The following is a 50,643-nucleotide window of genomic DNA, read 5'->3' on the forward strand; positions in this document are numbered from 1 at the left end:
TAAGCCACAAAGAAATGTTTGGGGGTAATGGTGGTGCTGCCAGCATTAAGTTATCGAAACTCCAAGATAGCTATGCTGCTGCACTTGCTCCTTTGGGCATTGAACGGGGGGTTAAGGGCAGTAAGGCAACCCACACCAAAGTAAAGGAATATTACCAAGCGGTTAACAGTGAACCTTTGACCGCAGTCATTACAAATAACCAATTAGCACCCACTCCGTTTGAATCAGCCAGGAATTACGTTGCCAGGATTCAGTCTGATGAACACTTCCAAGCGATTAACCACCAACTGGCTGACCGTTCGTTCATGGCAGAGCGATTGTTCCGTGCAGAGCAACGGGCTAGGGCCAGCGAGAAGGAACGACAACGGCTAGAAGAAATTGTGCGCGAGCTGGAATTGAAAACCCAACAACTGCGGGACTTGGCCTTAGAGGATGTCGCCTGGGAGTTGGGGCTAAATTACGATTATGAGCGATGGAGGGGTCACGGACACATCATTAATATAGATGGGCCCAAATTCTACGACTTTGCCCCCGATCAACAAAAGGGATCAGGGGGTGCGATTGACTTGGTGATGCACGTTAACAATTGCAATTTTCGGCAGGCGGTTGTCTGGTTACATGAGCGTTTTGGGGAAGCCTCGGTAGAACGTGCAGCGATCGCTCACGTTAAAAACAGGGCGGCTGACATTATCCAGACTGAACCCCGTCCCCAATTCACCCCACCCGTTGAAGATAAAGCTAACTGGTCAGCCATTGAGCGTTACCTCAATCAATTTCGGGGCATTCCCTCTGATTGTGTGCAAATGCTTCATAACCAAGGGCTAGTTTACGCTGATGATCAACAAAATGCTGTTTTTGTCATGCGAAATCTTGATGGTCAACGTAACGGTGCATTCCTCAGAGGAACTAAGGGGGAGAACAACAGCTTTAAGGGATACGAGAAAGGAACCAAACGCCGTGATAGCTGGTTTTACTTCCACTTGGGGGGTAAGGCTAATGATAAAACCTCAACAGCGATTCTGTGCAAGTCTCCCATCGATGCTATTTCAAGAGCCATGCTGGAATATCTTATCAGGGGCGATGTTCCACCCGAACGAACAGTCTATATGGCTATTGATGACATCAAAAGCTTACCACTTGAGCGATTGCGGAATATTCCTCATGTACTGGTGGCGTTTGGTAACGATAAAAGCGCTGATGCGGCAGCACAGGGTGTATTAGAACTAATGCCACAGTCCCAAATCAAAAAATCTCAGGCACATGATTGGAATCAGCAGCTACTTGATTATGGGCGACACTTAAGGCAACAGCAGCAACAGCAACGCCAGCAAGATGATGAATTGAGTCTTTAATTAAAAGCCCTTTTGTAGTGCTGATGTAGTTTTTCTAGCCGTGAAAAACACATTGAAACAATGCTATAGCAACTGCTACGGTGATACCTATTAGGGGTCATGACGAAATACATGTAAAAACGGACACGTTGTAAAGAATAATTACAGAAAACACTTTCTCAATTTACTAACTTGCCCAAAAAGGTATTTTTGTTCTGGCGATCGCTCCGTTTGCTCTTAGCGTTCCTGTAGGGTAGCAATCCCAGATTTGACCAAATACTTTGATGTTGCTAACAAAAATTCTGCTAACACCCAATTAAAAACAGCTAACTCTGCGCTATTCTATGAAAAAAATTCTCACCACTTTTTTAGCTTTGGGTGATCGCTTTGAGTCAAAAAATAGGTTTTGGAAAGGGACTTTCTCTCCATTAAAGAAGCTGGCACTTCTTCATAGACCCGTGCCAAGTGCTGACGAGGAAATTTTTACCTCAAGCCATGAGGCATTGGCTCTTGTAGAACCAGTTTCAATTGCCGCGTTACACGTAAGAGCCAAAACGTGTAATTACTGCCTATATATATTGATCTGGCGTTGAGCCGACAATCGTGTAATTTGCGTTTAGATGGTAGAGAGTAGAGCATATACTCTGTGGTTGCTCTCGGCACGCCCCCCTGAAAATCAAATCTATTAATGTTCAAATCCCAAAATTTTGGGGAATACTTAGTTTACGTTTTTACGTGCCATAAATATACACTTTACAACTCTGAATAAATTGCAATCTCGATAGAGTTGGCATTTCTCCAGGGTTTTTTATATGCAATAGGTTTATTAGCGCAAAGTCTGTACTGTACTCTGAACAAACAAGCCACCCTGATGTCAGAAAAACTCTTAAGCAACGGCTGTAAAGTAAAGGCTATCAATCACTTGTAGTAAAGGTTATGGCTCGGTGCGACCGCGAAACTTCCTTGCGATGTCGGAGCTGAAAGGCTCAATACCAATATTTGTCTTAGTCAGAGTTCAGCTTTCTCTAGTTTGCTTAATTTTTGGGTAAAATCTCCTTTTAATGGCTAAACCTGTGCTAAGAGTACCAATAGCTAACAAACTTGGTATAAAAGTAGATTCTGGTATAGGAGTAGCTAGTGAAATAACAATGTTATCAACAGCAAGATTATCATCAAAATTTTCTCTTCCTATTACTCCTGAAAAAATCACGGATTGCAAATTGTTAAATGTTTGAGGCAGTAGGAATGTTTGAAATTTATTTTCTAAATTAAAAAATGTAGATACTTGTGAGTTATCGTTTTTTAATCCTCTAATGACTATTTGTGGAGATGCAAGATCATTATTAATACTAAAAGCTGCTATTTTTGAAGCATCAATACTAGCTATTGAAAAGAAAGCATTATCAGCATTTCTTATAGAAATAGTTCTACCACTTCCTCCTGCTGCTAAGTAAGGTAAATCTCCAGGAACACAATCGACAAAACAGGTAGCTGGCTCAAAGACTAGCTCTACAATATCAAAAGCACCTTGAGCATCAAATATAAAGTTGTTAACTTCTAAAGTTTCAAAGCTAGCATTTCTTCCAGGATTATTATTGACAACATCGCTGAATGTAATTGTTTCTCCATAGGCAGATTCGTTGTTAGTCAAAATAAAAAAAAGTGCTAAACTCCCTAAACCTACAAGAAATTTCCTGATCGTTACCATTTCTTTAACACCTCTTTACTAGAGAAAGTTTAGTTAAGTTACTCAGTAGTCATTTAGTTACAAAGTTTAACAAAGTAACTTTAAATACTGTTGTTAATAGCATACTTACTTTCACTAAATTTCAAAATATATCTTTAGGTAGAGTACAATTTTGAGCTTCAGTATCAACGAAACAAAATTTACATACTTGTAACTTTTTGAGCCATTACCTCGTAAGAACAGTGCGAAGCCGCACAGACTCTAAACCCTTCTCCTGCAATGGTTTACAGCTTTATATAAATTGCTGTTTTTTAATTACTGCAAAATTTACTCTTACTATCTTCCAAGCAGACTGGTTCCCAATCTTCCCAGACCTTACAAAACTGAACGAGCCACGAGTAAACTGCTGTTCGCCCTTCTTCACCCTCGGCTTACACCCAACAAGCCCCTCTACTTCAGATGAAGAAAGAAGCCAGCCTGATGTAGCAGCAAGTTCTAGCTCTTTGAGGTGCTGTAGTGGCTCGGCGGGTCGGAGGTGACGAGCGATCGCTTCCACCAATTGAACCACCTCTCCCAGTGCCAAGTCTGGTTGTCCAGTGGACGTGTCCAGTCTATCCAGTGGACAGTCTAACACGCGGCGATCGCGCTTTATGCCGACTGCTGACTTTCTCCTAGCCCCCTAATTGCCGATGTCGTCATACTGCCATTTCCCGACATCTACGCCCCAAGAGGCAACAGCATCGACAATGCCACCCCCCTTATCCTTATTGGGTTAATGAACTGCAACTATCTAGCGGTGACAAGCTGACCTGAATGCAGAAACTCAAAGTTGCGGCGAATTCGGGGCAAAATCCAGGGGGTGATTTTTTAGATGAGTGTTGAAGTGACGATCCAATAACGTATAAACTTAGTACTGACATATAGATGCAAGATTATGAGTAATAGGCAAACTGGCACAGTGAAATCGTTTGATGACGAAAAAGGATTTGGTTTTATAACATCGCAAAGTGGCGACGATGTTTTTGTACATTCCAAATCAATACAAGATGAATTTAAATCGCTTAAAGAGGGACAAGTAGTTTCATTTATAGTTACAATGGGTCAAAAAGGGCTACAAGCTGAGGAAGTACAGGTGATCTAATCTACCCGCCCCACAGACAATTGAGGACTTAGAAAACTTCCCAGAGTTACATCAACAGCACCTAGAACAACGACGCAACCAAGCTTAAACCCCAATTCTCACCCCGTAGCGCGTCTCTAGCTGTGGGGTTTTGTATTTTGAGCTAGAGTGCGATCGCTATTGGCTTCGGACACCGCTTCGCGGTTATCCGTGTATAGGTAGCTATTGAAACATTGCATTGCTTGTATGTAAGCGATCGCCCAAGACCCAATGCCCCAAGATTTAAAATTTAGATTGAAAGCCAGAGAATAGTTTAGTCCCGCACACACCCTATCTATATATAAAATAGGGTGTGTGTGGGACTAGCCAAAAACTTAGTGAGGGCAAGGACTTAGGCGATTTCGAGGGCATAGGGAGATACGGCAACGCCACCAAAACGTAACCGTTCACGGGGGGTAGAATATTCGCCTAAAAGCTAAATCTCTTGCAGAGCAATAGTTTGGGCGATTTATGCTCGGAACTAATAGTACCTAAAATATCTAAAAAACAATTCAATACTTCTCGGTTAAGAATTAAGCAGTATTAAGAAGTATTGACTGTTGGCCAGGTTTTCCCTTTCTCGTATCCCCAAAATTGCGATAGTTCTGGGTTAGCCCTGCAATGTCTTGGGGTCGCTCTCAGCCAAGCTCGTTACAAATCACCCCAATCAAAATTCAAGAAACGTCGAGCATTCAGCTTGGTATATTTTTCAGTGTGTTTGATATCGCGGTGTCCGAGAAAGTCCTGTATTTCCCTGGTGTTGTAACCCTGATTCACCAGATAGTAGCCGCAGGCATGGCGCATCATGTGGCAGTGTACCTTGATATCAAGCCCAGCCTGTGCCGCCAGCCGCCCAATCAGCTTTCGCACCGCATCAGTGGACATCACCTCACCACGCTCGGAAACGAAAATATATTTGCTATCTGGAAACATCTCTCTGAGTTCCTTGAGCAAAACTAATTCATCCTCTCTCAAGGGATGCACCCCAGAGTCACTGCCCTTTTCCCTGGTGATGAAAATCTGACGCTCGGCCCACATCAGTGCATCCCACCTTAAACCGCACTTAGCCCCTACAGCTTCCCCCACCCGCAAGCCGTGGCGAAACATGAGCAACATCAGTGTATAATCACGGTGAGAATAACGAGCTTTGCGATCGAGCGCAGCATTCAGCAGAGATCGCACTTCACTTGGTGTAAGGTATTCTCTAGACCTGTAATGCTTGTTGGGTAGACGAGTTGGGGGTGGCGGCCTCATTTACTTTCGCTGGTAGTGTCCGGTGTACGCGCTTTTTATGGACAGTCTACTACGCCACGATCCCCATTACTCCGTTGAGAGTCGCGCCACTCAAGATTTATTGCGAACTGTTATCAATTGATGTGACTAGCTTTTAGCTGTTCTCTGCGGATACCCTGGGTAGCTTGAGATCAAGTGCGATCGCTCCGTTGTTATGTGAGAAACTGACTGTGGAGCCATCGCCGATAATATAACTTATCGGTTTTGCTGACTTTTCACGGTATCTGGAAAACCTCTCTCTAAATCTCTCTCCTCTTAGGAGAGAGACTTTGAGTTTTCCCCCTTCCCGCGTCGGGAAGGGGGTTAGGGGGTTAGGTGTTTCGTGGCTTTTCCACATAACATGAAAAGTCAGACATTTATTAAGGAGTGCGTAGGCGTAGCCCACACTTCTCTACGAGACGCTCCGCGTAGCTTGCTTCCACAAAGTGGTACGACAAAGCTCAGTGACCACCGGAGGCATCGCCAACTATCGGTTGTATATTGCTAACTTTGGTATTGTCTAGGTAATTATAGACTCTTCTCGAAACTTCCCGGACAAAATCTCCAGCTTTGGGATCGTAGTTTGGTCTTTGCACCAAAACACCTGCTAAATAGCTTTTCCCGTTGGGCATTTGAATAATACCCGCATCACCAATGATAAATCTCAATGTACCAGTTTTGTGTGCGATCGCCGCTCCTTGACCAATACCAGCTGGTAGTAAACTATTGGTTTTGACACGGCGCATAAAGCAATACGCTTGGGTTAAGGCTAAAACTCTTTATCAAAGTCATTCTTTTTAACGTAGACGCGGAGCGGCTTGCCGCAGGCTACCACAGAGGCGCAGAGAAAACAGAGAGCGGAAAAAAATGCTTAACTGAACTGTATTGGCTTTTAACCCACGGAGGCGGTCACTGAGCTTGTCGTTGGCGCAGCCTCTCGTAGAGAAGTGTGGGTTTTGTCTGTGTAGCCGCGACTTCCAGTTGCCCGGCGAGTAATAAATTAGACTTTTCAAACAACCTCTAAATAAAATCTCCAGCCTAAAATTCCGGTTGTTGATATCCAAGGTAAATTGCTTCTAAAAAAATATCAGATGTAACAGCTTCCGGCAACTTCTCTAAACTAATAATAGTTTGAACCTGCTGGGCTAACTTCAGAGCTAATAAAGCTCTTGCCTTTGGTGACATTGCAGAACGTCGCTGCAAATACTCACGAATAATAGCAAAATCATCAGGTAACAAGGGCGATAAATCGGCAATTTGGATTAACTGTTCATGAAGTACCTTTGCCTCTTCTGAAATTGTCAATCTCGCGGATGCAGTAGGTGTTTGGGCTTGAATTACAATTGTGCCAGCTGCCAAATCACCCAAACGCTTTTCGTTGCGACCTAACATAATTAAAAAAGCGCCAATAAACAAAGTTTCATCAAAGGGTCGTAGTAAGGCACGTAGCGTTGCCTGTTGTAGCCCGATGAGTCTACCATCATCTCGAACTACGCGAATTTTAGCAAACCGTTTACCAGGAGTTTGCCCAAACCATAAGGTTTCAAAAAATACAAAATAGCTAATGTAAATCGCAAAGGCGATCAGAAAGAAAATTGCTATTAACCAAAGTCCTAAATTCTGAGCATTTGTAATCAAGTCCTCAAAAAAATTAAACAGTTGGGTAGAAAATACAGTCCAGGTAAGGAAAAATACAAGCAAGGTTACAGTCAAAACTGTATAGTCAATCAACAGCGCCAAAGCTCGATTACCGATTCCTGCTAAAGTGAATTCCAGCTCCACACTTTCTGGAGTCTGGAATGTGATGCGATTAAAAAAGCGCATATTTTAACTAATTCAAAATTAATTGAGTTGAATTAAGCTGTTGAGTTAACGAAAATCTTGCGAGGGAGGTTCTCGTAATTGTAAACCTAGACCTTCACGCCGACTACGCAAGTCTAAGTATAGAACAGCTTTTAGTGCTTGCCAGAATGGCATGACTAAAATTCCACCTATCAAGCTTCCAATCAAAGAAATCAAATACACAATCGAGTAGATGGCAGAACCTTCCTCAAGCCTCAAGAGGAATAAGCTAGGTATATAGTTTAATACAAATACTAACGGCAATGTAACGATAAAACCAACTAAAACAATGCCCTGAATCCGAAAGACTGAGGCTTTGGTTAACTCCCAACTTCTGGCAACACTTTCGCCACCATTGATATTTTCCTCAACTGCTAGGGGCACCTCAGCTACTATCCAACGAGAGTAGAACCAGGTTAGTCCCAACAATACAATACCTGCTATTGCCAATGTGGTTGCGACTATAACGCCTGAAACGCCTAATATCCCTCCTAATGCTACTCCGATCAAGCCAGCTAGCATACCGCCCACGATCGCTAGTCCGAAATAAATTACCAGCAAAGATATACCTACTTGGAAACCAACTCTTAAAAATGACCAAAGACGTGGATTAATATGGCTGCTAGCAGTTTGAACACCTTCAGGTTGATAAATCAATTCTCCAAAAGCCAAGCGTGAAATTAGTCCAGAAATAGCTGCATATTTTGCCCAGCCATAGATCGGAACTATAACCCACAAGTGAGCAATTAAAGCCAGCCTCAAATAAGTCTTCAGATGAGAACGATACAACCGCACCGCAGCACTGACAACGTTACCGATACTCAGTGGTAGTATCTGACCGGGAGATCCAAAATTTTCAGACATAATGCCAAATTTCCCTTGAAATTACGGAGATGAATTTGAGGCTATCTTAAGCTAAGTTAAATTCAGTGTTCCCAAAATTCATGAATATTCAACGTTGGATTGCGCGACGAGAACCAAATTGGCAGCGTTTGGATGCCCTGTTAAGGCAGATAGAAAAAAAAGGGTTAAAATCCCTACGGGCAGCAGAAATTAGAGAGTTAGCGAGTTTATATCGTTCAATAGCGGCAGATTTGGCCCGTGCCCGCACTCAGCAAATTGGCAATACTTTGATTCAAAGTTTACAATCTTTAACAACTCGTGCCTACACGCAGATTTACCAAGGTTCGCGGCGACAGGAATGGCAGGCAATCCTAGAATTTTATCGTTGGGGATTACCATCTGTAGTCCAGAAAACATTTGCATATATTGCTGCTGCAACGGCGCTGTTTCTATTGGGGGCACTAGTGGCTTGGTGGTATTCCTGGCAAAATCCCAGTTTTATGTCGTTGATAGTACCTGAAAACTTGATTACCAAGGTGCGAGATGAGCATAAATTATGGATGGGGTCAATTGTCGGCGTTGAACCTTTAGCATCTAGCGGTATCATGATCAATAACCTATCGGTGTCTTTTGGGGCTGTTGCTGGTGGCATCACTGCTGGAGCATACACAGCCTATTTAATGGTATTTAATGGTTTATTGATTGGTGCTGTTGGTACTTTGGTCGGTCAAAATAATCTGGCTTATCCTTTTTGGGCGTTTGTTTTTCCGCATGGTTCCTTAGAATTACCTGCGATCTTTTTTGCTGGGGGTGCGGGATTTTTATTAGCAAGAGCAATTTTATTTCCTGGTAAATATCGCCGTGGGGATGCACTGAAATTCTATGGTTATCAAGCAGTTCAGCTAGTATTTGCGATTGTACCAATGTTGATTATTGCTGGTGCGATCGAAGGCTTTTTTTCTCCTAATCCCAGCGTACCTGATGCGATTAAATATCTGGCAGGAATGGGATTGTTTGTACTTTTAGTGCTGTATTGTAGCCGCAAGCAAACCTAAAAAAATTTAGGTAGCAGGACTTGGTGAATTGAAAAAATATTTTAGAATAAGGTAAATACTTTTTAATTAAGACTTCAGCAGTTAGAACTTAACTATGTAACAAAAATCATCATAAGTTTAAGCTAGGATAATCATGGTACAAACACCAAATAAAATATTGACTCTAGAAGAGTTTCTCGCACTACCAGAAACGAAACCGTATTGCGAGTACATCGACGCTCAAATCATTCCAAAACCCATGCCTCAAGGAAAACATAGCACTATTCAAGGAGAACTCTGTCCTACAATCAATTCTGTTATCAAAGTACAAAAAATGGGTTGGGCTTTTCCAGAATTGCGTTGCACTTTTGAAGGACGTTCTATAGTTCCCGATGTCGCTGTATTCTCTTGGGCAAGGCTTCCCATAGACGAAAATGGTGATATTGCCAATACATTTGCCGCAGCACCCGACTGGATAATCGAAATTCTTTCCCCAGAACAAAGCCATACAAAAGTTATAAAGAAAATCTTACATGCTCTCAATCACGGAACTGAAATGAGTTGGTTAATTGACCCTGATGAGCGATTCATTGCTGCTTATCCTACGGGACGACAACCTTTAGCTTTTGAGGAAATTGAGTCTATTTTACCAGTGCCAGATTTCTGTCAGGGGTTAAAGTTGACGATAGGTGATATTTTTGGGTGGTTAAAGGTGATTCTGTAATAAATATTAATCAGATTAGTTTAGCATTAGTTACAAGTTGGTAGTCAAAATCAAATTAAGCTATAGTAGCGAATTGAAATAGAAAAGTACGTGGGGCAATCTATAAATGGCGCAAGTAACAGAGCCAACAACCCTTGAGTGGATTAAAACAATTGGAAGTATATTACTCTCGTGGCCTTCTCTTGGTCTTATGACCATTATTATTTTTCGTAAATCTCTACTTAAACTTTGGGATATTTTTATTTAGGAATCCCTGTGGGTATGCTCTTCAATTTGCTGTGAGCATTGGAATGTGCGATCGCATTGGAGCGCGAAAAGTCGATAACAAGTTACAAGGCCACACGGTGTATCGTTTACTGTTTTTGCGATCTCTTCTTGATTAGATTTTGCCGAAGAGGATCGATTGCTTCTAAAGCGAAGTTTGATTCGTTGAAAATACTTGCCTAAGTTAAAGCCTCCCAAAGGTTCTTTGAGCCTCATTTTCTACCGAAATAATAATTTTTAAATTATGTTATTTATTCACTTTTAATTATTTAAATTCAACTGAAATTCTTCATCAGCATATTTTTACTAAACTAATCTAGTCAATCAAATCTCAACAAGCAACAAAATGTTTATTTAAAAGTCAAAATTAAACGTATCTTAATCTCTTGTTAAATCATATTTAACCATAAAAAATGTAGCTTATATTAAAGCTGTGATTACAGCAGAAAAATACTCCTTTAATCTGAGGTAATATGATTTTTTCGACCACCATCTTAAATCGTGTCGTTGCTACTTCAGTTGTGACAGCTTCTATTGCACTTAGTCCATTTTTTAGTGCGATCGCACAAGCTCAAACGCTGAACGGTGCAGGAGCAACTTTTCCGGCTCCCCTTTACGAACGCTATGCTCGTGAAGTTAGAAAAAAATATCCAGACATGAGAATTAACTACCAAGGAATTGGTAGTGGCGGCGGTATTCGTCAAATCACTGCTGGAACCGTTGACTTTGGTGGTAGTGATGCTGCAATGAAAGATGAAGAAATCGCTAAAGTCAAGAACGGTGTAATCTTAGTACCCACAGCAGGCGGTGCTGTTTCTGTGGTTTACAATCTTCCGGGCGTTAATGATCTCAAATTGTCCCGCAAGGTACTACCAGAAATTTTCTCAGGTCAAATTACCAATTGGAACGACGCCAAAATTAAAGCTGATAATCCAGGTGCGAATCTACCAGATCAAACAATTAAATTTGCTGTTCGCGCCGATAGTAGCGGTACAACCTTCATTTTCACTAACCACTTGAGTGCGATCAGTGGTTATTTTAAAGGCAGAGTTGGAGCTACCACCGCTCCAAAATGGAATCTGCCAAACGTCCTCAGAGGCAAAGGTAATCCTGGCGTAGCTGCTTTAGTAGGTCGTACTCCTGGTTCTATTGGTTATGTAGAATATGGCTATGCTGTCCAAAACAATTTGAAATCAGCATTAGTACAAAATAAGAAAGGAGAATTTGTTGCTCCTTCTTTGCAATCTTCAAATGCAGCTTTAGCAACTGTGAGTTTCCCAGACAACTACCGCGTTTTTGTGGGAGATCCAGGACAGGGTTATCCTATCGTCGGTCTTACTTGGATGATGGTTTACAAACAATATGGTAATGCTTCTAAAGCTGATGCCATTAAGAAATGGATTAATTGGGTATTGAAAGACGGTCAACAGTATAATGATGACCTCAACTACACCAAGATTCCACCTTCTGTGGTAAACCGTGTACTTCAGACAGTGAATAGCACTGTCAAGCCTTAATTTGTAGTCTTACTACTTTCTTCTCCTAGTTAGGATGGGCAAACAGCCCAGCCTACTCAATACTGCTCAGTTAAGGATTGTTAGCATTAATCTTAGTAGAAATGCGAGATTTCACGTTTCTACTAAGATTTTAGGTTAGTGGATTTTTTAAACCGAGCAGTATTGTCAACTCACTGATACTAAAAAATCTATTTTATTGATTTGTAATGGCAAATTCATCACATCCTTCAAATCTAGATGATGAAAATCTCAATTTAACAGCTATCAGCGGCACAAATCTCTCGTTTGACCAAGCTTTTACACGGTTAGTCTACTTTTTTGCCCTGATTACCGTTGCAGTCCTATTTGTGATGAGTTGGGTAATTTTCTCTGAAGCTTTGCCAGCCATTAAGCAGTTTGGACTGGGGTTTTTCTGGGGTCAAGATTGGGATACAGGTAATCAGATTTTTGGTGCACTACCTTATATTTATGGAACTTTGGTAAGTAGTGCGATCGCTATTTTATTAGCTATACCAGTAGGAATTGCTATAGCCTTAGTGACGAGTGAAAATTTCTTACCTTCATCGTTGCGAACAATCTTAGCATTTGTTGTAGAGCTAATTGCAGCAATTCCTAGTGTGGTCATTGGTTTGTGGGCTATTTTTGTCTTTATTCCAGTTTTGGAACCTTTAGAAAAGTGGCTAGGCAATACTTTTAAATTCATACCACTGTTTAATACACAAGATCCTGCTGGCACAAATATGTTGACTGCTGGAATTATTCTAGCCATCATGATTTTGCCCACAATGGCAGCAATTACTCGTGATGTATTACTAGCTATACCTAAAGAATTACGTAGCGCATCTATGGCTTTGGGTGGTACCCGTTGGGAAACAATTTTTCGAGTCTTGCTACCAGCTGGATTTTCGGGAATAGTAAGTGCAGCAATGCTCGCCTTAGGACGGGCTTTGGGTGAAACAATGGCTGTCACTATGGTGATTGGTAACTCTTCTCAAATCAGTGGATCTTTACTTGATCCAGCTTATACAATTCCCTCTGTATTAGCTAATGAATTTGCAGAAGCCGAGCCGGGATTGCATATTGGTGCTTTAACCTATTTGGGATTGATTTTGTTTGGATTAACTCTAGCTGTAAATATTGGTGCTGTATTATTGCTAAGGTGGGTTGGCAGAACAAATAAATAATCAGCAGGTCGATGATTATAAAACAGAATTCAGAATTCAGAATACACTACCCATAAAGAGATAGAGTTTTAAGCCGAGAATATTTTAATTTTGCCCACCAGGGGCGAGGTTTTAACCAATATTCAGACGCTCCAGGGACATTGTAAATAAAACTTGTGAGAAATATGAGTAATTATATACAGTCGGAAATTGATAAATCTTTAGCGGCAGAATTATGCAGTCCTTTACCACCAGAGCGAGTCATATTTGCATATACAATGAATGCGATCGCCTTTGGTTTTACAGGAATAGCTCTCATTCCTTTATTCTCAATCTTGTGGGAAATTCTGGTTCGGGGAATATCTGGAATCAAAGCCGAAATCTTTGTCAAAACAGTCATTGATAATGGGTTTGCCAATGCTATCCTGGGAACCATAATCATGGTCGGAATTGGTGCTATCTTAAGCATTCCCACAGGGGTAATGACAGGAATTTTCTTGGCGGAATTTGGTCAAACCAGCCCAATTGCTGGTATTGTTCGGTTTATCGCCAGTATTCTCACAGGCGTACCTTCGATTATTGTAGGTATATTCGCCTATGGTATCATTGTTTTGGTAACTAAAGGATTTAGTGCGATCGCAGGTGGTTTTGCTTTAGCCGTGATTATGCTACCTGTAATCGTACTCACAACAGAAGAATCTTTAAAACTTATTCCCATATCACAACGCCTCGCCTCCGCAGCTTTAGGGGGAACTCGCTTCCAAACCACTTCTCGCATTGTTGTAGCTGCTGCAATCCCCGGAATTACTACAGGCATTTTATTGGCTGTAGCTCGTGCTGCTGGTGAAACAGCACCCTTAATTTTTACTGCTTTATTTAGTCTAGATTGGTCAGAAGGATTAGGCTTGTTAAGTCCAACAGCTTCCTTACCAGTATTAATTTTTAACCTCTACAACGACCCCGACCCAGAAAAAAGCCAATTAGTATGGACTACTTCTATAGTTTTACTAAGCTTAATTTTATGTGTCAGTATTGTCTCGCGTTTAGTTATTAGACAGAGAAGAATAAAGTAAAAATAAATTAGGAGTCAGGAGTCAGGAGTCAGAATTGCTGAATACTCCACTCCTAAAGGGATGAAGTAATAACCGGAAGAATATTTGAATTTTATTTTGCCTATAATGGGCAAGGTTTTAAACCAATATTCATTAACCAGTCGGACTCCAATTCATGCTGAATTCTGACTCCTGACTTCTGAATTCTTCTTCATAAATTTTTGTTTTGTTTCGCACCTGTGGCAACTATGAATAACCTAATTCCAGCTATCCAAGTTAAAAACATCAGCTTTTATTATGGCACAACAAAGGCGATTGAAAAGGTGTCAATGGATATTTATCGGAACCATGTAACCGCAATTATTGGCCCTAGTGGTTGTGGTAAATCTACTTTTATTAAAATTCTTAATCGCATTGGCGAATTAGAAGGCCCTGTGAAAGTTGAAGGCGATGTAGAATTTTTTGGTCAGAATATTTATGCTCCTCGTGTCAACTTAAATCGGTTACGCCGTCAAATTGGTATGGTATTCCAAAAACCAAATCCTTTTCCGATTAGCATTTACGAAAATGTTGCCTACGGCATGAAAATAGCAGGCAGATATTCAAAAGTAGAATTAGATGAAATTGTCGAATCTGCACTTCAAAGCGCTGCTCTTTGGAATGAAGTAAAAGATAAACTGGATAAATCAGCTTTAGGGCTTTCTGGCGGTCAACAACAAAGATTATGTATTGCCCGCGCTTTAGCAGTCAAGCCAAAAGTTATGCTGATGGATGAGCCTTGCTCGGCTCTTGACCCCATCGCTACCATGAAAGTTGAAGAACTTCTCCATAGTTTACGGTCTGAGTTGACAATTGCGATCGTTACCCACAATATGCAGCAAGCGGCTCGCGTCTCTGATTTTACGGCTTTCTTCAGCACCGATGAAAGTCGAATTGGTCAAATGGTTGAATTTGGCGCTACAGAGCAAATTTTTAACAACCCACTAGACCCTCGCACTCGTGACTACATTTCAGGGCGTTTCGGTTAGGTATATCCTAACGTGACTTAATGATTTTTGTAGAACCATCTGATGCCAGAGGGCACTCATAAAGTTAAAGTGCTGTGTTAAAAAATTACGGTTCTTCAGTACGTATTATGCTGGACTTTTAATTAAAGTCCGTCACTTCCCTTGAAAATCAAGACTTACAGGGAGTTATGGCTTCAATTTCCAAATCCAGCCTCAAATGCTAAGATTAACGGCTGTTATTATTGCCCAGCAAGGGTTTTAAGCTTATTTAAAGACGTATTTAGCATAAGAAGTAATGAAGATCCAAAATTACTAATTCATCTAGCTATTTTTAAGTCGAACCATACCAAATCCTTTTTAAAAGTAAAGGATTGTATATATGTCAAGATGCGAAAGGCAGATATAAGTGGGTATAAAAGTTTTGTAAAAGATAAGTTTTTTCCGATATAACCTAATAAAAACATATACTAACGGTGTATCTGCTATCTAGCTAGGTAATTTCCATGAATATCTCTTTTTCATAGTAACATAGTGAAGCAGTACTCCTGATTTGTACTGTTTTACTTAGTTAAGTTTTGTTTCACACGTCTTGGGAATATGAGTAAACTAATTCCAGCTATCAGAGTCAAAAACTTCAGCTTCTATTACAACACTCAAAAGATAGTTGAAGGCGTGTCAATGGATATTTACCAAAACCAAGTCACGGCAATTATTGGTTCTAGTGGTTGTGGCAAGTCTACTTTTATTAAATCGTTAAATCGCATGAGTGAACTAGAAGGAGAAGCGAAGATTGAAGGAAGAGTAGAATTTTTTGGACAGAATATTTATGAGCGTCGTGTGAACTTAAACAGGCTACGCCGCCAAATTAGTATGGTTTTTCCTAAGCCAAATCTTTTTCCCATGAGCGTTTATGATAATGTTGCCTATGGAGTGAAATTAGTTGGATGGCATCCAAAAGTAGAATTAGATGGGATTATTGAATCTGCCATCAAAGCTGCCGAACTTTGGGATGAAGTGAAAAACAAGCTGCACAAGTCTGCTTTAGAGCTTTCTGGCGGTCAACAACAAAGACTATGTATCGCCCGTGCTTTAGCAGTTAAACCGAATGTTCTTTTGATGGATGAACCTTGTTCAGGTCTTGATCCTATCGGTAGCATGAAAATTGAGCATCTGATCCATAACTTACGCTCTGAGTTGACAATTGTAATTGTTACTCACAACATGCAGCAAGTTACTCGTCTATCTGATTTTACGGCTTTTTTTGATAGTAATGAAAATCGCATTACTCAAATGGTTGAATTTGGTACTACAAATAAAATCTTTACTAACCCCGTGGATTCTCGCACCCGCGACTACGTTTTCGCCCGTGTCAGTTGAAGTGTTTCTCAATTCTAGCTATTCAGAGCGCTACTACATAGTACAAGCGGAAATTAGGGGTTGAATTTAATTTCCGCTTGCTTTGAGTTTTTTTTTGTGTTGGGCAATGCAAACTGATGTTGACAGTACTTTTTTATACTGTATACTTAAGAACGAGTATCTGCTCTAGACCACCTGAATCATTAAGATGAAATGTCCCCGGTGCGAATCTACTTTATATCGTAAAAATGGTCGTCGGAATGACAAGCAGAATTACCTCTGCAAAAATTGTGGTAAACAATTCCTTGAGCCTGTATTCCCTCATTCTTTAGAAAGTAATTTGCTTGCTAACAGCAATGGACACAGTAAAGTATCTATACCTGAAGCTAGAGAACTTTTTTTAGTAAAAAACCTATTAGAAGAAAAAGTTACAGAGGAAAGTCTTAGCTCTTTTAGTTTTATATTAGCTGAAAAACTACTGCAAACTATATTATCGCCTGATTGGCTAGAATCTGATACGTTCAGCCAATTGATCCAAAAACTTCAACAAAAAACTGAAATTAAACATCAATTAGAAATAGGAATCTCAGTTCTACTTTTGGATGCAGAAAACTTAAAATTAGATATTAATTCTGAATTATTTTTAGCTAGTGTATGTGAATATCCTCTCCAAGTTAAAATTGCATTTGCTAACTGGAGAAATCCCAGTATTGGGAAGCAGGATATTGAATTATATAACCGTGGCTATCAACTTGTCCATGTGCCTGAGGGTAAGGATAGTGCTGATGCAAAAATGATCGCATTTGGCGCTTGTGTTTTACGCTCTTATCCAACAGTTAAAGAAATCTTGGTCTGTTCTAGCGATGGAATTTTAATTCACCTGTGTAACGAACTCCAAAACCAAGGATTGATTGTCTATTCAGTACGTAGACAAGGGCAAACTTTGCATATAGAAAACAGGAATACTGGCAAATTAACTCATTATTCCTTAACAATTGCAACAGAAGTTCCATCCCTTGAAAAAGTGGTTGAGCAAATTCAAGATTTAATTAAAAGTGAACAGGAATCAATCAATGCTAGATTAAACAGCTTAGTGGCTATTGCGAGTTTATTTAAAGAAAGATGCAATATCAATACTAATCATAATCAAAAGCAACCACACATTGAAGAAATAACTCCTGTTCCAGAAGAGTCATTTATACAATCTATTAAAGAGCAAGAGCAAGAGCAAGAACAAGAACAAGAAGATTTTGCTAAAATATCTGATGGAAAAACATTAGATATTTTCCTATCAAAAATTATTCAAGATATACAAATAAAATCTCCCCAAACTAAATTATCTGTGTCCAAGCTAGGTTCAGAGTTACAGAAAATAACTAGAGAATCTCCTAGTTCAATTGTCAAAAAATTAAAGTTAGGTTCTAGTTTTACTAAATATTTAGAATCATCTCCCACATTTACATTAAAGGCGAATGGCAAAGAATATGAAGTAGCAATGTCTGACGAGCAGCCGCTACTTTGCGAATAAATACTTTCTGGATGTCTATGTAGAACCTGAGCCTGTAATTCTGTATTATGTAAAAAGATGTAAAGAAATGTAAATAATGCAATGCAGGATAAAGTCGTTGTTGTTGTCGGTGCAACTGGTGGCATTGGTTCAGCCTTAATACACAAACTTGCGCCTACTGGAGTTCGCTTGGTACTGGCTGCGAGAGATACAGTTCGTTTAACAACACTGGCAACTGATTTACCAGGGCAAGTTTTGACCGTTCCCACAGATATTACTGACCCCCAACAAGTAGATATTTTGATCAAAAAGACCATCGCTGAGTTTGGTCAAATCGATATTTTGGTGAATGCAGCTGGTGCTGGTATACTCAAGCCCTACAACAGCCTGGAACCAGCTGATTTAGACAAGATGCTAGATGTCAACTTAAAAGGCAGCTTTTACACCACTCAGGCGGCTGCTGAAGAGATGCAAAAGCGCAAGTCTGGTCATATCTGTAATGTAGTAGGAATTCTGGGCAAGCATTCGATGCCGATGGCAGCAGCTTATTCTGCTTCTAAGTTTGGTGTTGTCGGTTTCAGTAAGTGCATGGCAGAGGAACTCAAGCGTTTTGGTATCAAGTTCACGCTATTCTACTTTGGTGGGGTAGATTCTCCTTTCTGGGATAACGTGAACCTCAAAGTAGACCGGAAAAAAATGCTTAGTCCTGAAACTGCTGCCAATGCTATTTTCTTTGCCCTTTCTGCCGAACCGCAAGCTGTGCCAATGGAAATTAATATTCAAGCTGATAGTCATCTATTCTTTTAAAGTGCCAGTACGCCTACAAAATTCTTGCTTAGGAAAGACGTGAAAATCTAGCAAAAAAGGCAAAATTTACAGATATATAAACTGTTATGCTGATTTTTCAGTATTTATGAAAATTGATCACGTTCATTTCTATGTAGAAGACGCTAAAGTATGGCGGGATTGGTTTGTACACCATCTTGGTTTTCAAGCAGTAACCGATCGCATCAATTCATTTCACACTTGTACAGAAGTGGTGAAAAGTGGTGCTGTCTGCTTTTTTCTGTCTTCACCACTGTTGCCTACAAGTCCAGTAGCCGAGTTTCTGCGTCAATATCCCCCTGGTGTGGTAGATGTTGCTTTTGCTGTCGAAGATGTAGAAGTCGCGATCGCACTTGCTCAAAGACATGGTGCCAAAGTATTACAGCCCATCCAGGAAGACAATACGGGTATTGCATCTCTCAAGTGGAGCAAAATTGCCGCTTGGGGCGGACTGACTCATACGTTGATAGAAAAGTCATTTGTAACTAATACAAATGACAACGGACAAATGACGACGGACAATACTTTTACCGCCATAGATCACATCGTGCTGAATGTAGCAGTTGGTGAATTAGAGCGTGCTGTCGCTTGGTATGGAAAGATCCTAGATTTTCAACCCCAGCAGGCATTTAAAATTAAAACTGATCGCTCTGCATTACACAGCCAGGTGATGGTTTCGCGTAACGGTAGCGTCCAATTACCAATTAATGAACCAGCTTCTAGTAATTCCCAAATTCAAGAATTTTTAGATGTAAATCGGGGGCCAGGAATTCAACATATTGCCTTGCGGACGACTAATCTTATAAGTGCGATCGCTAAATTTCGTGCCAGTGGTTTATCCTTACTCTCAGTTCCCCAAAGCTACTACTCGCAATTAAAACAGCGTCCAGGACTCCCCCTATCCACTCTAGAACTTGAGGCGATCGCTCAACAAGAAATTCTAGTGGACTGGCAAGAATATACTCCCGTTGTGGCACGACAAACCGCACCCCTACTACTACAAATTTTCACCCAGCCCATTTTTGAACAGCCGACATTTTTCTTTGAATTTATTGAGCGCCGTTTTCAAGCTAAAGGTTTTGGCGAAGGTAACTTTCGCGCCTTATTTGAAGCCATTGAAAGCGAACAAATTAAACGCGGTACTTTGCAATAAAGTGCTGATACTAAATCCAGCCAGTAGGTTGCGCTACAGCGAAACACCCAATGCACCGCTCACGACACAGGCAAAAGTTGGATAATTTCTCCAGAATTTATATTAGGATATTCACGCCAAAGTAGATTGTACACCTGTAGTAAAGACTTTTTTTCAGGATCATCATCAGAATAACTTAATGCTAATTCGTAGAAGTCAGTAAAAGCTGGTTGGATTTCACAGCCTAAAAATTTATTAACAAAACTATGCTTTCCAGTAATAACAAGAAAATCTAGCTTAGTACACATAATGACCCAATCAGGCTGTCCAGCATACAGTGCAAACCAAAAATGTCCACATTCATGATTAAACTCTGCAATAGTTTCAGCCGTTCCTGGAAATACAAATGCAGGGGGGAACGCTTTTAAAGGCTCAAATGCTATTGCTACAATTTCTTGATTCCCATGTTGCAGTACTGCTTGCAAGAGTTTAATTTCATCTTCTTCTCAGTTCGTTGGTAATAGGTGTCATTTCACAACTCAAATAGGATTGCTATAGTGAAGTTTGTCTGTCGAAAAATAGTAATATATCTGAGATAATTTTAATAAAAATTAACACTTTCCGCCGATGCTAAGACTTATTACTGACTTCGACGGCCCAATTATTGATGTTTCCGAACGGTACTACCGTGTTTATCAATTCTGCTTGGAGAAAACCCGTCGCCCAAACCAAGTTGTGCAAGAACTTCCGAAAGCGGAATTTTGGCAGTTAAAGCGATCGCGCGTTCCCGAAAAACAAATCGCCTTAAATTCTGGGTTAGACGAAGCCCAAGCGCAAGAATTTGTCCAGTTGCGGCGGCAAACAGCCCATACAGAACCTTATTTCAACTATGACACTCTCCTGCCCGGTGCTGTAGATGCACTGTTAAAAATTCAACAAGCTGGAATTGATTTGGCAGTTATGACGATGCGCCGAGTTCGGGAACTAGATTATGCCTTCAAAAAATATGATTTAGGGAAATTTTTCCCAGAAAATCGTTGTTATTGCCTGACTAACGACTACGTTAAAACTCGTGATATTGAAGACAAGCCTTTGTTGATGGCTAGGGCATTAAAAGAACTGCCCCCAGCTTCTGATACCTGGATGGTGGGAGACACGGAAGCCGACATCACCGCCGCCAAAAATTACGGTATTAAGGTGATGGCTGTAGAATCTGGTATCCGCGATCGCACCCAATTGGAACTTTACCACCCCGACTTAATCGTTAAGGATTTCAGCGCTGCTGTAGATTTAGTCCTACAGCCTAAACCCTTTGTCTAGACAGTCCCCACAGTTGCAACAGGTTAAATTAATAGGCGATCGCTTGTTATATTTTGATAACTAAAACTGTGCTATTTTACCGCCTGTTGCATCTAAACGAAGAACATACATTAATCACATCTTTTTTACAGAGGCTTCCTTACGGGTATTAATTTAGCGCAGAAAGCTACTAACCAACCACAACAATATAAACGTCAGCACCGTAGAGAACTGATTCGATGTCAGATTAATGAATGGTATTTGTGATAGCAACAAGCTAGCAACAAGTCCCCCTACGATTAAACCAATTATTAAACCGACCAGGGTGAACAAAACTGCTCGGCCAAATTTGCCTTCTTTGCGATTGAGAAAGTAAATACTGGCACTTACCCCAACCATCAATGCTAACTGCAAAACCTGATCGCCTCCCTGTGGGTAAAACACACTAATAGTACTCAAACCCAGATACCAAGCTCCTGGTAAGAGTATATCCGCAGGCGATGGTTGATCCAGCGTCCTTTGCAGCCATGCAGGTGACTGCTCGCGAGGGGTTGGACTTTCTTTAGGAAGGGATTGCACTCGCAACTCTGGAAACCGGATGCGTTCAGGTACTTTGATTTTACCTTCCTGGCGCATCCGTAAGCGATCCATTAAAATCGCATCGTAGGCTGCTTCAATTACTTCTAAATGCTTGGCATCGCCACTATGTTGCTCGAATAGGCGATTACGAGCATCCTGAATTTCATCGAAGCTAGCCTCTTCTGATACCCCAAGTTTTTTGTAGGGATTTTGATCGCTCATAGGAGTTTGTTACTTCAGCCTCAGTCAGCGGCAGTACTTATGTCTAATAAAAAACAGTTTTAGGTTTTTCTTTGATCGAAACTAAAGTCTCGACCTATTTTTATATCCTATCAGGATACTAGCACGGCTTAGCTTAATCGACTTTGTAATTTCAACTATACTCACTTTAACATATCGCCACAACTCAGTGTATACCCTCATGTCGTTGCCCAGTTCTGGCTCTAATCTAGAATTGGAACCGAGAGTACTTAAACACATAGTATAGTTTTTATGAAAAAATTAACTCTACTGTTTCAGATTTGGCAACTTACTGTACCTTAACAGAGTTTTTTTAACTATACTGAATAATCGCTTGTGGTGCATATCCGCATATCGATTTAAAATTGAAACGTTTTTAGTTACCACTTAACTGGGATCAAGAAGGTGTCTCGATGTCAAGAACTCTTGCAACTGTGGCTAACACGAGTTTAGCGTTCTCATCGTCCACAATCCTGATTACAGTATTTATTTTTGAATGATCAGGATTCTCATGCCGTAGCCATGTAGATTCTTAGTTAGTTCCAAAGTGATAACTGCGTTTTACCAACCCTCTTATTAATCTTACGAATTTTTGTGTAAAGTAATGGTCATGGCTCCTGCCAAGATTCTTGTAGTTGACGACGACCCTGCGGTTCGGAATTTAATCCAACGCTTTTTAATGAAGCAGAACTATCAGGTAGAGGCTGCCGAAGACGGAAAGACAGCCTTAACTCTATTTGAGCAATTTAACCCTGATTTGGTAATTCTAGATGTGAATTTACCAGATGTAATTGGGTTTAACCTCTGCCAAGAGATGCAAAGTCGTAATGGTGTTTTTGTTTTGATGTTGACTAGCCGTACTGACGAAGCTGACAAAATTCGCGGCTTTTCTAAAGGTGCTGATGACTATCTCACCAAGCCTTTTGGGCTGGGAGAGCTAGAAGTCAGAGTGGGAGCGATTTTGAGGCGTCAGCGAGTGATAACTACCGCCGAGCAGAAACGCTTGGTATTTGAAAAACTTATGATTGATCCAGTGCGACGGGAGGTAGCACTGAATAACCAACCTGTACTGTTAACTGCGCTGGAATTTGACTTGTTGCATTTTTTGGCCAGTCATCCAGGTCGAGTTTGGCGGCGTGCGGAGCTAATCCAAGAGGTATGGGATTATGAATATGTCGGCGACCAACGGGTTGTAGATGTACATATTGGTCAAATTCGTAAAAAGATTGAAATTGATGTTACTCAGCCAGCATTAATTCAAACTGTACGTGGCGTAGGGTACAAGTTTGAATCTGCTGCTCACCCCCACCACTTGGAAGTCAATTCCTGAGTTTATGGTCTAGAGTTTTTTAACTCTTGACTGTTGACTCTTGTGGGAGCAATTGGTGAATTTCTTCGACTTTAGGGACTTCCAAGGAATAAATTACTCAACAAAATCAAGAGTCTATACTAAGGAACTCCAAAAAATAAATTATCCAATTTGTGCACTGAACGCGACTTCTTCCCCCTTCTCCCTCTGCTATGGGATGTTTTTTATTTGGAAGTCCCTAACTGTGCATCGCTAAAATGTTTGCAGCCAGATAATAACCGCTAGATAACAAGTAACTAACGGTCAGCTAATATACTCAGGTTTTGTTTCAATTCTAAATCTGGCGCTATTACCAAATAGTTTTGGCAACATGAGAAACTATTGGAACCTTCTTAAGATCAGAATCTACTGATCTTTTTTGTTGTAATATTGCTCCCATATGGCCGATTACTTCGGGTCAAAATCCTCTTGATAGGACACGATTTGCCGTGTCCATATTAGGGCATGAGCCAGTATAAGACCCTTCAGACTAGTACCTATGGGGTGTCTAGTAGATTAGCCGTTGCTGGTGAATCAATGCAGGGTATTTCTACTGAGGAGTGGTAAAACAAAGTTTCTAGATAAACTCGGGCCGCACGGCGATCGCTATCTCCATTTTGGAGTAAAAACAATGATAGCGCCGCCCTCAATACTCTGTTTTCATCCCAATCGGGATGGGTTTCTAAATAGTTTTTTAAGGATTCGTGGAGTGTTTCAGGAATTTCAGTAAAGATGCTAACCGTTGCTTTCATGAGATTTTCCTCCTATGAGGATAATCAAGAGGGACAAGTTGCTTGTAATGAAGCGGCAATCAAGCTACTTCACACGCTCTTTCGCCAGTTCGACAATCGCCGTCCACATCTGATGGTAATATATATTACACATTTGATACCAACGGTTGAACCGACTATTAGAGCAAGCCGAATCATTGTGCGCCAACAGGGGGTAGGTTTGTCAATGCTGCGAAATGTTAAAAACGATTGTATAAAAAATAAATACGAACGCAATAATCAGCCTTTAAGCCGATTTTTCGTTACTTTACTTCATAAAAACTCAGTACTTAAAGTTCCTTGCCACTGTTAATTAACAATCCCCAGTCAGACGGCAAGAAGCTTATTAGCTCGTAAAACACCTGGGGAAAACTGCTAAAATCCCTGTGGAAACCCTGTGGAATGAGTGAGGAAAATTGCAGCCAATGATAAGAATTACAAAAATGTCACGAAACTATGACATTTAAGCTGATGAAATTAGCTTCTCAATCTGAGTTATCATCGTGGCTACCTTCGATACATCCCCAGGTCTGGATTTTCGCAATTGGTAGATTTCTCTCGGAAGTTGGCACCGGCTTTACCTTGTTTTACGCCCCGATCTTTTTTGTTAATCAAGTTGGTCTATCTGCAACTAGTGTCGGGGTAGCCTTGGGTAGTGGCTCGATTTCCGGCATTGTCGGGCGGATTGTGGGTGGTTCTTTGGCTGATTCTGGAGAATGGGGACGACGCCGCACTTTGTTGCTAGCGACGGCGATTTCAGCAATTGGTTCTTTAGTTTTAGCTGCAACCAATAATTTTACTATTTTGGTAATTGGTAGCTTGATTAGCGGGTTAGGGATAGGTTTCTATTGGCCTGCGGCTGAAGCTGTTATTGCTGATGCTACCCAGATTGACAATCGCCGCGAAACTTTTGCGATTGCCCGATTAGCAGATAATCTTGGGTTAGCTATGGGAATTGTGCTAGCAGGGTTTTTGATTGCGATAATTGGCAGTTATCGCTGGCTATTTGTGATCGATGCCATCTCTTTTGTGGTATTTTTTGGGGTTGTCTATGTGGGGATTAGTGAAACCGAACAACAGCAGATAAAGGAATTGGAGAAGACACAATATATTGCTTCTTGGATGCCAGTATTAAGCGATCGCCGTTTCTTGGTCTACATAGCAGTTAATATATTCTTCACAATCTATATTTCTCAAATACACAGCACTCTGCCGCTTTACTTTAAAAACTTTGTCATAGAAAGTACTGCGAAAGGATCTGCCCAAACTATTATTAGCGTTCTGTTTGCTTGGCATCTGATGCTAGCCATTATCTGTCAATTACCTGTTACCAGCGCCTTAAAACGTTGTTCTCACACACTCGCACTCACTGTTTCCGCCATTCTCTGGGCAATTGGTTTTAGCCTCATTTGGGTTAGTGGCACTGCCTCGTCTCATCATCTGGTTTGGGTAGCATTGGCATTGGGAGTATTTGCTGTGGCGATTGTTTCTTACACCCCATCTGCTGCCGCTTTAGTCACTGAGTTAGCCCCGGAAAATCAACGCGGCGTTTATTTCTCCATCAACGCTGTATGCTGGGCTGTTGGTTCTTTTATTGGTCATCCCTTAGGTGGATGGGCATTAGATCAACCGCGCATCATTACTGATAGTTTGTGGCTAGGCTTTTCTTTGAGTGTGGTGTTTGTCGTGGCAATTTTACAGTACCTCAATCGAATTTTGGCTGAGTGAGATAATCCCCACGGTAAGATAACTTGTTTTTTTTGCTCTACTGGCGACGTTCTTGCAACTTACGATATACAGATTTCAAATCAACTTGATGGTGAGCTAAGGCAACCAAAGTATGATATAGCAAATCAGCGACTTCACCTGCGATCGCATCTGCTTCATCGTCCTTAAAGGCCATTACCACCTCAGCAGTTTCCTCACCAATCTTTTTCAAAATTTTATTATCACCACCTGCGAATAGTTTACAGGTGTAGGAACTTTCAATTGGATGATCGCGGCGATCGCATATTATTTGAAACAATTGCGATAATGTATCCCCTGGTGGTGGAGCAATTTTCCCTTCTATTTGGTGAAAGCAACTGCGTTCTCCAGTGTGGCAGGCAATATCTCCTAATTGCTCTACCCCTATAAGCAGCGCATCACTATCACAGTCATAACGGATACTCTGCACTTTCTGAAGATGTCCAGAAGTCGCCCCCTTGTGCCACAATTCTTGCCGGGAACGGCTCCAAAACCAAGTTTCTTCAGTTTCTAAAGTTTTTTGTAACGACTCCTGATTCATCCACGCCATCATCAGGACAGTACCATCCAAATAATCTTGGACAATTGTAGGTACTAGACCCCGTTCATCGTAGCGAATTTCCTCAACAGGGATGGCGTAATGTAGTAAGCGCGAATCGTTAGAAGACATACCAGCTAATTTGCTCTAATGAGAATAATTCATGGATTCACGATACCATTCTAAATAGAGCAGCTGGCATATTTTTTCAATTGAACTATCTTATCTAGCTGTGACATACTCCTACACTGACTGCAAGCAGTGGAGTGTAGGCTTCTCACCCAATCCGGCTATTGCTTAGGAGGCGATGAGCTTTATTAAAGAGACGGAATGCCCTGCCGCCCCTATTTATTAATTTTAACTTCGATTTGTTCGTTTCCTCTACGTCCTCCTCTCTCCCTATCGCATTAGTCGGAGGACTGTCGTCAACTCCCGCGCAATTCATCTCATCACTTCCACTTCGCGGTAAGTAAGAGGCTTCTTGCTGTTTCAGCTAAACAAGAGCATTTCGTTGCATAGCAGACTGCATCTTTACAGCACTCAACGCGACTTTGTGAGCTTTTGCCGCTTCACCATACCAATGAATTGCCGAGTTAAAAGCTACTCGGTAAAGATCCTGGGATGCTTCAGATAATCGAGTTTGAACATCTAAAGGTAAGTCTTTATTGGACTTATATAACATAATATTTGTTATTTATTTGGTTCAGCTAATTCTATACAATAAGAATTTTAAGCAGTTTTTAACCCTATCCTAAGATAGAGCTTTTTATTGTCCGTTGTTAGGAGAGAACCTTGGTAAATACCACAATTAAAACAACAAAATCACAAGAAGTCTTTGCCGCCGCTCAAAACCTTATGCCAGGAGGAGTCAGTTCTCCAGTTCGCGCCTTTAAATCTGTGGGCGGACAACCCATCGTTTTTGATCGTGTTAAAGGCGCATATATTTGGGATGTAGATGGTAACCAATACATAGACTATGTAGGCACCTGGGGGCCAGCTATTTGCGGTCATGCTCATCCAGAAGTAATTGCAGCGTTGCATGAAGCTTTAGAAAAAGGTACCAGTTTCGGTGCCCCGTCAGTACTAGAAAATGTTTTGGCAGAAATGGTCATTGATGCCGTTCCTAGCATCGAAATGGTCAGATTTGTCAACTCTGGAACTGAAGCCTGTATGGGAGTTTTGCGGCTGATGCGAGCTTTCACCAACCGAGATAAAATCATCAAGTTTGAAGGCTGTTACCACGGACACGCTGATGCGTTTCTAGTGAAGGCGGGTTCTGGTGTTGCGACACTTGGCTTGCCAGACTCACCGGGAGTACCTAAATCGTCAACTAGCACCACTTTAACTGCACCTTTCAATGACTTAGAAGCCGTCAAAGCCTTGTTTGAAGAAAACCGCAACGAGATTGCTGGTGTTATTCTTGAGCCAGTTGTCGGAAATGCTGGGTTTATTGCGCCTGACGCTGGGTTTCTAGAAGGGTTACGGGAACTAACTCACGAGTATGGAGCGTTATTGGTATTTGACGAAGTGATGACAGGCTTCCGCATTGCTTACGGTGGCGCTCAGGAAAAATTTGGCGTCACTCCCGATTTAACGACCTTGGGTAAGGTGATTGGTGGTGGTTTGCCAGTAGGAGCCTATGGCGGTCGTCGAGATATTATGTCAATGGTTGCTCCCGCCGGCCCCGTATATCAAGCTGGGACTCTTTCTGGTAATCCTTTGGCGATGACTGCTGGCATTAAGACTTTGGAATTGCTGCAAAAGCCTGGTAGTTACGAGTATCTTGACCGGATTACTAAAAAGCTAGCAGATGGTTTGCTGCAAGTAGCCAAAGAAACTGGTCATGCGGCTTGCGGTGGTCAAATCAGCGCGATGTTCGGGTTATTCTTTACTTCTGGCCCAGTTCATAACTACGAAGATGCGAAAAAGTCTGATACAGCTAAATTTGGACGCTTCCATCGCGGGATGTTAGAGCGTGGTGTTTACTTGGCACCTTCTCAATTTGAGGCTGGGTTTACATCTTTGGCTCACACTGAAGAGGATATTCAGCAGACTTTAGTAGTTGCACGGGATGTAATGTCGAGCCTGTAAGCTGCTAAGAGACTTCCGAATAAAAAGTATCCAGTGAACTTTTGTGGAGGCAGACAACACGAGAGGCACTTGGTTGGGTTGGGCAAGATGCCTAACCCGACTTACGCACAGGTGGAAAATATATTATGGCGGTAATGGCAACGAGACTCTCTTGGGTGGTTTAGGTGCGGATAGATTCAGGTTATCCTTTCAATCGGAAGGCATTCACTAGCAACTTACCGAAGTAAATTACTATCGCTTAAACCGTGACAGGGAACGGGTGTTATCTAAAAGGTGGTCGGTGGTAGCACAACATCCGAGAGAAGGCAGGCGATCGCTGTTTTCGGGGACAATAAGATGGATTTAACTACATTCAGCACTCAGTAGCACTTTGGAGGAGATAATGCCAGAAGCCAAAAGGCGCAAGAAGAAAGCATTATTATGGGGAAAGTGAATCTAGTATCGCTGTCTATGAATCTTCAAAGAGTCACAAGTTTGAATAGGCTGTCTCTTCATGTTCTGGTTGAACAGGCATCCGAGGGGCATTTTATCGCGTCAGTGCCAGAGTTGCCTGATTGTGTAGCCGAAGCTGAAACCCGTTCGGATGCGATCGCGGCTGTACAAGAGCAAGTTAGAGTCAGACTGGCAAATATTGAGGTACTGACGCTAGAAATTGCCAATAATCCTTGGACAGATTTTATTGGGATGTTTGAAGGAGATGATGAGTTTGCAACTCTTGCTCAGGAACTCCGTACTGAGCGCGAATTAGATATAAATAGCACTGTATGAGCCTTTGGGTGTTAGATACAGATCATGTGTCGCTGCTATTGGAACGCCATCCACAGGTGAGCCGTCGAGTTGCAGAGGTGGGAGCAGAGGTAGTGATTTCTATTGTGACGGTTCAGGAATTGTTTAATGGTTGGGTGGTGAGAATCAATAGTGCGCGAAAAGTTGAGGATGTTGTGCGACTGTATGGAAAGTTGAGCCGGACAGTTGCTCTATTTGGACGGGTGAGGGTGTTGGATTTTGATGATTTTGCTGCTTGTACGTTTGTGCGATTGCGATTAGAAAATCCCACGTTATCGAAACAGCGATTACAGAAGGATATGCGAATTGCGGCAATTGCCTTGGCTCTTGATGCAGTTGTAGTGACGCGAAACTATCGAGATTTTTCTCAAGTACCTTCTTTAAAGATTGAGGATTGGTCACGACAGGATGGATGATCATTGTGTTTTAGGAGGACTGCGTTAACCAGGATGAGCGATGCGGGGATACCGTTGCGGCACATTCAGGAGATATCAGGACATCGGACTTTGGCAGCTTTGGAGCGTTATTTGGGGGTAACTGAGAAGCAGAAGCAAAACGCGATCTCTGCTTTAGATTTTTGAAAAATGTAGGGAAATTAGATGAATACGTCTAATAATAATCTCGTCAGTTTTGGGTCTACCAAATCTTTTGATTTTTAATTATCAGTGGTTTTACCCAAGACATATTTTAATTTATTCGTTTTAAATATAAGTAAGTTAGTAATTATATAAAATACTTATGTCAGAAATTATCCCGGTACAGTCTACAGCTATCCAATTGTCATCATTGCCACCGTTACCAGAAATTATGCTACCGGCTGTAAATCAATTTATAGCTGCATTGGGTATTCCCAGAGAGGTGTTAGCCAGCGATGAAGATATTGAATACGCTTGGATAGGTTTACCAAGGGAATTACGTAGTATTTCTACTATAAATTTACGTGGCGAGTTAATTGCTAGAATGTGCATTGCAGTAAGTGTAGGACTTTTTGATAGTGCAATTAACTATGCTTGGAATGCTTCTATATTACAACTACGAGAAAAAGTTAAAAATTTTGGTTTACCAATAGTTGCTCAAATTCTTCAAAAAGACTTTGAAGAAAAACACCTTTTGGATCTTCAAGATAGTCAACTACTGGAGCTTTGTTTGAAGCTCAATCTTGCAACAGAAGATGGTTATTTCTTCTTAGATCAATGCAGGGATACTCGTAACAACTTCTCCGCAGCTCACCCAACAATTGGTCAATTAAACGACCGCCAGTTTACTGCTTTTCTTAACAGTTGCGTAAATTATGCTCTTGCTGAATCTTCTTCACCACGTGGTGTTGATATTGCAGCTTTTATTTCCGCAGTCAAAAGTTCTCGATTCGCAGAAGGGCAATGTTTATTGTGGCAAGAACGCTTGAATGCAACACATGACGCTCAAAGAGGTTTATTATTTGGAACAATTCATGGCATCTATTGCGACCCAAGTACACTAGAGCCAGCACGTCTAAATATAATAGATTTATATGCCTATTATAAGGAAAAGCTAACTTCAGCGATTCGGTCTAATCTGATTAATCGACATTCAGAATATTTAGCAAAAGGTGATATACAGCGCCATGCAATATCTCAACAATTCTTTGAGAAGATAGGTTTGCTTAATCTTCTCAATGAATCTGAGAAGCATACTCTAATATCAAAAGCAATTACTCAACTATGGAACGTTCATCAAGGATGGAATAACTTTCATAATGAGCCTCCATTTGCAGAACGACTAGCAGAACTGTCTAGACAGGGTTCACTACCAGTTTCTATACAGGAAGAATTTGTTGAAAAAGTAGTTGGTTGTTACATTGGAAATGAAAGTGGAAGTTCTCGGAAGGCAGAACCTTTCTACGAAGAAATGATACGTGAATTTTCACCAAAAGAAATACAGCACATGGTTGAGATTCAACAAAAGAAGTCTTCTCTTGTTGCACATAGAATTGTAAGTAACTCTATATGCCGTAAAAGATTTCAACAAGCTCTCAAACTCATTGATGCTTCTAGCGTACCAGATGCTGTTCGAGTAAGCTATGAAAATTTTCTTGTACAAAAAAGAAGCAGCTAACTAAAGAGACAGACTGAGCATCTGACTCGATTCATGGCCGACAAAATTCTCCGCGATGCCTGCAAGCGGATTGGGGTAGAAGGAGTCAGCACCCATTCGTTTAGGCGAACTGCCCTCACGCAGATGTCAAGTGCGGGGATACCTTTGAGAACTATTCAAGAAATCTCTGGTTACAGCGACCTGGGGACGTTGCAGCATTATCTGGAGGTCACGCCAAAGCAGAAGCAAAAAGCTATTTCTGTGATTGGGTTTTAGATTTAGTAAGGTAGGATGTATATACTCAAGTAAGGAATCCTTACATTTGATAGCAAAGGCTAGGAGGCAAGTCATGCTCGCCAAGTTAACTTCTAAAAATCAACTAACGCTGCCTAAAAGTATTACTCGTGAAATCGGTGAGGCTGAGTATTTTGAGGTAAAGGTGGAGAGGGGGCAAATTATTCTGACTCCTGTAAAAATTCAGCGGGCTGATGCGGTTCGATCTAAGCTGGCGGATTTAGGACTGAGTGAGCAGGATGTGGCTGATGCAGTGGCTTGGGCGCGTCAGTCCTAATGGCTTGTCCACGGGTAGTAATTGATACTAACATCATCATCTCGGCGCTGATATTTGGGGGCAGAGTATCTAGGCTTCGTTTGGCATGGCAGGACGATCTCTTCACTCCCGTGGTTTCTAAAGCGACAACGACTGAGTTAATCCGAGTGCTGGCTTATCCAAAGTTTAAGCTCACGCCAACTGAGCAAGAAGATTTACTATCGGATTACATACTCTTTTGTGAAGCTGTAGCGATGCCCGATCGCTTGCCTGTAATTCCTGAATGTCGTGATCCGTTTGATGTGCCTTTTTTACTTTTGGCTGTGGTCAGTGAGGCTGATTATCTCGTGACGGGCGATCGCAATTTACTCAGTCTAAAAGATAATTTTTCTTGCCCGATTATCACGGCTGAAGATTTTCACTCATGTTATTGATGGTCAGTCACCCTAATTTTTCCGGTGGCGATCGCTAGTCGTGAACTGGCAGCAGCTTTTAGTGCAGAAACTGATGAATTACGATTAGGACTACAAATATAGGTGACTGTTGTACATTCATCCCACCTTCCGCACCCCCAAGTGTCACAGAGGGAAATTACTGGGATCAAAAAGTCAAGCAGGAATTAAAACAGACATATTTATTCAAAAAAGAGATTTGAGCAGCCATGAATCAGCAAAAATGCCACCATATCTACTAAGTCTGCAACGCTTTAAACCATCTGTTCAAAACTGTACTAATGGTTTTCCTAATTTGATGCCTACGACTCCATTTCTGGAACGCCATTTCGTACTCTTCACCTTTGATTTGAAAAGTATTCCATACATCAAACCCTACTGGCAATCCGCAGAATGCTAAAATGTAGAGCGACCAAGAAATTCCGCCACCATTGATTAAATCGACCAGTATCAAAAAGCCATTGAAAATTGTATAATTGCCAAGACGCTTCTGAAATCTTCTCTTGCGGTAGGCATCAAAAGCTGTTCGCTGTTGCACTTGTCCCTGTTGCACTTCCCAATCGCGTTCTGCTAATTTTAAAGACTCTGGGGAAATTTCTAACTCAGCAGCAATTTCTAATATCTGCTCATAAGAAAATTCTGTGTCTTTGTCATTAGCTTGACGAGCGATCGCTAAATGCAGAATTTGCTGCACATCTTCTTGGCTATAAGAGCGGATGCTTTGAGGTTCAAACGCCGTCATAATTCTTTCTCTTATATTACTTTTGATAGAAATTTGCTGCTTGATAAATGTTAAGCAGCTACGCCAGTAGTATTTCTAGATTAGCAAATCTATTGGAGTTACGCATATAGAGATCCCCGATCCTCAATGATTTTGAATTGCTTACTGGGGTTGTGGTTGTCGAAAGGCGTAAACATCTTGAATGACTTGCACCCAACCGTTAGCGACAGATTCGAGGATGCGATCGCCTTTTTCTTTGGTTGCAGTTGTAGGGTCGCCAATCACTCCACTTTTACTGATATCTCGCGTCACCCAAGCTACAGGTAACTTACCTTCCCAACTCAGTAAACTACTTTCTGACTGTTCTGGGGGATACTCTGCAACAGCTTTCTCTAGCTTCACTTGTTCTGGCAAAATCGATAGCATAATGCTGGTTTCGGCATCTCCGGCGTGCATTCCTAACGCTGCCTCTTTCGGAGTCAATAAATCTTTAGTAATATTAGGCACGCGCCAAGTAAACAACGGAAATACCAAAAAGTCATCATAATTAACGTGCAAATCCCGCGCTGCCATTTGCATAACTTGGGGTTGTCCGCCGTGGGAGTTCATTAACACCAGTTTTCTAAACCCAGCCCGGTAAATACTTTCTCCCACTTCCATAATGATTGCCGTGAGAGTTGCCGTGCTTAGAGTAATCGTACCGGGAAAGTGCCAGTGTTCATTAGATTTGCCATAATAAAGGCTTGGTAAAGCATACGCGGGAATACTGGCATCCAGCTTTTCCAATGCTTTTCCCAGCACCCCCACACCGATGGCAGCATCTACAATCAACGGCAGATGGGGGCCATGTTGTTCAATTGCCCCTACTGGCTGGATAATTACTACATTTTCCTTATCTGGCATTGCCTGGATCTCAGTCCAAGTGAGGTAGGGAAAAAAACGTTTTGGTGGAATTAAACTGTGCATATTACTGAAATTGTGGCATCTCTATCTTAGCGGTATTGGTTATTTCCCCCTACTCGCCACTCCCTACCAATGTGAAGACTCTCCAAACATCCAGATATGATCAGATGCAGCAGAGGATAATAACGAAATAACAAGCATTAACAAGGATGTACCGTCAATGGTTGAAGAAAATGGATCAATTCGTACTTTATCGGTTGATATTGGCGGTAGCGGTGTTAAAGCTATGGTTTTGGATATTACGGGGAATCCTGTAACGCAAAGGACACGTTTAGATACACCTCAACCTGCTACACCAGAGGTTGTAATTAATGCAATTGTTGTCTTAGCATCGGCTCAAGGTGAATTTCATCGCGTTTCGGTAGGTTTTCCCGGTGTGGTGCGGTGTGGAGTCACGGAAACAGCAGTAAACTTACATCCAGATTGGATCGGATTTGATTTGGAAACAGCATTATTAAAACACTTAAATAAGCCTGTGCGGGTGATTAATGATGCAGATATGCAGGGGCTTGGAGCGATCGCAGCTAAAGGTGTAGAATTAGTGATTACTCTGGGTACAGGGTTTGGTTCGGCTTTGTTTGTGGATGGTAGACTGGTGCCGAATATGGAAATGGGACATCATCCGTTTCGCAGAGGAGAGACTTTTGAGCAACAACTGAGGCGTGCAGAGTTAGAAAAAATTGGCGACAAAAGATGGAACAGGCGTTTAGAAAAGGCGATCGCATCCTTGCAACGTCTGTTCAATTATGATTACCTTTACATTGGCGGTGGTGAAGCTGTAAGAGTGAATTTCCAACTACCGTTAAATGTGAAACTCATCCCTAATATCACTGGTTTATTAGGTGGCATTGCTTTGTGGCAAGATGAGAAAAAATAAAAAGTTTTTTAGTATCCGTAACTGATTGTACTAAGCGATGTCTAAGGTCAGGCTACGCTTACGCGTATTTTATCAAGGTGCCTCTTTTCTCAACATTTAAAACTGATATAAAAATTAACACAGATTAAGTAAGAAAATTACACAGACATTGTGTTCAGTAGCCCTGAGTAATTTTGTCATGCAGTAGTTTAAACTTTAGTTAAAATTCAAGACTATGCAACATTATCTGAAAAAATTAATAGACGATTTTTATTTGGTCAGTATGCCTATCCTGGACAGCACTACTGTTGATTGTTAAAAGAAATATTGGTTTAAGTGAAACGAACTACAATGACTGAAATTGGCCTAATGATGACGGGCGTGTTCAAAATAAGACAAGCATCTGGGCTGAATTTGCCACAGCAGCAATTATTTCAGATGGAAAATGATGTAAACCAGTCAATACAGAGTCAGTTAGAGATAACTGCCCAAGTCACACCACCTGAATTCATGCAGATAGATGGAACTTTCCAGGCTTCTTCCTCAGCGATCGCACTAGAGAAAGAAGATATACTTAAGAAAATCAGCAAAAATAATCAGTTCCTAGCTTCTTCTAACTTAGGTAAGTCCAAGAAGTATTCTCAGTCCAGGGGTAAAGTCCATACAAAGGCTACAGGACGGTTCCAGAAGTTTAGTAGCCAACCTTTACCGACTCTCTATTTCGGTAACTCTGGTGTTGGTGTCAGAGCATTACAACGGCTGTTAGTGTCTAACGGTTATGCCGTTAAAGTAGATGGGATTTTTGGGGCGCTGACAGAGACTGCTGTGAAAGCCTTTCAAAACCAGCGGAATTTAGCAGTGGATGGAATAGTTGGTCAACGAACCTGGCATACGTTGACAATTTAGTTAGGAATTAGGAATTATGAAACTTTGTAAGTAATCGGACAAAATTAATTACACAATGTCATTGCGAATGGAGCAAAGCGGAATGAAGCAATCGCAAGGGCTGGGATTGCTTCACGACCTTCGCAATGACTGTAAATATTTTTGTCCATCTTCGTATTATTCATAATTACTGATTTATTTGTAAAAATCTAAGAAAAAATCACTTTTATAAATTAGTAATAATGCTGGAAACTTTCTAAAATATGGAGTACATAAGTAACATTTCTACTGTCTTTTGAGGGTAACATATTCTCTTCAACCCTTACCACCTCTGATATTTTCAAGACGCGTTAACCATTGATTGAAATGCTGGCACTGCCGACGTATTGTATCCAACCCAATATCCATTGCAATCAAGGAGCCATGTAATGGCTTTTCATATCCAAGGCAACATTTGATAATTCGTTTGGATGGGGCTGTTGTCGGATCTTCATTAATATGTTCAGGTGAAAGGAATAAGTTACGATCTGCCTGTAAACTATCTACTGTGCTTTGATCAAACCATTGGAGAAAAGCTTGTGGATTGCTGTACAGGAGTCCCTCAAACTCATGAACCAGTAGATTGGGGAGAAAGTTTTGGTGTTGAATGTCTGCGCTCATTTGCTGCTCAAGATATTCAGCTTTCTGAAATGGGTCATTCGTACTAGCCTGAGAACTGCTTCCAGGAAAATCATTTGGCAATCGATATAAATCAAACATTGTAGTGACGAACGCCGAACCATCCTCAAGGCATTTACGATTCAATTGCGGCTTGATCTTTGCATAGCTCACTACACCGCCCTTACTTGTTGAGCTAGTTCGCACAAGAATGGGGTTGAGGTATATGTCTTTTCGCTGAAGATGCTCGCAGAGTACTTCTTTTACAAAAGTTTCTTCCGTCTGTCCTTCTACAAAAACGTGTATTCGGATCATCGTGAAGGTCTCCCGCCAAGAATATTCTTCTTCCACAGTTCTCCTAAGCTATAATCTTCAAGCCACTCGTGTAAATCATCCTCATTCAATCTTCGGAGTAATGATTTACCATCATCACGATCCACAACAATTACATCTTCCGCGCTAAATTCATTGAGCAGTTCAACCGACTGAGTTGAAACAATAACTTGTTTTTCTCTGGCGACGGAGCGCATTAACGATGCAAGAACAGTAATTGCATACGGGTGAAGACCTAGCTCAGGTTCATCAACCAAAATGGTTTCGGGTTGAAGAGAAGTGGGTTGTAAAAAGACAGTGACCAGGCATATAAAACGAAGTGTTCCATCCGAAAGAAGATGAGCTTTAAACGGAATATCCTGACCTTGCTCGACCCATTCCAACTCGATCACCTCATTGTTTTGTAGAGAAGGACGTAGATAGAAATCACCAAAGAAAGGAGCAACAAGTCGAATTGTTTTGACAATTCGCCGATAAGATTCCGAATAATTTTCACTTAATAAATATAGGAAAGCTGCAAGATTGCGTGCATCAGAACGCAAGTAAGCATTATCATTAATCCTGTGTGATTGCTTCACATAAGCGCTGTCGCTTGTGTCGTGGAAATGATAAACCCGCCACTGCCGCATCGTGGGTAATATGTACTTGTCAATTCTTGTTCCGCTACCCCGTAAAGCATTAGTCTCAAAATGACCACTACCGATTTCATACTCACCCCTCATGTCCCACCAAAAAGACTCTTTGGAAAACATCAGACGGTTGTCTTGAGTTGGTTCAAGCGTAGCAAGATACCCATTCTTTCCAAAATAAAGCCCAATCTCTAATTGCTCAGTTGTTTTACGGCCAAAATGCAAGATCGCATCGGGACCACCCTGGCGGCTTACTAAAACTTGCAGATTCATTTCAATCATCTGCTGAACCATGTGAAAGAAGCCTATGAAGTTAGATTTACCTGCACCATTACATCCAATAAGTATGTTTAGTTTCAAAAGCTTAAGGTCACATTCAGCAATAGACTTAAAGCCCTTCAAAACAATCCTTGATAGTTGGCTGTCACTGGTCACTGGTTAGATCCCTCACGGAATGATCTCCTGATTTTTAAGCTTTTGGGCTACTTGTTTGACAAATAGACTTAATAATAATTGTAATTTAGCTCATCTAGCCCGGAAATGATGCGCGCTAAATGTCAATAGGCTTGGATTAAGCCAAAAATCCTTTGTAGAGACGTTGGATTGCAACGTCTCTACATACCAAAAATCTTCAACCTAAACGCATTGAGTTAAAGATGGAATAGCTTATCCCTTCTAACTGATTATCGGTACTTGTGTTGCTCTAATAGCTGTTGCGCTCTTGGCTTGTAAATTAAATAGAATAAAGCCTCAATATAGCGCAACAAATCTTCCCGGTTCTCCTTCGAGGTAAAGTTCCAGAAGCCATAAATCCGTGCTAATGATAACAGCTTGGTAGTATGAATTTTCCAAGTATAAGTGCTGCAAACCCGGTCAATTCCTCGCTGGGAGATTTCATTCCAATAGTTAGGGTTCTGTTCGCACTTGATGATAAATTCTACAACTTTTGTGGCTGTCTCGTCTAAATTCGTTGGGTTAATGTAAAAGCCATTAACTTTATCTTGAATAATCTCCAGTGGCCCACCAAACTGTGTGGCAAAAGTCGGTAATCCTGAAACCATCGCCTCTAAAATTGTCAAACCAAAAGCTTCAAATAAAGCTGGTTGTACAAAAATTCCCTGATGATCGGCAATTACTCGGTAAATTTCACCAGAATCAGTTTTAGACAGGCGTACACCCAACCAACGAATCTTTCCGTGGAGATTGTACTGGTCAATTATTTGGTAGAGTTTGATAATTTCGTCGCGTTCTTCATTGTCGCCTGATTCTTCTACACGCAACTTACCCGCTACCAAAATTAAGTTGCAATGTTCTTGTAATTCTTTATTTTGACCAAAGCATTCAGCTAAACCTGTGAGGTTTTTGATCCGATCAAGACGCGCCATTGAGAAGAGAGGACGCTTGCTAGGATCGTCAAGTTTGCCAAAGATTTGCGCGGGGTCTTCCAGGGTAAAGAGTATTTCTGCAAGGCGTTGGCGATCGCTCTCCACTCTGTCTTGAGTCTGCGAGTAAGGAAAATAGTAATTCTCGTTTACTCCAGGCGGTACGACATTAAATTTAGGACTAAATAGTTCAATCCCATTCGTCACATGGTACAACTCCGGCATGGTGAAGCATTTATAAGACTCGTACTGTCCTACACTATCCGGTGTCCCGACAATTTCTTGGTAGGTGCTGCTAATGATGAAATTGGCAGCATTCATTGCCAGCAAATCAGCAGTGAATTGCAAGGAAAAATGATATTTATCCTCCAAATCTTGCCAGTAGAGGTTACTGAACAAGTATTTAGATTTTTCCAACGCATGGGCAACATTACATTGAGTAACTTTCAGCCGTCGCGCCAGCAAAAACGCTACTAGATTTCCATCAGTATAATTACCCACAATTAAGTCTGGTCTACCTTGAAATTCTGCTAGCAGTTCTCTTTCTGAATCAATGGCGTAGGTTTCTAGGTAAGGCCAAAACTCAAACCGGGAAATCCAATTTTGCGTCATCTTGGGATTGAATTCCCGTAAAGGTACTCGCAAAATCCAGGCGTTTTCAGTACCGTGGACTTTTTCTAGCCGTTGGTTACAAAGGGTGCCATCACTATTGGGAATCAAGCGGGTGAGAATAATCACCTTTGGCTGGACATTCAATCCCTCTAAACCAGCTAGCAGGACATCTTCTTGTAGCTGCTTTTCTAGACTCTTTGCCTGGTCAAGGACATAAACTACCTGACCGCCAGTATCGGGACGCCCCAAAACTCCCTCTTGCCCAAACCAACCGTGAATTGACACCAAGACGATTTTAAAAATCATCGGGATGCGAGAAATGAAGGCTTCTAGGGTTTGAGGATCGGGAGAATCAATCAATTCATCGAGAATATTTAGGGTTTCCCGGACTCGCCTTGCAATGTTACCCCATCCCGGTTCAAAACCCATTGTCTGCAATTGGAACCGGAATTTTTCGTAGGTTTCATCGTCGGGGCGATTGTTAACAAAAGTTATGGCTTTCTTAACTTGCTCAGAAAGTTGCTGCTGTGATTGAATGCGATCATTAATCAGCAGCTGAACGCCGTTGTATTGGTGCAGACGCAAGAAATTAAACAAGCTGTCTAGCAATTGTTTGGAGTCTTGAAATAGTTGGCTGGATAAATAGCGGTTAAGAAACTGCACCCCCTTACCAATATTTTTGGGATCGCGGATTGCTGGGCTGTAGTCATAAAACGGGCCGAAGTCCAATTCTAGCAGGTCGCCCTCATTAGGATGAAATTTGTTCACCAAGCGATCGCGCAAATCTAGCAAATCCTGCACCGTCATCGCCTCAATGCTCAAGTCGGATGTCAACCAATAAACTTCTTGACTGGCAATTTTAGAACGAATGATAAAGCAGAAGTTTGAGTCCTCTTGAATAATTTCCTGAGTATAGTAAATCAGTTTGCCTAACTCAGAGGTAGTATAAAAAGCCTCAGATTTCTGAGATTTTGAGCAATACTCACTATATACATTAAGTATGTCGTTTCGCAGCAAGTACTTCTTTTCTTGTTGGCGTAATTCACTAATAAAGGAACGCAAATCACTTTTTTCTTCACTATCTAAGACTGCTTGAAGCAATTCAGACATGGCAACTCCACTAGATGACGACGTTTGCATTGTTGACTTTCAAAGCGAGACAAATAAGTCTCTACCTTTTCTCAGACCACATATAAACACGAAATAACACAGATAAATTATATTTATCTGTGTAGCTATAAGTATCAACTTTTCAGCAGGCACTTAAATCATGTTCTACTTTACTTAAAGTATCTATGACTCAGTATTTTTGGCTCTAACTAAAGGAATACAATTTTTATTTCTTTTGATAGATGTTAGAAAATAACTTCATTACTTCCAAAAGTAAGAAAATCTAGCCCCAAATTTCTTACTTTTTTTGCCACAGCCGAAACTTATCAATGGTTTTAAAAGCGATTGTGGATTATCTCCATTGCACAGTCGAGGTTAGTAGACATTATAAAGTTAGTATAAAGCTGCTTAATAGCTTTATGAAGGTTATTTAAATGTTTGCTTAACGGTCTTAACGGTCTTAACTGTCCTTGTATTTTTTTTAATAATATTTTATTTATAGATAGTAATGCTTTCTTTCAATCACAAGAAAAAGCATTGTTTTAGCAATATATGCAACACATAAAGGTCAAGGAACAATTGATAAGCCAAGCTAGATTTGAAATACTAGGTGTCTTAACTGTCCTTGTGTTGTATTGTTACTCATGTTCAATTTAGCTGCTAAAACTTTTAACACCAGTAAATAAGGAAGTAAACAATGTCAACTGCAATTTTGTTCAATGGAGCCGCTTCACTTATCGCCCAAGAAGCGGGAATTTTAGACTTACTACTCGGTAATATTCCTGATGTACCAGGCATATTAGATACTAAAGATGTGACATTCGTTGGTGGGCTGAGTTCGGGAGCGCTAATGTCCTTTGCTTTCAATGCCGCTTTTTGTGAGTCTCCAACACTTTCATGGACTGAGTTTAAGGAAAATATTCTCTTCCCTATGACCACAGCGCAAATCTATGGTGACCTAGAAGGAGGCTTTTTCAACACCGAACCGCTCAGTGCTCTATTAACACAAATCACTGAGAAGGTAGGTTACAAACTGATCCAAAATTTGCCGTTTAAGAGCGCAATTGTTATAAGATATGCCGGTAAAGATGCAAGTAAAAACTATTGGCTGACAAATATTTCAGAATTTGCTGAACTACTTCCAAGCGGTGACTTGAAGATTTCTACAAATATTAAAGCGCACCAGGCTGACCTTGAATTGGTTTCTTCGTTAATGTGTTCTACTGCTATTCCAAAGATTTTTCCACCGCAAAAACTTTATTACAAAGACAGTTCCCAATCTTCTTCTATTAAGATGGCAGACGGTACCGATGCTAAATTTCTTGATGGAGGATTTGGCGTAAGTAATATGGTTTTCGCTGGTTATCGAGAGTTTTTCGAGACTTATGTCAGCAAATTTAGTAAGTTTGATAAAATTTACATTATCTCTCCCAAATTCGTCAAGACCGAACCAGTGCCACTGGAACGAATTAATCTAGCTAATAGTAATGGTACTCTTGCAGAAGAGGACAATTCAGGAGAGAATCCGTTAGAGATTATGGAAAACTGGACAATAAACTTCCTTAAAGACATCAAAAATCAAAATTCTGGACAAGCTTTTGCAGACACAATTTATTATTGCAAGCCAGAAATAGAAGTTTTTGGCCCTTTGGATTTCAGCAATGAAAAAGCACAATACGATGCTACAATTGCTTGGGGAAAGAACAACCTAGCCAAGATTGCCCGCGATCTTAAAGATATTCAATTTAGTTAATCTAAGAGGATGTTTGAAAAGTCCTCTTATTGGTAGCAAAACGTTTTAGATCCCCCTAAATCCACGCCAGTTGCTCATAGGGGAAACCCCCAAGACCCCACTGGCTCCCCTTAAAAAGAGGGACTTTGATTCCGGTTCCCCCCTTAAAAAGGGGGGTTAGGGAGGATCAATATCAATAACTGCCTAAAATCACAGCCAACCACTTTTCAAACAACCTCTAAGGCAATTGAGCATTATTCTTTCAAAAGTTTTGTTGGGTAATTTAACTGATCAAACTTTCTGCACTATCGGCGTTGCTTAGGTATTGTAAAAGATACAGCACATTACAAGTTGGTGAGGTACAGATGATCTTAAGGGCACAGCACTGCTATGCTCCTACTGTGTACTTCATCTACCTGAAAAACGCTGTAAGTGCAGATGACACACTTAATTTTTATTAAGCAAGTAGATTTCCTTATATACATCAAACTACTTATAAGATAATCTGATAAATCATAGTGCATTAGCGGCTCTTCCAAATCATTAACTTGTAGAGGGCAGATACTTGCTAAAGTAATGGTTATGATCTTTCAAAACCACAACTCACCTTCTATAACAAATTATGGATCACTATGAAATTATGTAGGGCGAACGACGGGAATCGAACCCGCGAATGGTGGTACCACAAACCACTGCCTTAACCACTTGGCTACGCTCGCCATTCAACAATCTCAATTATAGCAATTATTTGGCAAGCGATCAAGAGTTTTTGTTCAAGGAACGGACTCAGTTGATTTAGAGTCTCTGGAATCTAAGGATTACAATGAATTTTACTTGGCAAACATGAAACCCTTAACCATCATTGCATATACTGGAGCAGCAGCAGGACTCGCAGCCTTGGGTGTGACAATGGCAAAGACTAATCCCAGTCAGGTTGAATATGAAGAATATGCAGTGCAACGGCTGACAAAATACTTAAAAACCGATGTATGCAAAAAAACAACGAATCTTATAGAAAATTTAATCCGTTTTAATTGTGATAAGTTGGTTGACTCTGCTAACCCGCAAATCCAAGAAATTATTGCCAGGACTACAGTAAGACAAAACTACATTATTTTTAGTATTTACCGTACAGATTTAAAAATAAATTCTTGGATACCTTCTTACAAATTTGAAACCGTAGGAGCTTTTGCTCAATTTTATACTTACACTGCCGAAGAGCAATAAGGGAAGCAGCAGAGGAAGAAGTTAAAAGTGATTCAAAATATTTGTATTTAGTAATTGATAATAGTTTCAATAATCACCAGAGTACCTATTACCACCAGCTTAATCTTAAGTAAAATATGAGAATTAGTAATTGAGAGTTCAAGCTTTGCCAATGTCATCTGCCTATCTATTAGTATCTCACGGAAGTCGCGATCGCCGCCCAGAAATTGCTATGCAGGAACTAGCAAAACTGGTATCTAACAAATTGCCAAATAGTGAACATCTGGTTGGTATAGCTGCTTTGGAAATGAGTTCTCAGGCTTTACACGAGCAGATTCAACAATTTGCCAAGAGCGCTTTTTGCAATGGCAGAGTCTCTCAAAACGAGAATAATCTCAAAATTGTACCGCTATTTCTGCTGCCGGGAGTGCATGTAATGACAGATATTCCCGCCGAAGTAGCACTAGCACAACAGGCTATTGGTCAAGATATCATCATTGAGTTGCAACCATACTTAGGCTCTCACCCCAATTTAGAAAAATTGCTGGCAAAGCAAATAGCTGCTATAAAAACAGAAGCATGGATTTTATTAGCTCATGGTAGCCGTCGCTCAGGTTCACAAGAAACTGTGGAAGCAATGGCGGCGAGTTTGGGAGCAGTGGCTGCTTATTGGGCTGGGCCTCCTAGTTTAGAATCACGGGTGAAAGAGTTGGTAGCTGCCGGTTATCGGGAAATTGCAATTTTGCCATACTTTTTATTCGCTGGTGGAATAACCGATGCGATCGCTGCCTCAATAGAAGAGCTAAAATTACAATTTTCTGCGGTGACTTTCCAGTTGGCGCAACCCTTGGGAGCAAGTGCAGAATTAGCCGAGCTAATTTGGGATTTAACAGATAGATGAACCACACAGAAAAACAGGAGAACAAGTATTTGGGAAAGGTTTATTTAGTAGGTGCAGGGCCAGGAGATCCAGGACTAATAACCTTAAAGGCTAAAGGTTTATTGGAATGTGCAGATGTAGTCATCTATGATGCCTTAGTGAGTCCGGCAATTCTGGCAATGATTAATCCCCAAGCCGAGCAAATTAATGCTGGTAAGCGTGCAGGGAGACATTCGTTGTTGCAGTCAGAAACAACTCAATTGCTAATTGATAAAGCGCAGAATAATGCAATTGTGGTGCGGCTAAAGGGTGGTGATCCGTTTATTTTTGGTCGCGGTGGCGAAGAGATGGAAGAATTAGTAAAAGCTGGAATATCAACGGAAGTTGTACCAGGTATTACTTCGGGGATTGCAGCAGCAGCTTATGCAGGTATTCCTTTGACTCATCGGCTGTATAGTTCATCAGTAACATTTGTTACTGGTCATGAAGCTGCGGGTAAATATAGACCAATAGTAAATTGGAATGCGATCGCTCATGGTTCCGAAACCATTGTAATTTATATGGGAATTCACAATCTGCCTTACATTGTGGAACAATTAAGTACATCTGGGTTGAGTTTAGAAACGCCAATTGCTTTGGTGCGCTGGGGTACGCGGCCAGAACAAGAAGAATTGATTGGAACCTTAAAGACAATTGTCACACAGGTAGAGCAAACTGGATTTGGTGCGCCTGCGATCGCAGTAATTGGACAAGTAGTGAAGATGCACAGTATTTTATCTGCATGTCGTCCAATTTGATGATTGATGCAAAGCTTGTTTAAAGTAAAACTAAAGTCAATAAGGTAGTTATTTTATCTATTAAAAACTTAAACAATATGTTTAAATAATACTCTTAGTAGATCCCCTTGTGTAAAAGGCTTGGTTAAATAGCCTGATGCTCTGACTATCTTGGCTTTTGCTCTATCTATAAATCTTGATTTTTCTGACACCATAATTACAGGTGTATTTTTAAAGTGTGTGTGTTTACGTAGTAAAGAACATAGTTCATATCCATCTAAATTAGGCATCGAAATATCTAACAAAATTATATCGGGTTTTGTGTGGATAATCTGCATCAAAGCTTTCAAAGAGTCGGTAACACCGACAAAAGAAAATGTTTGCTCATCTAAATAACTTTTAATAGCATTTAATACCATAGGATTGTCATCAATACAGAAGATTGTGTAGATTTTTTTCTCAGCAGGCGGTTGAATGATTCGCTGACCTCTATGAGCATTAGTATTCATAGAATAGGCTGCTGGTTTATAGCCGTTTGTTCTAGGCAACTTTAGTGTAGTTTTGGCTTGAGGTTGTAGCTGATTTATTTGGAATAATTCTGAGGGGTGCGATTGAGAAGTTGGCGATGCTCTACGAGAGACTTCTCTTTCAGAGACGCTAACGCGAACGCCAACGCTTCGGGGTGTTTGACATTGTTCAACCAGTAAGCGGAGATTTAGATGACAAAACTTTGGCATGTCATCCAGAAAGCTTTCAGGAATAAATTCATAACTCCCCTGTTCTAAGCTCAGAAATGATTCTAGAACTTCTAGCGCCAAATGCTCTATTAGGATTGCCGCTTGAGAGGGACTAATATATTTCTGATTAACTAACCAGCAAATAGCCAGATAATCTGGATTCGGTATTGCCTGATTTTCAATACCAGTTTCAAATATCGCCCGCAACTGTTCGTCAATTCCGCAAGGGAGAGTAGAAATTTGCTGACTCAAGTGTTGCAAATTTCTGTAAAGCGGTTCAAACATTTTCTCTGAGTAGCAGGCATAAATCAGTTTACCTTCGTCCATATATATTGACCAAGAACCTGACGTACTAAATACCTGCAAACAACCAGTAACCGACTTACCAGTGATTTTTTTTAATAGAGATAAAGGCTGGAGCTTTTGGAAAAATCTGTATCTACTAATCGGAAGTGTCTTCATTGGAATAGCTCTGGAATAAAATTAATATTTGCAGGCAAAATTAGTGAATTACCTTTTCGGAATTCACGCGACTTTGTTGGAAGCACTGTTAGATAAATATAGCGGTCACATTTAAGTTAGTACAGAGATTCCACACCCCCCAACTCTTAATTAACCAATCTCTGTTAAGCTATAAAGCACGAATTACAACTAAACCAATTCATGCTGTTGCCCAATAGCAAAATTGCCTGACTGGTTGCCAGGATTAGTATTTCAAAAATTAGATTGGTTTTCTGTATCTTTCGCTAATCTCGCCAATCTAACAGTAACTCAAGTGCTACATACAGACTATTGGCTCTCGCCCATCAGTTGCAAAAATATCACTGTTATCCGTATTTTGCAGCCTAAAATTGCAGATATTTTAGTTCTCTTGCAAAAGTTTTTTGCCCCTAATGTTAAAGCCTGAAGCGACCAAAATCTACTGTAACGTAGACGAAAATGTGTCTTTATCAAGGCTTTTAGGTATTAAGTCCGTACTGCTAGTTAAAATACATTCATTTCCCGAACGCCAATCGCATGATAGTAGGCAAGCGATCGCCCTTGTATGAAGCATGGTGTGAAATATTTGGCTCTCCACAAAGAACAGATATCCCACAATACAGTCAGTTATCAATAAATCCGAGACATTTTGCCGGAAAGTTTGTCTTTTTTCGGGGACAAGAGCCAGCTTGATTTGGCGTTGATACAACTTGATCAGTGTAGCCCTTCCAATAACCTATTCAGGGGATAGTTGCTCAAAACAACCATTTTTTCTTCTCTGCATACAAAGGCGAAAATGAGAAGTTGATTGTCTTTTGGGTAGCGGCAATGCCCGAATATGACTTATGTTGTCAAGGGATATCAGGAGATAGCGGCAGTGATGAGAGTAGGTTAAGGAGCGATCGCTATAATCAAAATTTGCAGTACTTATACAGAGGATAAATACCTAATATTGTATAAAATAAATCTTTATGGCAGATAATAAATGTAAATTTACATACTCTATTAAGATGAATAAATCAGTAGAGTATTTTCGTGAGAGTCACTGCCCTTGAGAAATCGGCTCGTCTTGTTGCAACCCAACAAAACCTCGTTCTAACAACCGGCAATTGAGAACTGCGGCTGCCCTGTCCAGAAATGCAATCGCACTTTTTGGAAACATTTATACCTTGTGCTTCTCTCAATTGCGATCATTGTGATTAGATGCCGACTGTTGAATCATAAAAGAAAAACGTGAATACTTAACCACATCGGTAGAGGGATAATCCACCGACACTGCAAGTAACCCAATTTTTATCTCCTCGAAATAAATCACACCCCCAATACGTCCTCCAACTTGGAAAGCTCCATGAAATAAATGATACGGAGCTATGTAGATCAGCAAAAAGTCAGTAATCTTTATTTCCCTGCCAAACATCTGCTGACAAGTTTTGTAGAGGACAGCATTTAGGTATTCATTATAGGCAGGCTCACCCAGGTCGGTGAATTCCGGCTGATCCGCAAAATGATCCATATAAAATAACCAGATATGGGACAAGTCTGCTTCATCCGTCAGTTTTTTCTTAAGTTCCTGCAATCGGTCGATGTTCATAGTGTGGATATTGAGGAGATGGGGCGAGTAGACAGCACAGTTAAAAATCTACCACAGCGATCGCGGGCGATTCATCAGCTGCGCCCTCAGACTAGACAATCTCAAAAGCTCATCGACTTCTAAAAATTAGTAAGCCGACGGCAAATCAGCAGTCGGCATAGCAAATTCATAATGGTTTAGTTGCAATTTAGCCGTGAGTTGCACCTTGAGGGGGACGCGAGACAACTTTTTTAGCTAAACCCAAGGTCTGCAAAACTAGGATGCTCCACCAAGTAACATCAATCTCCCACCAAGACAACCCAGATTTCGCCATGTGGGGATAAGTATGATGGTTGTTGTGCCATCCTTCTCCATAGGTTAGGATGGATACCCACCAAAGATTACGAGCGCCATCATTGGCATCAAAGGTGCGATAACCCCACAGATGTGATGCTGAGTTCACAAACCAGGTTGAGTGCCAAAGCAAGACACACCTGAGAAACACTCCGTAGAATACAAAAGACCATCCTCCTAAGGCATAAAGCAGCAGCCCGAAGGGTATTTGCAATAGCAAGAAGTAGCGATCCAACCAGCAATAAAAGGGTTGTCTTGCTAGGTCAGGGGCATATTTTTTATAGGTGTCATAGTCAAAAAATTCTGGACGCGGGTAGAAAATCCACAGTATATGGCTCCACCAAAATCCTCTTTGAGCAGAATAGGGGTCTAAATTAATGTCTTCGGTGTGGGCGTGATGCTGGCGGTGTCCACCTACCCAAAAAATTGGCCCCCCTTGCAAAGCCAGCGCTCCAATCAGGGCGATCGCATACTCTAACCACTTGGGAACTTGGAAACTGCGATGGCTCAGTAGTCGGTGATATCCCAGGCAAATACCAATGCTCCCAAATAACCAGTGGAGAAACACTAGCAAACCTAATGCTGACCAGGAAAAAAACCAAGGAGCCAGAAGTGCTAAGGCATGAAATGCAGCAAAAAATACTACATTCGTCCAACTGAGTTGAGGTGAGTTGCCTCTCTCAGGGGCGATCGCCCCAAAATTTGCGGTCATAAAAATTCCTGTTGATGGATGATGAAGGAATTTGCTTTTTCTCGGATGCCATCCCCCAAGGGATTTTCCCAACCTGTACACCGATTCGTTACAGTAGAGTAAAGCAAGTGTCACTTACATTTGTTATCCTAGCAGGATTCTGATCCCCTTGCAAGTGCCACTTGCATTTTTCTATGTCGTCTCAACTTTTTTCCACTCGTCAACGCTTGATTCAAGCTGCACTTGAGTTGTTTTCTGCTCAGGGAGTCAGCGCCACTACAACCCGCCAAATTGCTGAAAAAGCCGAAGTCAACGAAGTGACTCTATTTCGGAATTTTGGCAATAAGCATGGGCTACTTTTGGCTGTGCTGGAAGAGTCCGCAGCTTTTAAGAATTTGGGTGAATCGCTGGTGCGGCGGGCAACGCCTCCCGGCAATGTTTACCAAGCTCTTAAAGATTATGCAAGTGATAGCTTGCATGCACTAGAACGAGTGCCAGAGTTCGTCCGGTCTGTGGTAGGTGAAGCCGACCAATTCCCGGCAGAAAATCGCCGCGCACTAGGCAGGGGAGTAACAGAGGCAAACCGTTATGTAGCTCAGTATTTAGCTACTGTAATCCAGCAGGGACACTTAAACACCTACTTAACGGCAGAAAAATTAGCCAGTTTGTTGAATGGGATGATCTTGGGATATGCGGTAATTGAGTTCACCAGTGAATTTCACGAACTTTGGGAGGATCGGGATGATTTTCTCGAAAATTTGGTGGAATTGTTTTTACATGGAGCGATGTCAGCTTCAGCAGAATCAGCAACAAACTCCTTCCAAAGAGGGTTGACTACCACAGAAGTAGCTGATTTGCCTGCTAGTTTAGTTCACGAAATTCTGCAACAAGCCAGGAAATTGGGAATCCGAGATTATGCCTTGGCTTATGTGTTATTTGGGGCTGGATTATCCGCTACTGAAATAATTAGCTTGGAGCGATCGCACCAAATCTACGAGACTCAAGGACACTTTCTGCAAATCACAATCCCTGGATTTGTCCGTCAAGTACCTGTGAATCAGTGGATTTTGGGCAAACGCTACGGCTCTTTTACGAATAATCCTCTGATTAAATGGCTAAAAAGCCGTAAGGATGCTCAAACAGCCATGTTTTTGAATGAAACAGGCAAACCGCTCTCCGAATCAGAGCTTGAGACACGTTGGCAAGTATGGAGTGAGGGATTGTTAACTCCCCAAGGACAAACGCCAGCCACAGCACAAGCACAACAAACCTGGCGTGTAGAAATGTTAATGCGGGGGATCAGTTTAGAAAACTTGAGTATTTTAACAAGTTGCGATCGCACTCAATTACAACCTTATGCTCGCCGAGCCAGAGAAAAAGCTGCCCTAGAGCAAGCGACTCGTTTGGATCATAAATCGGGATAGGGGAGTGGGGAGATAAGGGGAATAACAGGACTTAAACAAAACTGAAGAATAAAAGCTAATCCTTGATGGAACAAATACGGCTATTGAAAACATTGAAACAAAGACCAACTTGGTCAGTTTTACGCCTGAGGAATGGAATAAAGAATATAACATTCGCTCTTGAGGCATTTGAACAATTCAACGACTGGGCAGCACAAGATAAGAAAATTCATCGTAAGATTATCACCCTGATTAACGATATTGTTCGTCAACCATTTACTGGACTTGGCAAACCTGAACCTCTAAAGCATGAACTGAGCGGATATTGGTCAACGAAGAGGAAAAGGGGCAGTTCTTGCAGGGAGCAGAGGGGAAACCCCATAAATAAATTTATTTGCTCTGAAAACTTGGACGCATTATTTCGAGATGCGTAGCACGAAAAATAAATATTTTTGCTTTTGGGCATAAATAAATTTATT

The 50,643-nt window shown here is 41.1% G+C and carries 54 protein-coding genes, 1 tRNA gene and 2 pseudogenes; 34 read left to right on the forward strand and 23 right to left on the reverse strand.

Annotation, left to right across the window (positions count from 1 at the left end; genetic code table 11):
• Positions 1-1,352, forward strand: a 1,352-nt coding sequence (locus F8S12_RS23385) for a DUF3991 domain-containing protein (RefSeq protein WP_196518711.1), incomplete at its 5' end; no start/stop codon positions are given.
• Positions 1,353-2,346: 994 nt separating this feature from the next.
• Here F8S12_RS23385 and F8S12_RS23390 read toward each other — a convergent pair.
• Both F8S12_RS23390 and F8S12_RS23395 read right to left on the reverse strand, forming a co-directional pair.
• Entirely contained in the window at positions 2,347-3,039 is a 693-nt protein-coding gene (locus F8S12_RS23390; protein ID WP_196518712.1) for a hypothetical protein, read from the reverse strand.
• A gap of 271 nt (positions 3,040-3,310) precedes the next feature.
• A complete protein-coding gene (locus tag F8S12_RS23395; protein ID WP_196518713.1) occupies positions 3,311-3,652 on the reverse strand; it encodes a hypothetical protein in 342 nt (113 codons plus the stop codon).
• Positions 3,653-3,952: 300 nt separating this feature from the next.
• Between F8S12_RS23395 and F8S12_RS23400 the strand changes: the two genes are divergently transcribed.
• Positions 3,953-4,159, forward strand: a complete 207-nt coding sequence (locus F8S12_RS23400; RefSeq protein WP_196518714.1) for a cold-shock protein — start codon at positions 3,953-3,955, stop codon at positions 4,157-4,159.
• 116 nt (positions 4,160-4,275) lie between these two features.
• Here F8S12_RS23400 and F8S12_RS23405 read toward each other — a convergent pair whose 3' ends face one another.
• The 6 genes from F8S12_RS23405 to F8S12_RS23430 form a co-directional block, all read right to left on the reverse strand.
• Positions 4,276-4,467, reverse strand: a complete 192-nt coding sequence (locus tag F8S12_RS23405; RefSeq protein ID WP_196518715.1) for a hypothetical protein — start codon at positions 4,465-4,467, stop codon at positions 4,276-4,278.
• Between the two features lie 361 nt (positions 4,468-4,828).
• The gene (locus F8S12_RS23410) at positions 4,829-5,431 is read right to left on the reverse strand and encodes a tyrosine-type recombinase/integrase (protein WP_196518716.1); all 603 of its coding nucleotides are present in this window, start codon (positions 5,429-5,431) and stop codon (positions 4,829-4,831) included.
• 133 nt (positions 5,432-5,564) lie between these two features.
• Positions 5,565-5,807, reverse strand: a complete 243-nt coding sequence (locus F8S12_RS23415) for a hypothetical protein (protein ID WP_196518717.1) — start codon at positions 5,805-5,807, stop codon at positions 5,565-5,567.
• A gap of 103 nt (positions 5,808-5,910) precedes the next feature.
• The gene (locus F8S12_RS23420) at positions 5,911-6,195 is read right to left on the reverse strand and encodes a serine hydrolase (protein WP_196518718.1); all 285 of its coding nucleotides are present in this window, start codon (positions 6,193-6,195) and stop codon (positions 5,911-5,913) included.
• A 292-nt stretch (positions 6,196-6,487) separates the two neighbouring features.
• Positions 6,488-7,273 (reverse strand): RDD family protein, encoded by a 786-nt coding sequence (locus F8S12_RS23425; RefSeq protein WP_196518719.1) that lies wholly within the window; start codon positions 7,271-7,273, stop codon positions 6,488-6,490.
• 45 nt (positions 7,274-7,318) lie between these two features.
• Positions 7,319-8,155 (reverse strand): hypothetical protein, encoded by an 837-nt coding sequence (locus tag F8S12_RS23430; protein WP_196518720.1) that lies wholly within the window; start codon positions 8,153-8,155, stop codon positions 7,319-7,321.
• A gap of 80 nt (positions 8,156-8,235) precedes the next feature.
• Between F8S12_RS23430 and F8S12_RS23435 the strand changes: the two genes are divergently transcribed.
• The 10 genes from F8S12_RS23435 to hppD all read left to right on the forward strand — a co-directional run bounded on the left by F8S12_RS23435 (position 8,236) and on the right by hppD (position 19,736).
• Positions 8,236-9,189, forward strand: a complete 954-nt coding sequence (locus F8S12_RS23435; protein WP_196518721.1) for a stage II sporulation protein M — start codon at positions 8,236-8,238, stop codon at positions 9,187-9,189.
• A gap of 133 nt (positions 9,190-9,322) precedes the next feature.
• Positions 9,323-9,892 carry a Uma2 family endonuclease gene (locus F8S12_RS23440; protein ID WP_196518722.1) on the forward strand — a complete coding sequence of 190 codons (570 nt, stop codon included), beginning with the start codon at positions 9,323-9,325 and terminating at the stop codon, positions 9,890-9,892.
• Positions 9,893-10,629: 737 nt separating this feature from the next.
• Entirely contained in the window at positions 10,630-11,673 is a 1,044-nt protein-coding gene (gene pstS / locus F8S12_RS23445; RefSeq protein ID WP_196518723.1) for a phosphate ABC transporter substrate-binding protein PstS, read from the forward strand.
• Between the two features lie 206 nt (positions 11,674-11,879).
• A complete protein-coding gene (gene pstC / locus F8S12_RS23450; RefSeq protein WP_196518724.1) occupies positions 11,880-12,857 on the forward strand; it encodes a phosphate ABC transporter permease subunit PstC in 978 nt (325 codons plus the stop codon).
• A gap of 164 nt (positions 12,858-13,021) precedes the next feature.
• Complete coding sequence (gene pstA / locus F8S12_RS23455) at positions 13,022-13,909, forward strand: phosphate ABC transporter permease PstA (RefSeq protein WP_196518725.1); 888 nt, start codon at positions 13,022-13,024, stop codon at positions 13,907-13,909.
• Between the two features lie 227 nt (positions 13,910-14,136).
• Positions 14,137-14,916 carry a phosphate ABC transporter ATP-binding protein PstB gene (pstB, locus tag F8S12_RS23460; RefSeq protein WP_196518726.1) on the forward strand — a complete coding sequence of 260 codons (780 nt, stop codon included), beginning with the start codon at positions 14,137-14,139 and terminating at the stop codon, positions 14,914-14,916.
• A gap of 576 nt (positions 14,917-15,492) precedes the next feature.
• Positions 15,493-16,272, forward strand: a complete 780-nt coding sequence (gene pstB / locus F8S12_RS23465; RefSeq protein WP_196518727.1) for a phosphate ABC transporter ATP-binding protein PstB — start codon at positions 15,493-15,495, stop codon at positions 16,270-16,272.
• Positions 16,273-16,459: 187 nt separating this feature from the next.
• A complete protein-coding gene (locus F8S12_RS23470) occupies positions 16,460-17,779 on the forward strand; it encodes an IS1/IS1595 family N-terminal zinc-binding domain-containing protein (protein ID WP_196518728.1) in 1,320 nt (439 codons plus the stop codon).
• Between the two features lie 81 nt (positions 17,780-17,860).
• Positions 17,861-18,565 (forward strand): SDR family oxidoreductase, encoded by a 705-nt coding sequence (locus F8S12_RS23475; protein WP_196518729.1) that lies wholly within the window; start codon positions 17,861-17,863, stop codon positions 18,563-18,565.
• 106 nt (positions 18,566-18,671) lie between these two features.
• Positions 18,672-19,736, forward strand: a complete 1,065-nt coding sequence (hppD, locus tag F8S12_RS23480; protein ID WP_196518730.1) for a 4-hydroxyphenylpyruvate dioxygenase — start codon at positions 18,672-18,674, stop codon at positions 19,734-19,736.
• 59 nt (positions 19,737-19,795) lie between these two features.
• Here hppD and F8S12_RS23485 read toward each other — a convergent pair whose 3' ends face one another.
• A complete protein-coding gene (locus tag F8S12_RS23485; protein WP_196518731.1) occupies positions 19,796-20,200 on the reverse strand; it encodes a hypothetical protein in 405 nt (134 codons plus the stop codon).
• Between the two features lie 142 nt (positions 20,201-20,342).
• Between F8S12_RS23485 and F8S12_RS23490 the strand changes: the two genes are divergently transcribed.
• Positions 20,343-21,035 carry an HAD family hydrolase gene (locus F8S12_RS23490; protein WP_196518732.1) on the forward strand — a complete coding sequence of 231 codons (693 nt, stop codon included), beginning with the start codon at positions 20,343-20,345 and terminating at the stop codon, positions 21,033-21,035.
• Between the two features lie 153 nt (positions 21,036-21,188).
• On the opposite strand, the gene F8S12_RS23495 is transcribed toward F8S12_RS23490, so the two are convergent.
• Complete coding sequence (locus F8S12_RS23495) at positions 21,189-21,815, reverse strand: CPP1-like family protein (protein WP_196518733.1); 627 nt, start codon at positions 21,813-21,815, stop codon at positions 21,189-21,191.
• 622 nt (positions 21,816-22,437) lie between these two features.
• On the opposite strand from F8S12_RS23495, the gene F8S12_RS23500 reads away from it, so the two are divergent.
• A complete protein-coding gene (locus F8S12_RS23500; RefSeq protein WP_196518734.1) occupies positions 22,438-23,163 on the forward strand; it encodes a response regulator transcription factor in 726 nt (241 codons plus the stop codon).
• Positions 23,164-23,741: 578 nt separating this feature from the next.
• Here F8S12_RS23500 and F8S12_RS23505 read toward each other — a convergent pair.
• A pseudogene (locus F8S12_RS23505) lies at positions 23,742-23,933 on the reverse strand (DUF2811 domain-containing protein); the annotation flags it as partial.
• On the opposite strand from F8S12_RS23505, the gene F8S12_RS23510 reads away from it, so the two are divergent.
• Both F8S12_RS23510 and F8S12_RS23515 read left to right on the forward strand, forming a co-directional pair.
• Complete coding sequence (locus tag F8S12_RS23510) at positions 23,932-24,264, forward strand: hypothetical protein (protein ID WP_230968217.1); 333 nt, start codon at positions 23,932-23,934, stop codon at positions 24,262-24,264. The pseudogene F8S12_RS23505 and the gene F8S12_RS23510 sit on opposite strands and share 2 nt — an antisense overlap.
• A 143-nt stretch (positions 24,265-24,407) precedes the next feature.
• Positions 24,408-25,679 (forward strand): MFS transporter, encoded by a 1,272-nt coding sequence (locus F8S12_RS23515; protein ID WP_196518737.1) that lies wholly within the window; start codon positions 24,408-24,410, stop codon positions 25,677-25,679.
• 37 nt (positions 25,680-25,716) lie between these two features.
• Here F8S12_RS23515 and hisIE read toward each other — a convergent pair whose 3' ends face one another.
• On the reverse strand, positions 25,717-26,367 hold the full coding sequence (gene hisIE, locus F8S12_RS23520; RefSeq protein ID WP_196518738.1) for a bifunctional phosphoribosyl-AMP cyclohydrolase/phosphoribosyl-ATP diphosphatase HisIE: 651 nt from the start codon (positions 26,365-26,367) through the stop codon (positions 25,717-25,719).
• Between the two features lie 361 nt (positions 26,368-26,728).
• A complete protein-coding gene (locus tag F8S12_RS23525) occupies positions 26,729-26,917 on the reverse strand; it encodes a ChaB family protein (protein WP_196518739.1) in 189 nt (62 codons plus the stop codon).
• A gap of 110 nt (positions 26,918-27,027) precedes the next feature.
• On the opposite strand from F8S12_RS23525, the gene hemL reads away from it, so the two are divergent.
• From hemL to F8S12_RS23565, 8 genes and pseudogenes are all read left to right on the forward strand, one after another.
• Positions 27,028-28,326, forward strand: coding sequence for a glutamate-1-semialdehyde 2,1-aminomutase (hemL, locus tag F8S12_RS23530; RefSeq protein ID WP_196518740.1), 1,299 nt, complete (start codon positions 27,028-27,030; stop codon positions 28,324-28,326).
• A gap of 420 nt (positions 28,327-28,746) precedes the next feature.
• Entirely contained in the window at positions 28,747-29,094 is a 348-nt protein-coding gene (locus tag F8S12_RS23535) for a type II toxin-antitoxin system HicB family antitoxin (protein WP_230968218.1), read from the forward strand.
• Positions 29,091-29,528, forward strand: coding sequence for a type II toxin-antitoxin system VapC family toxin (locus F8S12_RS23540; protein WP_196518741.1), 438 nt, complete (start codon positions 29,091-29,093; stop codon positions 29,526-29,528). Before F8S12_RS23535 ends, F8S12_RS23540 begins: the two co-directional genes overlap by 4 nt.
• Positions 29,529-29,531: 3 nt before the next feature.
• Entirely contained in the window at positions 29,532-29,693 is a 162-nt protein-coding gene (locus tag F8S12_RS23545) for a tyrosine-type recombinase/integrase (RefSeq protein WP_331001430.1), read from the forward strand.
• Between the two features lie 157 nt (positions 29,694-29,850).
• A complete protein-coding gene (locus F8S12_RS23550; protein WP_196518742.1) occupies positions 29,851-31,206 on the forward strand; it encodes a hypothetical protein in 1,356 nt (451 codons plus the stop codon).
• A gap of 18 nt (positions 31,207-31,224) precedes the next feature.
• A pseudogene (locus F8S12_RS23555) lies at positions 31,225-31,461 on the forward strand (tyrosine-type recombinase/integrase); the annotation flags it as partial.
• Between the two features lie 73 nt (positions 31,462-31,534).
• Complete coding sequence (locus F8S12_RS23560; protein ID WP_196518744.1) at positions 31,535-31,756, forward strand: AbrB/MazE/SpoVT family DNA-binding domain-containing protein; 222 nt, start codon at positions 31,535-31,537, stop codon at positions 31,754-31,756.
• On the forward strand, positions 31,756-32,169 hold the full coding sequence (locus tag F8S12_RS23565) for a putative toxin-antitoxin system toxin component, PIN family (RefSeq protein ID WP_196518745.1): 414 nt from the start codon (positions 31,756-31,758) through the stop codon (positions 32,167-32,169). The genes F8S12_RS23560 and F8S12_RS23565 overlap by 1 nt, the downstream gene beginning before the upstream one ends.
• On the opposite strand, the gene F8S12_RS23570 is transcribed toward F8S12_RS23565, so the two are convergent.
• The 3 genes from F8S12_RS23570 to F8S12_RS23580 form a co-directional block, all read right to left on the reverse strand.
• Positions 32,163-32,339, reverse strand: coding sequence for a hypothetical protein (locus F8S12_RS23570; protein WP_196518746.1), 177 nt, complete (start codon positions 32,337-32,339; stop codon positions 32,163-32,165). The genes F8S12_RS23565 and F8S12_RS23570 overlap by 7 nt on opposite strands.
• A gap of 86 nt (positions 32,340-32,425) precedes the next feature.
• Positions 32,426-32,929 (reverse strand): 2TM domain-containing protein, encoded by a 504-nt coding sequence (locus tag F8S12_RS23575; RefSeq protein WP_196518747.1) that lies wholly within the window; start codon positions 32,927-32,929, stop codon positions 32,426-32,428.
• A 141-nt stretch (positions 32,930-33,070) separates the two neighbouring features.
• Positions 33,071-33,874, reverse strand: coding sequence for a creatininase family protein (locus F8S12_RS23580; protein ID WP_196518748.1), 804 nt, complete (start codon positions 33,872-33,874; stop codon positions 33,071-33,073).
• Between the two features lie 157 nt (positions 33,875-34,031).
• Here F8S12_RS23580 and F8S12_RS23585 point away from each other — a divergent pair, with 157 nt between their 5' ends.
• Positions 34,032-34,748 (forward strand): ROK family protein, encoded by a 717-nt coding sequence (locus F8S12_RS23585; RefSeq protein ID WP_196518749.1) that lies wholly within the window; start codon positions 34,032-34,034, stop codon positions 34,746-34,748.
• A 330-nt stretch (positions 34,749-35,078) separates the two neighbouring features.
• A complete protein-coding gene (locus F8S12_RS23590) occupies positions 35,079-35,633 on the forward strand; it encodes a peptidoglycan-binding domain-containing protein (RefSeq protein ID WP_196518750.1) in 555 nt (184 codons plus the stop codon).
• A 294-nt stretch (positions 35,634-35,927) separates the two neighbouring features.
• Here the strand turns inward: F8S12_RS23590 and F8S12_RS23595 are convergent, their stop codons facing one another.
• The 3 genes from F8S12_RS23595 to F8S12_RS23605 all read right to left on the reverse strand — a co-directional run bounded on the left by F8S12_RS23595 (position 35,928) and on the right by F8S12_RS23605 (position 40,335).
• Positions 35,928-36,584, reverse strand: a complete 657-nt coding sequence (locus tag F8S12_RS23595; RefSeq protein WP_196518751.1) for a DUF4276 family protein — start codon at positions 36,582-36,584, stop codon at positions 35,928-35,930.
• Positions 36,581-37,666, reverse strand: coding sequence for an AAA family ATPase (locus F8S12_RS23600; RefSeq protein ID WP_196518752.1), 1,086 nt, complete (start codon positions 37,664-37,666; stop codon positions 36,581-36,583). Before F8S12_RS23600 ends, F8S12_RS23595 begins: the two co-directional genes overlap by 4 nt.
• Positions 37,667-37,914: 248 nt before the next feature.
• Positions 37,915-40,335 (reverse strand): sucrose synthase, encoded by a 2,421-nt coding sequence (locus F8S12_RS23605; protein ID WP_196518753.1) that lies wholly within the window; start codon positions 40,333-40,335, stop codon positions 37,915-37,917.
• A gap of 697 nt (positions 40,336-41,032) precedes the next feature.
• Here F8S12_RS23605 and F8S12_RS23610 point away from each other — a divergent pair.
• On the forward strand, positions 41,033-42,088 hold the full coding sequence (locus F8S12_RS23610; RefSeq protein ID WP_196518754.1) for a hypothetical protein: 1,056 nt from the start codon (positions 41,033-41,035) through the stop codon (positions 42,086-42,088).
• A gap of 625 nt (positions 42,089-42,713) precedes the next feature.
• Here the strand turns inward: F8S12_RS23610 and F8S12_RS23615 are convergent.
• Positions 42,714-42,786, reverse strand: a tRNA-His gene (locus tag F8S12_RS23615).
• Positions 42,787-42,910: 124 nt separating this feature from the next.
• Between F8S12_RS23615 and F8S12_RS23620 the strand changes: the two genes are divergently transcribed.
• The 3 genes from F8S12_RS23620 (at position 42,911) to cobA (ending at position 44,950) form a co-directional block, all read left to right on the forward strand.
• The gene (locus tag F8S12_RS23620; RefSeq protein WP_196518755.1) at positions 42,911-43,294 is read left to right on the forward strand and encodes a DUF4359 domain-containing protein; all 384 of its coding nucleotides are present in this window, start codon (positions 42,911-42,913) and stop codon (positions 43,292-43,294) included.
• 151 nt (positions 43,295-43,445) lie between these two features.
• On the forward strand, positions 43,446-44,174 hold the full coding sequence (locus tag F8S12_RS23625) for a sirohydrochlorin chelatase (RefSeq protein ID WP_196518756.1): 729 nt from the start codon (positions 43,446-43,448) through the stop codon (positions 44,172-44,174).
• Entirely contained in the window at positions 44,171-44,950 is a 780-nt protein-coding gene (cobA, locus tag F8S12_RS23630; RefSeq protein WP_196518757.1) for a uroporphyrinogen-III C-methyltransferase, read from the forward strand. Before F8S12_RS23625 ends, cobA begins: the two co-directional genes overlap by 4 nt.
• Positions 44,951-45,018: 68 nt before the next feature.
• Here cobA and F8S12_RS23635 read toward each other — a convergent pair whose 3' ends face one another.
• Positions 45,019-46,128, reverse strand: coding sequence for a response regulator (locus F8S12_RS23635; protein ID WP_196518758.1), 1,110 nt, complete (start codon positions 46,126-46,128; stop codon positions 45,019-45,021).
• A gap of 223 nt (positions 46,129-46,351) precedes the next feature.
• Between F8S12_RS23635 and F8S12_RS23640 the strand changes: the two genes are divergently transcribed.
• The gene (locus F8S12_RS23640) at positions 46,352-46,573 is read left to right on the forward strand and encodes a hypothetical protein (RefSeq protein WP_196518759.1); all 222 of its coding nucleotides are present in this window, start codon (positions 46,352-46,354) and stop codon (positions 46,571-46,573) included.
• Between the two features lie 110 nt (positions 46,574-46,683).
• On the forward strand, positions 46,684-46,839 hold the full coding sequence (locus F8S12_RS23645; protein WP_196518760.1) for a hypothetical protein: 156 nt from the start codon (positions 46,684-46,686) through the stop codon (positions 46,837-46,839).
• A gap of 487 nt (positions 46,840-47,326) precedes the next feature.
• Here the strand turns inward: F8S12_RS23645 and F8S12_RS23650 are convergent, their stop codons facing one another.
• Both F8S12_RS23650 and F8S12_RS23655 read right to left on the reverse strand, forming a co-directional pair.
• Positions 47,327-47,737, reverse strand: a complete 411-nt coding sequence (locus tag F8S12_RS23650) for a hypothetical protein (RefSeq protein WP_196518761.1) — start codon at positions 47,735-47,737, stop codon at positions 47,327-47,329.
• Between the two features lie 187 nt (positions 47,738-47,924).
• Positions 47,925-48,782, reverse strand: a complete 858-nt coding sequence (locus F8S12_RS23655) for an acyl-CoA desaturase (RefSeq protein ID WP_196518762.1) — start codon at positions 48,780-48,782, stop codon at positions 47,925-47,927.
• A 173-nt stretch (positions 48,783-48,955) separates the two neighbouring features.
• Between F8S12_RS23655 and F8S12_RS23660 the strand changes: the two genes are divergently transcribed.
• Positions 48,956-50,185 (forward strand): TetR family transcriptional regulator, encoded by a 1,230-nt coding sequence (locus tag F8S12_RS23660; RefSeq protein ID WP_196518763.1) that lies wholly within the window; start codon positions 48,956-48,958, stop codon positions 50,183-50,185.
• A 65-nt stretch (positions 50,186-50,250) separates the two neighbouring features.
• The gene (locus F8S12_RS40875) at positions 50,251-50,598 is read left to right on the forward strand and encodes a Txe/YoeB family addiction module toxin (RefSeq protein WP_230968219.1); all 348 of its coding nucleotides are present in this window, start codon (positions 50,251-50,253) and stop codon (positions 50,596-50,598) included.
• The last annotated feature ends 45 nt before the right edge of the window (positions 50,599-50,643 follow it).

Origin of the sequence: Nostoc sp. WHI (assembly GCF_015714725.1) — a bacterium.
In the GTDB taxonomy this organism is placed as follows: Bacteria; Cyanobacteriota; Cyanobacteriia; order Cyanobacteriales; family Nostocaceae; genus Nostoc.

Bases quoted from the DNA above. Each gene is read 5' to 3' on its own strand.
- F8S12_RS23390 (WP_196518712.1), bottom strand. From the start codon at position 3,039: ATGGTAACGATCAGGAAATTTCTTGTAGGTTTAGGGAGTTTAGCACTT.
- F8S12_RS23400 (WP_196518714.1), top strand. From the start codon at position 3,953: ATGAGTAATAGGCAAACTGGCACAGTGAAATCGTTTGATGACGAAAAA.
- F8S12_RS23410 (WP_196518716.1), bottom strand. From the start codon at position 5,431: ATGAGGCCGCCACCCCCAACTCGTCTACCCAACAAGCATTACAGGTCT.
- F8S12_RS23415 (WP_196518717.1), bottom strand. From the start codon at position 5,807: ATGTGGAAAAGCCACGAAACACCTAACCCCCTAACCCCCTTCCCGACG.
- F8S12_RS23420 (WP_196518718.1), bottom strand. From the start codon at position 6,195: ATGCGCCGTGTCAAAACCAATAGTTTACTACCAGCTGGTATTGGTCAA.
- F8S12_RS23425 (WP_196518719.1), bottom strand. From the start codon at position 7,273: ATGCGCTTTTTTAATCGCATCACATTCCAGACTCCAGAAAGTGTGGAG.
- F8S12_RS23430 (WP_196518720.1), bottom strand. From the start codon at position 8,155: ATGTCTGAAAATTTTGGATCTCCCGGTCAGATACTACCACTGAGTATC.
- F8S12_RS23435 (WP_196518721.1), top strand. From the start codon at position 8,236: ATGAATATTCAACGTTGGATTGCGCGACGAGAACCAAATTGGCAGCGT.
- F8S12_RS23440 (WP_196518722.1), top strand. From the start codon at position 9,323: ATGGTACAAACACCAAATAAAATATTGACTCTAGAAGAGTTTCTCGCA.
- pstS (WP_196518723.1), top strand. From the start codon at position 10,630: ATGATTTTTTCGACCACCATCTTAAATCGTGTCGTTGCTACTTCAGTT.
- pstC (WP_196518724.1), top strand. From the start codon at position 11,880: ATGGCAAATTCATCACATCCTTCAAATCTAGATGATGAAAATCTCAAT.
- pstA (WP_196518725.1), top strand. From the start codon at position 13,022: ATGAGTAATTATATACAGTCGGAAATTGATAAATCTTTAGCGGCAGAA.
- pstB (WP_196518726.1), top strand. From the start codon at position 14,137: ATGAATAACCTAATTCCAGCTATCCAAGTTAAAAACATCAGCTTTTAT.
- pstB (WP_196518727.1), top strand. From the start codon at position 15,493: ATGAGTAAACTAATTCCAGCTATCAGAGTCAAAAACTTCAGCTTCTAT.
- F8S12_RS23470 (WP_196518728.1), top strand. From the start codon at position 16,460: ATGAAATGTCCCCGGTGCGAATCTACTTTATATCGTAAAAATGGTCGT.
- F8S12_RS23475 (WP_196518729.1), top strand. From the start codon at position 17,861: ATGCAGGATAAAGTCGTTGTTGTTGTCGGTGCAACTGGTGGCATTGGT.
- hppD (WP_196518730.1), top strand. From the start codon at position 18,672: ATGAAAATTGATCACGTTCATTTCTATGTAGAAGACGCTAAAGTATGG.
- F8S12_RS23490 (WP_196518732.1), top strand. From the start codon at position 20,343: ATGCTAAGACTTATTACTGACTTCGACGGCCCAATTATTGATGTTTCC.
- F8S12_RS23495 (WP_196518733.1), bottom strand. From the start codon at position 21,815: ATGAGCGATCAAAATCCCTACAAAAAACTTGGGGTATCAGAAGAGGCT.
- F8S12_RS23500 (WP_196518734.1), top strand. From the start codon at position 22,438: ATGGTCATGGCTCCTGCCAAGATTCTTGTAGTTGACGACGACCCTGCG.
- F8S12_RS23510 (WP_230968217.1), top strand. From the start codon at position 23,932: ATGAGATTTTCCTCCTATGAGGATAATCAAGAGGGACAAGTTGCTTGT.
- F8S12_RS23515 (WP_196518737.1), top strand. From the start codon at position 24,408: ATGACATTTAAGCTGATGAAATTAGCTTCTCAATCTGAGTTATCATCG.
- hisIE (WP_196518738.1), bottom strand. From the start codon at position 26,367: ATGTCTTCTAACGATTCGCGCTTACTACATTACGCCATCCCTGTTGAG.
- F8S12_RS23525 (WP_196518739.1), bottom strand. From the start codon at position 26,917: ATGTTATATAAGTCCAATAAAGACTTACCTTTAGATGTTCAAACTCGA.
- F8S12_RS23535 (WP_230968218.1), top strand. From the start codon at position 28,747: ATGGGGAAAGTGAATCTAGTATCGCTGTCTATGAATCTTCAAAGAGTC.
- F8S12_RS23540 (WP_196518741.1), top strand. From the start codon at position 29,091: ATGAGCCTTTGGGTGTTAGATACAGATCATGTGTCGCTGCTATTGGAA.
- F8S12_RS23550 (WP_196518742.1), top strand. From the start codon at position 29,851: ATGTCAGAAATTATCCCGGTACAGTCTACAGCTATCCAATTGTCATCA.
- F8S12_RS23560 (WP_196518744.1), top strand. From the start codon at position 31,535: ATGCTCGCCAAGTTAACTTCTAAAAATCAACTAACGCTGCCTAAAAGT.
- F8S12_RS23565 (WP_196518745.1), top strand. From the start codon at position 31,756: ATGGCTTGTCCACGGGTAGTAATTGATACTAACATCATCATCTCGGCG.
- F8S12_RS23575 (WP_196518747.1), bottom strand. From the start codon at position 32,929: ATGACGGCGTTTGAACCTCAAAGCATCCGCTCTTATAGCCAAGAAGAT.
- F8S12_RS23580 (WP_196518748.1), bottom strand. From the start codon at position 33,874: ATGCACAGTTTAATTCCACCAAAACGTTTTTTTCCCTACCTCACTTGG.
- F8S12_RS23585 (WP_196518749.1), top strand. From the start codon at position 34,032: ATGGTTGAAGAAAATGGATCAATTCGTACTTTATCGGTTGATATTGGC.
- F8S12_RS23590 (WP_196518750.1), top strand. From the start codon at position 35,079: ATGACTGAAATTGGCCTAATGATGACGGGCGTGTTCAAAATAAGACAA.
- F8S12_RS23595 (WP_196518751.1), bottom strand. From the start codon at position 36,584: ATGATCCGAATACACGTTTTTGTAGAAGGACAGACGGAAGAAACTTTT.
- F8S12_RS23605 (WP_196518753.1), bottom strand. From the start codon at position 40,335: ATGTCTGAATTGCTTCAAGCAGTCTTAGATAGTGAAGAAAAAAGTGAT.
- F8S12_RS23610 (WP_196518754.1), top strand. From the start codon at position 41,033: ATGTCAACTGCAATTTTGTTCAATGGAGCCGCTTCACTTATCGCCCAA.
- F8S12_RS23620 (WP_196518755.1), top strand. From the start codon at position 42,911: ATGAAACCCTTAACCATCATTGCATATACTGGAGCAGCAGCAGGACTC.
- F8S12_RS23625 (WP_196518756.1), top strand. From the start codon at position 43,446: ATGTCATCTGCCTATCTATTAGTATCTCACGGAAGTCGCGATCGCCGC.
- cobA (WP_196518757.1), top strand. From the start codon at position 44,171: ATGAACCACACAGAAAAACAGGAGAACAAGTATTTGGGAAAGGTTTAT.
- F8S12_RS23635 (WP_196518758.1), bottom strand. From the start codon at position 46,128: ATGAAGACACTTCCGATTAGTAGATACAGATTTTTCCAAAAGCTCCAG.
- F8S12_RS23645 (WP_196518760.1), top strand. From the start codon at position 46,684: ATGATAGTAGGCAAGCGATCGCCCTTGTATGAAGCATGGTGTGAAATA.
- F8S12_RS23650 (WP_196518761.1), bottom strand. From the start codon at position 47,737: ATGAACATCGACCGATTGCAGGAACTTAAGAAAAAACTGACGGATGAA.
- F8S12_RS23655 (WP_196518762.1), bottom strand. From the start codon at position 48,782: ATGACCGCAAATTTTGGGGCGATCGCCCCTGAGAGAGGCAACTCACCT.
- F8S12_RS23660 (WP_196518763.1), top strand. From the start codon at position 48,956: ATGTCGTCTCAACTTTTTTCCACTCGTCAACGCTTGATTCAAGCTGCA.
- F8S12_RS40875 (WP_230968219.1), top strand. From the start codon at position 50,251: ATGGAACAAATACGGCTATTGAAAACATTGAAACAAAGACCAACTTGG.